The sequence below is a fragment of the Methanobacterium sp. SMA-27 genome (assembly GCF_000744455.1).
Classification (GTDB): domain Archaea; phylum Methanobacteriota; class Methanobacteria; order Methanobacteriales; family Methanobacteriaceae; genus Methanobacterium_B.
On sequence record NZ_JQLY01000001.1, the window covers coordinates 288358 to 345775 of the forward strand.

68 protein-coding genes, 3 tRNA genes and 1 pseudogene (1 of these 72 cut by a window edge) are annotated in these 57418 nt (G+C 33.3%); 48 read left to right on the forward strand and 24 right to left on the reverse strand.

Going from position 1 to position 57418, the window contains the following annotated elements:
* From DL91_RS01435 to nikR, 8 genes and pseudogenes are all read right to left on the reverse strand, one after another.
* Window positions 1–194 carry the beginning of a Mur ligase family protein gene (locus DL91_RS01435; RefSeq protein ID WP_048189930.1) on the reverse strand. The gene continues 1354 nt to the left of window position 1, outside the view, so only the first 194 of its 1548 coding nucleotides appear in the window; the start codon lies at window positions 192–194; its stop codon lies beyond the left edge, outside the window.
* The gene (locus DL91_RS01440) at window positions 187–1593 is read right to left on the reverse strand and encodes a Mur ligase family protein (RefSeq protein ID WP_048189931.1); all 1407 of its coding nucleotides are present in this window, start codon (window positions 1591–1593) and stop codon (window positions 187–189) included. Before DL91_RS01440 ends, DL91_RS01435 begins: the two co-directional genes overlap by 8 nt.
* 219 nt (window positions 1594–1812) lie before the next feature.
* Window positions 1813–3315: a Mur ligase family protein gene (locus tag DL91_RS01445; protein WP_048189932.1), complete on the reverse strand. Its 1503-nt coding sequence runs from the start codon at window positions 3313–3315 to the stop codon at window positions 1813–1815.
* Between the two features lie 23 nt (window positions 3316–3338).
* The gene (locus tag DL91_RS01450) at window positions 3339–4412 is read right to left on the reverse strand and encodes a glycosyltransferase family 4 protein (RefSeq protein ID WP_048189933.1); all 1074 of its coding nucleotides are present in this window, start codon (window positions 4410–4412) and stop codon (window positions 3339–3341) included.
* A gap of 152 nt (window positions 4413–4564) precedes the next feature.
* Window positions 4565–5713 (reverse strand): ATP-grasp domain-containing protein, encoded by a 1149-nt coding sequence (locus DL91_RS01455; protein ID WP_048189934.1) that lies wholly within the window; start codon window positions 5711–5713, stop codon window positions 4565–4567.
* 203 nt (window positions 5714–5916) lie between these two features.
* Window positions 5917–6399 (reverse strand): hydrogenase maturation peptidase HycI, encoded by a 483-nt coding sequence (gene hycI / locus DL91_RS01460; protein ID WP_048189935.1) that lies wholly within the window; start codon window positions 6397–6399, stop codon window positions 5917–5919.
* A pseudogene (locus tag DL91_RS01465) lies at window positions 6368–7114 on the reverse strand (methyltransferase domain-containing protein); the annotation flags it as partial. The pseudogene DL91_RS01465 and the gene hycI, both read right to left, overlap by 32 nt.
* A gap of 121 nt (window positions 7115–7235) precedes the next feature.
* The gene (gene nikR / locus DL91_RS01470) at window positions 7236–7646 is read right to left on the reverse strand and encodes a nickel-responsive transcriptional regulator NikR (protein WP_197050656.1); all 411 of its coding nucleotides are present in this window, start codon (window positions 7644–7646) and stop codon (window positions 7236–7238) included.
* Window positions 7647–7996: 350 nt separating this feature from the next.
* Here nikR and DL91_RS01475 point away from each other — a divergent pair, with 350 nt between their 5' ends.
* Window positions 7997–8398: an HPP family protein gene (locus DL91_RS01475; protein WP_048189937.1), complete on the forward strand. Its 402-nt coding sequence runs from the start codon at window positions 7997–7999 to the stop codon at window positions 8396–8398.
* 270 nt (window positions 8399–8668) lie between these two features.
* On the opposite strand, the gene DL91_RS01480 is transcribed toward DL91_RS01475, so the two are convergent.
* Together DL91_RS01480 and DL91_RS01485 are read right to left on the reverse strand one after the other, a co-directional pair.
* Window positions 8669–8742: transfer RNA gene (locus DL91_RS01480), tRNA-Gly, on the reverse strand.
* Window positions 8743–8744: 2 nt separating this feature from the next.
* Window positions 8745–8818, reverse strand: a tRNA-Gly gene (locus tag DL91_RS01485).
* A gap of 418 nt (window positions 8819–9236) precedes the next feature.
* Here DL91_RS01485 and DL91_RS01490 point away from each other — a divergent pair.
* Together DL91_RS01490 and DL91_RS01495 are read left to right on the forward strand one after the other, a co-directional pair.
* Window positions 9237–10580, forward strand: a complete 1344-nt coding sequence (locus DL91_RS01490) for a DASS family sodium-coupled anion symporter (protein WP_255343952.1) — start codon at window positions 9237–9239, stop codon at window positions 10578–10580.
* Between the two features lie 243 nt (window positions 10581–10823).
* Window positions 10824–11474 carry a TrkA family potassium uptake protein gene (locus DL91_RS01495; protein WP_048189939.1) on the forward strand — a complete coding sequence of 217 codons (651 nt, stop codon included), beginning with the start codon at window positions 10824–10826 and terminating at the stop codon, window positions 11472–11474.
* A gap of 49 nt (window positions 11475–11523) precedes the next feature.
* Here the strand turns inward: DL91_RS01495 and cobQ are convergent, their stop codons facing one another.
* Window positions 11524–13017, reverse strand: coding sequence for a cobyric acid synthase CobQ (gene cobQ / locus DL91_RS01500; RefSeq protein WP_048192294.1), 1494 nt, complete (start codon window positions 13015–13017; stop codon window positions 11524–11526).
* Window positions 13018–13554: 537 nt separating this feature from the next.
* On the opposite strand from cobQ, the gene lonB reads away from it, so the two are divergent.
* From lonB to DL91_RS01515, 3 genes are all read left to right on the forward strand, one after another.
* On the forward strand, window positions 13555–15471 hold the full coding sequence (lonB, locus tag DL91_RS01505; RefSeq protein WP_048189940.1) for an ATP-dependent protease LonB: 1917 nt from the start codon (window positions 13555–13557) through the stop codon (window positions 15469–15471).
* Between the two features lie 324 nt (window positions 15472–15795).
* The gene (locus DL91_RS01510; protein ID WP_048189941.1) at window positions 15796–17382 is read left to right on the forward strand and encodes a DEAD/DEAH box helicase; all 1587 of its coding nucleotides are present in this window, start codon (window positions 15796–15798) and stop codon (window positions 17380–17382) included.
* Window positions 17383–17531: 149 nt separating this feature from the next.
* Window positions 17532–18116: a hypothetical protein gene (locus DL91_RS01515; RefSeq protein WP_048189942.1), complete on the forward strand. Its 585-nt coding sequence runs from the start codon at window positions 17532–17534 to the stop codon at window positions 18114–18116.
* A gap of 87 nt (window positions 18117–18203) precedes the next feature.
* Here the strand turns inward: DL91_RS01515 and DL91_RS13270 are convergent, their stop codons facing one another.
* Together DL91_RS13270 and DL91_RS01520 are read right to left on the reverse strand one after the other, a co-directional pair.
* Window positions 18204–18350 (reverse strand): hypothetical protein, encoded by a 147-nt coding sequence (locus DL91_RS13270; RefSeq protein WP_156095880.1) that lies wholly within the window; start codon window positions 18348–18350, stop codon window positions 18204–18206.
* A 286-nt stretch (window positions 18351–18636) separates the two neighbouring features.
* The gene (locus DL91_RS01520; protein ID WP_048189943.1) at window positions 18637–19503 is read right to left on the reverse strand and encodes a ribose-phosphate diphosphokinase; all 867 of its coding nucleotides are present in this window, start codon (window positions 19501–19503) and stop codon (window positions 18637–18639) included.
* Between the two features lie 206 nt (window positions 19504–19709).
* Here DL91_RS01520 and hypA point away from each other — a divergent pair, with 206 nt between their 5' ends.
* Both hypA and hypB read left to right on the forward strand, forming a co-directional pair.
* Window positions 19710–20096: a hydrogenase maturation nickel metallochaperone HypA gene (gene hypA / locus DL91_RS01525; protein ID WP_048189944.1), complete on the forward strand. Its 387-nt coding sequence runs from the start codon at window positions 19710–19712 to the stop codon at window positions 20094–20096.
* Window positions 20089–20742 (forward strand): hydrogenase nickel incorporation protein HypB, encoded by a 654-nt coding sequence (gene hypB, locus DL91_RS01530; RefSeq protein ID WP_048189945.1) that lies wholly within the window; start codon window positions 20089–20091, stop codon window positions 20740–20742. The genes hypA and hypB overlap by 8 nt, the downstream gene beginning before the upstream one ends.
* A gap of 78 nt (window positions 20743–20820) precedes the next feature.
* Here the strand turns inward: hypB and DL91_RS01535 are convergent.
* Window positions 20821–20893: transfer RNA gene (locus tag DL91_RS01535), tRNA-Ala, on the reverse strand.
* Between the two features lie 67 nt (window positions 20894–20960).
* Here DL91_RS01535 and DL91_RS01540 point away from each other — a divergent pair.
* From DL91_RS01540 to DL91_RS01660, 26 genes are all read left to right on the forward strand, one after another.
* The gene (locus DL91_RS01540; protein WP_048189946.1) at window positions 20961–21452 is read left to right on the forward strand and encodes a GNAT family N-acetyltransferase; all 492 of its coding nucleotides are present in this window, start codon (window positions 20961–20963) and stop codon (window positions 21450–21452) included.
* Between the two features lie 138 nt (window positions 21453–21590).
* Window positions 21591–22052 carry a DUF1890 domain-containing protein gene (locus DL91_RS01545; protein ID WP_048189947.1) on the forward strand — a complete coding sequence of 154 codons (462 nt, stop codon included), beginning with the start codon at window positions 21591–21593 and terminating at the stop codon, window positions 22050–22052.
* A 2-nt stretch (window positions 22053–22054) separates the two neighbouring features.
* Complete coding sequence (locus DL91_RS01550) at window positions 22055–22360, forward strand: DUF1894 domain-containing protein (RefSeq protein WP_048189948.1); 306 nt, start codon at window positions 22055–22057, stop codon at window positions 22358–22360.
* A 73-nt stretch (window positions 22361–22433) separates the two neighbouring features.
* The gene (locus DL91_RS01555; protein ID WP_369792043.1) at window positions 22434–23429 is read left to right on the forward strand and encodes a methionine synthase; all 996 of its coding nucleotides are present in this window, start codon (window positions 22434–22436) and stop codon (window positions 23427–23429) included.
* On the forward strand, window positions 23420–24037 hold the full coding sequence (locus tag DL91_RS01560; RefSeq protein WP_048189949.1) for a thymidylate synthase: 618 nt from the start codon (window positions 23420–23422) through the stop codon (window positions 24035–24037). Before DL91_RS01555 ends, DL91_RS01560 begins: the two co-directional genes overlap by 10 nt.
* A 176-nt stretch (window positions 24038–24213) precedes the next feature.
* Window positions 24214–25176: a methenyltetrahydromethanopterin cyclohydrolase gene (gene mch / locus DL91_RS01565; RefSeq protein WP_048189950.1), complete on the forward strand. Its 963-nt coding sequence runs from the start codon at window positions 24214–24216 to the stop codon at window positions 25174–25176.
* Window positions 25177–25331: 155 nt separating this feature from the next.
* Window positions 25332–25790 carry a riboflavin synthase gene (gene ribC / locus DL91_RS01570; RefSeq protein WP_048189951.1) on the forward strand — a complete coding sequence of 153 codons (459 nt, stop codon included), beginning with the start codon at window positions 25332–25334 and terminating at the stop codon, window positions 25788–25790.
* A 97-nt stretch (window positions 25791–25887) separates the two neighbouring features.
* Window positions 25888–26208, forward strand: a complete 321-nt coding sequence (locus tag DL91_RS01575; protein ID WP_048189952.1) for a carboxymuconolactone decarboxylase family protein — start codon at window positions 25888–25890, stop codon at window positions 26206–26208.
* A 284-nt stretch (window positions 26209–26492) separates the two neighbouring features.
* Window positions 26493–27038 carry a 50S ribosomal protein L15e gene (locus DL91_RS01580; RefSeq protein ID WP_048189953.1) on the forward strand — a complete coding sequence of 182 codons (546 nt, stop codon included), beginning with the start codon at window positions 26493–26495 and terminating at the stop codon, window positions 27036–27038.
* A 3-nt stretch (window positions 27039–27041) separates the two neighbouring features.
* Window positions 27042–27461, forward strand: coding sequence for an RNA-binding protein (locus tag DL91_RS01585; protein ID WP_048189954.1), 420 nt, complete (start codon window positions 27042–27044; stop codon window positions 27459–27461).
* A complete protein-coding gene (gene rnp3 / locus DL91_RS01590; protein WP_231551349.1) occupies window positions 27439–28164 on the forward strand; it encodes a ribonuclease P protein component 3 in 726 nt (241 codons plus the stop codon). The genes DL91_RS01585 and rnp3 overlap by 23 nt, the downstream gene beginning before the upstream one ends.
* 90 nt (window positions 28165–28254) lie before the next feature.
* Window positions 28255–28644, forward strand: a complete 390-nt coding sequence (locus DL91_RS01595) for an Rpp14/Pop5 family protein (protein ID WP_048189955.1) — start codon at window positions 28255–28257, stop codon at window positions 28642–28644.
* Window positions 28645–28756: 112 nt separating this feature from the next.
* Window positions 28757–29506 carry an archaeal proteasome endopeptidase complex subunit alpha gene (gene psmA, locus DL91_RS01600; RefSeq protein WP_048189956.1) on the forward strand — a complete coding sequence of 250 codons (750 nt, stop codon included), beginning with the start codon at window positions 28757–28759 and terminating at the stop codon, window positions 29504–29506.
* A gap of 3 nt (window positions 29507–29509) precedes the next feature.
* On the forward strand, window positions 29510–30202 hold the full coding sequence (locus tag DL91_RS01605) for a ribosome assembly factor SBDS (RefSeq protein WP_048189957.1): 693 nt from the start codon (window positions 29510–29512) through the stop codon (window positions 30200–30202).
* Window positions 30203–30253: 51 nt separating this feature from the next.
* Window positions 30254–31183 (forward strand): exosome complex RNA-binding protein Rrp4, encoded by a 930-nt coding sequence (rrp4, locus tag DL91_RS01610; protein ID WP_048189958.1) that lies wholly within the window; start codon window positions 30254–30256, stop codon window positions 31181–31183.
* Between the two features lie 36 nt (window positions 31184–31219).
* The gene (gene rrp41 / locus DL91_RS01615) at window positions 31220–31936 is read left to right on the forward strand and encodes an exosome complex exonuclease Rrp41 (RefSeq protein WP_231551479.1); all 717 of its coding nucleotides are present in this window, start codon (window positions 31220–31222) and stop codon (window positions 31934–31936) included.
* A gap of 1 nt (window position 31937) precedes the next feature.
* The gene (rrp42, locus tag DL91_RS01620) at window positions 31938–32729 is read left to right on the forward strand and encodes an exosome complex protein Rrp42 (RefSeq protein ID WP_048189960.1); all 792 of its coding nucleotides are present in this window, start codon (window positions 31938–31940) and stop codon (window positions 32727–32729) included.
* A 132-nt stretch (window positions 32730–32861) separates the two neighbouring features.
* Entirely contained in the window at window positions 32862–33131 is a 270-nt protein-coding gene (rpl37A, locus tag DL91_RS01625) for a 50S ribosomal protein L37Ae (protein WP_048189961.1), read from the forward strand.
* Window position 33132: 1 nt separating this feature from the next.
* A complete protein-coding gene (locus DL91_RS13020; protein ID WP_081882563.1) occupies window positions 33133–33264 on the forward strand; it encodes a DNA-directed RNA polymerase subunit P in 132 nt (43 codons plus the stop codon).
* A 10-nt stretch (window positions 33265–33274) separates the two neighbouring features.
* Complete coding sequence (locus DL91_RS01630) at window positions 33275–33769, forward strand: Brix domain-containing protein (RefSeq protein ID WP_048189962.1); 495 nt, start codon at window positions 33275–33277, stop codon at window positions 33767–33769.
* Window position 33770: 1 nt separating this feature from the next.
* Window positions 33771–34055, forward strand: a complete 285-nt coding sequence (locus DL91_RS01635) for a KEOPS complex subunit Pcc1 (protein WP_081882564.1) — start codon at window positions 33771–33773, stop codon at window positions 34053–34055.
* Between the two features lie 79 nt (window positions 34056–34134).
* On the forward strand, window positions 34135–34500 hold the full coding sequence (locus DL91_RS01640) for a prefoldin subunit beta (RefSeq protein WP_048189963.1): 366 nt from the start codon (window positions 34135–34137) through the stop codon (window positions 34498–34500).
* Entirely contained in the window at window positions 34497–34760 is a 264-nt protein-coding gene (locus DL91_RS01645; protein ID WP_048189964.1) for a DUF3194 domain-containing protein, read from the forward strand. Before DL91_RS01640 ends, DL91_RS01645 begins: the two co-directional genes overlap by 4 nt.
* An 81-nt stretch (window positions 34761–34841) precedes the next feature.
* Complete coding sequence (locus DL91_RS01650; protein ID WP_048189965.1) at window positions 34842–35522, forward strand: HisA/HisF family protein; 681 nt, start codon at window positions 34842–34844, stop codon at window positions 35520–35522.
* A 92-nt stretch (window positions 35523–35614) separates the two neighbouring features.
* Window positions 35615–36499 carry a PfkB family carbohydrate kinase gene (locus DL91_RS01655; protein ID WP_048189966.1) on the forward strand — a complete coding sequence of 295 codons (885 nt, stop codon included), beginning with the start codon at window positions 35615–35617 and terminating at the stop codon, window positions 36497–36499.
* Window positions 36500–36641: 142 nt separating this feature from the next.
* Entirely contained in the window at window positions 36642–37073 is a 432-nt protein-coding gene (locus DL91_RS01660) for a hypothetical protein (protein ID WP_048189967.1), read from the forward strand.
* A 131-nt stretch (window positions 37074–37204) separates the two neighbouring features.
* Here the strand turns inward: DL91_RS01660 and DL91_RS01665 are convergent, their stop codons facing one another.
* The 5 genes from DL91_RS01665 to DL91_RS01685 form a co-directional block, all read right to left on the reverse strand.
* Window positions 37205–37387, reverse strand: coding sequence for a hypothetical protein (locus DL91_RS01665; RefSeq protein ID WP_048189968.1), 183 nt, complete (start codon window positions 37385–37387; stop codon window positions 37205–37207).
* 123 nt (window positions 37388–37510) lie between these two features.
* Window positions 37511–39085 carry an ATP-binding protein gene (locus tag DL91_RS01670; RefSeq protein WP_048189969.1) on the reverse strand — a complete coding sequence of 525 codons (1575 nt, stop codon included), beginning with the start codon at window positions 39083–39085 and terminating at the stop codon, window positions 37511–37513.
* 93 nt (window positions 39086–39178) lie between these two features.
* A complete protein-coding gene (locus DL91_RS01675; RefSeq protein ID WP_048189970.1) occupies window positions 39179–39859 on the reverse strand; it encodes a TIGR02253 family HAD-type hydrolase in 681 nt (226 codons plus the stop codon).
* 206 nt (window positions 39860–40065) lie between these two features.
* Complete coding sequence (locus DL91_RS01680) at window positions 40066–40722, reverse strand: DNA polymerase domain-containing protein (RefSeq protein WP_048189971.1); 657 nt, start codon at window positions 40720–40722, stop codon at window positions 40066–40068.
* Window positions 40703–41083, reverse strand: a complete 381-nt coding sequence (locus tag DL91_RS01685; protein ID WP_048189972.1) for a 30S ribosomal protein S8e — start codon at window positions 41081–41083, stop codon at window positions 40703–40705. Before DL91_RS01685 ends, DL91_RS01680 begins: the two co-directional genes overlap by 20 nt.
* A 398-nt stretch (window positions 41084–41481) precedes the next feature.
* On the opposite strand from DL91_RS01685, the gene DL91_RS01690 reads away from it, so the two are divergent.
* From DL91_RS01690 to DL91_RS01700, 3 genes are all read left to right on the forward strand, one after another.
* Window positions 41482–41811, forward strand: coding sequence for a hypothetical protein (locus DL91_RS01690; RefSeq protein ID WP_048189973.1), 330 nt, complete (start codon window positions 41482–41484; stop codon window positions 41809–41811).
* A 322-nt stretch (window positions 41812–42133) separates the two neighbouring features.
* Window positions 42134–43144 carry a hydrogenase expression/formation protein HypE gene (gene hypE / locus DL91_RS01695; protein WP_048189974.1) on the forward strand — a complete coding sequence of 337 codons (1011 nt, stop codon included), beginning with the start codon at window positions 42134–42136 and terminating at the stop codon, window positions 43142–43144.
* Between the two features lie 177 nt (window positions 43145–43321).
* On the forward strand, window positions 43322–43732 hold the full coding sequence (locus DL91_RS01700; protein WP_048189975.1) for an RDD family protein: 411 nt from the start codon (window positions 43322–43324) through the stop codon (window positions 43730–43732).
* An 82-nt stretch (window positions 43733–43814) separates the two neighbouring features.
* On the opposite strand, the gene DL91_RS01705 is transcribed toward DL91_RS01700, so the two are convergent.
* Together DL91_RS01705 and DL91_RS01710 are read right to left on the reverse strand one after the other, a co-directional pair.
* On the reverse strand, window positions 43815–44474 hold the full coding sequence (locus tag DL91_RS01705; RefSeq protein WP_048189976.1) for an ABC transporter ATP-binding protein: 660 nt from the start codon (window positions 44472–44474) through the stop codon (window positions 43815–43817).
* Window positions 44467–45132: an FtsX-like permease family protein gene (locus DL91_RS01710; RefSeq protein WP_231551350.1), complete on the reverse strand. Its 666-nt coding sequence runs from the start codon at window positions 45130–45132 to the stop codon at window positions 44467–44469. The genes DL91_RS01705 and DL91_RS01710 overlap by 8 nt, the downstream gene beginning before the upstream one ends.
* Window positions 45133–45315: 183 nt before the next feature.
* Between DL91_RS01710 and DL91_RS01715 the strand changes: the two genes are divergently transcribed.
* From DL91_RS01715 to DL91_RS01740, 6 genes are all read left to right on the forward strand, one after another.
* Entirely contained in the window at window positions 45316–45966 is a 651-nt protein-coding gene (locus tag DL91_RS01715) for a cobalt-precorrin-8 methylmutase (protein ID WP_231551351.1), read from the forward strand.
* A gap of 4 nt (window positions 45967–45970) precedes the next feature.
* Entirely contained in the window at window positions 45971–47236 is a 1266-nt protein-coding gene (hemL, locus tag DL91_RS01720; RefSeq protein WP_048189977.1) for a glutamate-1-semialdehyde 2,1-aminomutase, read from the forward strand.
* 208 nt (window positions 47237–47444) lie between these two features.
* Window positions 47445–47915 carry a hypothetical protein gene (locus tag DL91_RS01725; protein ID WP_048189978.1) on the forward strand — a complete coding sequence of 157 codons (471 nt, stop codon included), beginning with the start codon at window positions 47445–47447 and terminating at the stop codon, window positions 47913–47915.
* 418 nt (window positions 47916–48333) lie between these two features.
* Window positions 48334–49041, forward strand: a complete 708-nt coding sequence (gene mtxX, locus DL91_RS01730) for a methanogenesis marker protein Mmp4/MtxX (RefSeq protein ID WP_048192306.1) — start codon at window positions 48334–48336, stop codon at window positions 49039–49041.
* A 191-nt stretch (window positions 49042–49232) separates the two neighbouring features.
* On the forward strand, window positions 49233–50000 hold the full coding sequence (uppS, locus tag DL91_RS01735; RefSeq protein ID WP_048189979.1) for a polyprenyl diphosphate synthase: 768 nt from the start codon (window positions 49233–49235) through the stop codon (window positions 49998–50000).
* 91 nt (window positions 50001–50091) lie between these two features.
* Entirely contained in the window at window positions 50092–50850 is a 759-nt protein-coding gene (locus tag DL91_RS01740; RefSeq protein ID WP_048189980.1) for a YchF/TatD family DNA exonuclease, read from the forward strand.
* Between the two features lie 32 nt (window positions 50851–50882).
* On the opposite strand, the gene DL91_RS01745 is transcribed toward DL91_RS01740, so the two are convergent.
* Complete coding sequence (locus tag DL91_RS01745) at window positions 50883–51263, reverse strand: carboxymuconolactone decarboxylase family protein (protein ID WP_048189981.1); 381 nt, start codon at window positions 51261–51263, stop codon at window positions 50883–50885.
* A 397-nt stretch (window positions 51264–51660) separates the two neighbouring features.
* On the opposite strand from DL91_RS01745, the gene DL91_RS01750 reads away from it, so the two are divergent.
* The 5 genes from DL91_RS01750 to DL91_RS01770 all read left to right on the forward strand — a co-directional run bounded on the left by DL91_RS01750 (window position 51661) and on the right by DL91_RS01770 (window position 56513).
* Window positions 51661–52314, forward strand: a complete 654-nt coding sequence (locus tag DL91_RS01750) for a TetR/AcrR family transcriptional regulator (protein WP_048189982.1) — start codon at window positions 51661–51663, stop codon at window positions 52312–52314.
* 41 nt (window positions 52315–52355) lie between these two features.
* Window positions 52356–53042 (forward strand): DUF169 domain-containing protein, encoded by a 687-nt coding sequence (locus DL91_RS01755; RefSeq protein WP_048189983.1) that lies wholly within the window; start codon window positions 52356–52358, stop codon window positions 53040–53042.
* 121 nt (window positions 53043–53163) lie between these two features.
* Window positions 53164–54624 (forward strand): MDR family MFS transporter, encoded by a 1461-nt coding sequence (locus tag DL91_RS01760; RefSeq protein WP_048189984.1) that lies wholly within the window; start codon window positions 53164–53166, stop codon window positions 54622–54624.
* Between the two features lie 124 nt (window positions 54625–54748).
* Window positions 54749–55570, forward strand: coding sequence for a 4-hydroxy-tetrahydrodipicolinate reductase (gene dapB / locus DL91_RS01765; protein ID WP_048189985.1), 822 nt, complete (start codon window positions 54749–54751; stop codon window positions 55568–55570).
* A 271-nt stretch (window positions 55571–55841) separates the two neighbouring features.
* Window positions 55842–56513, forward strand: a complete 672-nt coding sequence (locus DL91_RS01770) for a 2,5-diamino-6-(ribosylamino)-4(3H)-pyrimidinone 5'-phosphate reductase (RefSeq protein ID WP_048189986.1) — start codon at window positions 55842–55844, stop codon at window positions 56511–56513.
* A gap of 9 nt (window positions 56514–56522) precedes the next feature.
* On the opposite strand, the gene DL91_RS13770 is transcribed toward DL91_RS01770, so the two are convergent.
* Window positions 56523–56678: a hypothetical protein gene (locus DL91_RS13770; RefSeq protein WP_197050576.1), complete on the reverse strand. Its 156-nt coding sequence runs from the start codon at window positions 56676–56678 to the stop codon at window positions 56523–56525.
* A gap of 27 nt (window positions 56679–56705) precedes the next feature.
* Window positions 56706–57374, reverse strand: a complete 669-nt coding sequence (locus DL91_RS01775; protein ID WP_048189987.1) for a histidinol phosphate phosphatase domain-containing protein — start codon at window positions 57372–57374, stop codon at window positions 56706–56708.
* Between the last annotated feature and the right edge of the window lie 44 nt (window positions 57375–57418).

Consider the following 57418-nt stretch of genomic DNA (forward strand, 5'->3'; position numbering starts at 1 on the left):
GGGATATTATAACCCGTTAATGTATATAAATATTCGCAATCTTTCTTTTCATGAATGTCTGAACCCAATACATTGAGTTTACGATCTATTAACATTCTTACTATGAGGTTTCCTACAACACCACATATTCCAACAACACCATAAACATTAGAATCAATTTCTAATGTTTTTTTAATGTTATCTGGGCTATTCATATTTTTTACATCCCTCTTTGATACCCATCATCATCTTAGACTTAACATCCTCATAGTTGGTTATGGCACCAGGACCAACATGTAAAATAATACATCCAGGATTTGAATATTTAATTGATAAATCTCCCGCTGTTATCATATCCTCAACAGACATTTTAATAGCTTCAGAATCCACAGCCCCGTTAATAACATCATTTGCTGCTTCAATATCAAGTTTTTTTGTTGTTTCATTATATCCACTGCAAATTATAACATCTGCATATCTTCCAACAACTTCTCCTACTTTGTACTTGTCCCTTGGATTGGTGCTGTCGGGATTGTCAATGAGAACAACAAGTTTTTGATCCTGAAAGCTTTCAAGTGTATTGATAAGCCCTTCTGGTACAAATGCCGCATCAAAATGTACTTCTCTCCCTTTGTAATTGCCAATATACTCCATATGTCCTGCAATTCCTTTAAAACTTTTCAAACCATTTATTATCGAAGTTTCATCGAGTCCATACGCCAGTGCAGCTGCAGAAGCTGCAATGGAGTTTTCAAAGTAGTATCCGAGTAATTTGAATGGTGATTCAAAACTGCCTTTAATCCCTAGTTCGGGAATATTATAATCTATATCAATTAATCCCTTCTCAAATTTTCCATTAACCTCACAATTATCATTTTCTGCACAGTAATAAATTGTATTATTTCTTAAAGGTTCAATATATTCCTTGCACAGTATTCCTGAAATTAAAATCTTACTTGAATTTGCAATGAATAATTTGCGTGCGATATATTTTTCCATTGAATAGTCAAATTCATCCAAATGATCGGGATAAATGTTGGTAATTACCCCAACATTAAGATCAACTTGTGACATTAATCTTGATGTTCCATGTGGAAGTTCTAGAACTGCTATATTGTTTTTCTTGTGAAGACCACTAATAATTCCATCAACTATAACTTCACTTAGAAGATTGCCCATACGGGATGAACAAGTCCATACTTTATAACCTGCATTTTTGAAGATCTCAGACAGAATATGTGTTGTACTGGTTTTTCCAAGGGTTCCTGTGATCCCTATAACATCCAATTCCAGCAAATTGTTTATTAATTCTGAAATGTACTCATTGCCCAATATTTTAATATGATTATCAGTGATTAAATGTCTTATTGATGAGTTTTCTGGCACTGTAGGAGATATATAAGCCGAATCAATATTTTCCATACGGGAAGAGATATCAGAACCCATAAGAAGTTCTATTCCTTCTTTTTCCATTATTTTGAGTGTTTTCTGAACTGCAGCTGGAAACTCTTCAATGAGTTTTTTATCCGTTAAAATAACTTTATTTCCTGTGTGGTTCAGGATCCTTGCTGCTGGACGTCCTGCATTACCTGCGCCAATAACTATACATTTCATAACAATTTCTCGCATTATATTTTTTTATTACTTAAATTTGCATTGAAAGTACTTTAATATCTTTGTTTATCTATCTTACTAATCTCGATTCTCATTTTATATTAAAGTTCTTTATTGAATACATTGGATATTCTTCATGAGGTACATTAAATATTACTGTAACTCACAAAGCATTAAATCCAATAGAAAAATAGAAATAAATAATCAAGTAAAAATGGGTTAATTTGTATCTTTAACAATTTTCTTCAATACTTTACTTGCAGGATCCATTCCCTGAGCCCCTATCAGCAATATAGTATCGATTTTTCCTGCTGATCCAATACAGTAGTTCAATGCAGGGTATAAATTTTCTTGAAACACATAATCAAAACCATGTTCTGTTAAGGTATTAAGTACAATGTTTTTTTCAACTAATTTAACTGTATTTAAATTATCAACTGCTTCGGCACTACTTGTAACAATTAGGTTATAATTAACATCTTCAAGCCCATTTACAAGAGCTTCTGAATTTAAACGATTAATTGCTTCTCCTCTGGAACCTCTAATTGCAAATACGATGTAAAGAACTCCTTTACACATTTTAGCTGCACTTTTTATGGTGGCAATTATTCCATCTGGATTATGGGCAAAATCATCAATTATTAATGGATCAGTGTCAAGCACAGTGAACCTTCTTTCAAGAGGTTTATAAGATGAAACAGCATGTTTAATAATTTCAAAATCAATATTTAAAGCTAAAGTAGCCCCTATTGCTGCCATGGTATTTTGTATGAAATGTATGCTTTTAAATGGAAGTTCCGCCATTTTCAAGAAAATTTTTTCACTGATGTAAATACCATCGGTTTTCAATGTCACATCTTGACATAGCGATTCATTCACTGAACTACCATAAAATGAGACGTTTACAGATTTGTCTTTGGTTATGAGATCTCCCATTTCAATTAATAATTGATCATCAGAATTTAAAATAGCATAAACATGATTTGTACCGTTGTCATGCAATTTTCCTGATACATTTTTGGATGAAATAGCTTCTAAAGATCCGTATATTTCATTAAAGGTTTCTTCAATTGAATTTACAAGACCTATGTGATCAAGACCTACATTTGTGATTACAAGTACATTTGGATCTACTGCTGCTGTCATGAGATGTGCATGGTCTTTCATAAGTTTGTCAAGCCATCCTTGAACTTCTGAAACCTCTATAACCATTGCTTGAATTTTTTCACCGGATACATATTCAAATTCTGCTAATTGGTTTGCAACAACTGGATCAATCAAGGTATTAAATTCAGATTGAGCATCTGTATTTGTGTAAGTGTTATAGCCTGCTTCAGTAAGTATGCTGTAGATCATGTGAGTTGTTGTGGATTTGCCATTTGTACCTGTAACAACCACACGAAGAGAATCTTTGGCAAAATTTTTAACAGCCCATTTTAATGCAAATGCATTGGCAATTTCTATTTTGGGTGTTATTATAATGGGTATTTCCAATTCTTGGGCTATTTCAATAGCTTTTTCCTGGGGATTTTGTGTTATTATACATGAAACACCTTTTTTATTTGCTATTTCTACTCCTTTATCATCAATCCAATGTCTTATAACAAAATCGCCAGGTTTAGCATGGTTAAGAAAAGTGAAAATACCCTTTAAAGGTTTTTCAGGTCCTATTAATTTTCCATTCAACTCTTTGGCCAGGCTAGATGTTGTGATCTCAATCATGTTATTCATTCCTTTTAATTGGATTAAAGTACTTTATATCCGTATAAAGCAATCAAACACACAATTATAGTTGCTGCCCAGTAAAGCAAAACTATCTTTTTCTCGGATAATCCCTTGTAATGAAGAGTATGGTGCAATGGTTCTACCGGCAGTTTTATAATATGAGCTCTATGAAGAAGGCTTACAATAACTGAAAATATAGGAACTGCAATTACTATAACTGCAAAGTATACAATATCTCCCAGAAATGCCGCTGTCATATAACCAGCACCAAGGGCAAAGGCACCTGTATCGCCCATGAAAATACTTGCAGGATATCTATTAAAAACTAAAAATCCTAAGCATGCTCCGGTTAGTATAATAAATGGTAAAGATCCACTTGGATTTCCTGTAGAAATTGCAAATATTGCGGAAGCAGCAGATGCTATGGCAAGAATTCCTGCTGCAAGGCCATCCATTCCATCGATAAGATTCACAGAATTTATTGAACCAATAATTCCAAATATTACAACCGGTATTATTAACAATCCAATATTAAATCCCAGTACTGAAGCACCAACAGCCCCTGAAGCTACAAGGAATAATGATACAAGTATTTGGGCTAAAATTTTTTCATTCTCTTTTATTTCACTTTTAATAGGTGCTTCACCAGTAATTTCTACCAAATTATTTTTTAAGAGATTTTCAAGGTCTTTTTTAGCTTTGGGGGTGGTTACCCTTGCATTCTCACCTGTTTTAATAGTTAATCTTCCAATTTCAACTGGATTTGGACTGATATTCCTGATAACTTTTTGTATTTCCTTGGTTTTTAACCCGATTAGATCGTCCATCAAACCAACTATCCCTGCAGTCATCATGATCATCACAGTTAGAACAAGACTTTTATCTGTATAGAAAATGCATGCAAGTAGGAGAACTCCCAAAAGAATAGCAAGTCCGCCCATTGTGGGTGTACCTGCCTTATGGCTGTGTTCAGTAACAATTGGATTGTCCTTTACATCAGCATATTTCAACAACTTCTTTATAAATAGGGTAAAAAATGCTGTTGATATGAATGCAAGTAAGAATATGAAAATTTCTACAGGAATATTGCTCAATTTACCACCTTATAATTGTTTTATTGGAATTAACTTGCATTTATGGATTTTAAATGCAATAAATATATCTATGTAATCTTTCTAATTGTTTTGTGTTAAACTTTTAATATTCAATTAACATACTTTTGTTTTATAATTAATGAATTATGAAATTAAATAGAATTTTTCTCCAAAATTTCAAGTTTTTCAGCTATATTAACAGCTGCATTCATTGTTTCACCCCGAACAGTTATACGTTCATGATTTTGGGGTCCGTGGATAAGCCAGGGGGTTTCATGTGAAATTTCTCTAAATTTATAGTTATTTTTATTAGATGGATAATTACCAACAGGTATTTCAATTCCTGAATAATCTTTAATTCTATTTTTAAGTTTCAAAGCATCCCATTGACCAGATGCCATATTAATTAATTCATGCATGATGTTCACATTGGTTGCAGCGTAAGTGATATATCTTGTACCACTAGGTCTGGCATTGATTTCTATTACCTTATTTTCATTGGTTTCAGGGTCAAATATAATATCAATATCCGCTGTTCCTTCTAATCCCATAGAATCTGCAATTTTAACTGCAATTTCTTGGATATGTTTGTTATTATTGGTATTGTTGATTCCATCTAATTCTAAAGGTGCTTTTTTTATTTTTTTAAGTGGATGGATACCTTCAAGTGTTGTTTCGCCCTTATAAACTGGAACCAAAGGTACTGATTTTCCCTTCCATCTCAAAATTTCGATGGAAACTTCCGGTCCTTCAATGAATTTTTCAGCCATGGCTGTTTCATATTCCATGAAATATTCTTCTATTTTTTCCTTCGAATATACGATGTTAATTCCAGATCCGCCCTGTCCTTCATCCTGTTTCAAGACAAAGGGGATTTTATTAATATTTTGTCCATTTAAAACTTCATGATTATTTTTTGAGATTTTGAAGCATTTAGGGGTATTAATATTATTTTTAATCAAAAATTCTTTGGTTTTATACTTGTTTGCGCATATTGATGCTGCACGAACTCCTGCTGCAGCAACGGGTATGCCATATTCGGTTTCAAGATTTTCTTTCATAATTGCTACTTCAACAAGAGGCCCATCAATTCCTATCAATGGCACAACTCCATCTACATCCTCTTTAATAGCAATCTCCATCGGTTCGTCCATTCCCCTAGAAACGATATGATGTGAATCTGCAAGTTCTAAGTTGGGGGAATTGGGGTTTGAATCTGTAATAATGCTTGTTATGGAATTTTTTTTGTTGTAGATTGCTACATCATCGAAAAGACGAGCTCCTATAAAAAGTATTTTCATTTTATCACAATTTTACTTAAATAAATTTAATTATTGTAAATTTTCATAGATTAATAAATTAGATTTTAATTATAATTCTTTCTTAATTAGAGTCAATCTTTTATTTATATTAAAGTTATGATTCTAATTTATTGTAATAGGTTATAATCAAATAATTAGCAGGTATCAAATCAATTAATGAATGTTTATATTTTGATTTGATGTTAAACATTGAAATTATTCTTTAAAATTCTAGAAAGTTCTTCAACACCATTTTTTACTTCATCAGAAACTTGGTTTGATAAATCTATATTCTTAGGTTGTACACCTATTAAAAGAATTTTAGCATCTGTAAATGATTCAATATACTTGATCATGAATGATATTGGCATGGCATGTGTTGAAATACTGTAATTAGCAATTTCATTGCTTTCGATTAATTTTATTTCTCCGGGATTCATATCCATTTCAACAGCATCAATGAAGATTATATGTGAAGGTTCTTCTTTTCTTATAAGTCCAGTATAATTTTCTGGCACTGTTTCAGCATTTATAATTATAAAATCCTTTTGGTTTTTGAATATTACCTTCAATTTTCTGGCTAAAATTGGACCTATTGCATCGTCTCCACGCATAACATTTCCTATGCATAAAAATATGACAAGTTTATGATCTTTAAGAAATTTTTTCAATTCTTGCTCTAACACTTTCCAATCCTCCGCCCATTACATAGTACAAATCTAAACGTAGTTTATCACCACAATCAACATTTAGCTTTTCTACAGGGATGATTAATGGCGGATTTAACATGGGTGTAGGGCCGCAGATAATATTTTCTGTAATTAATGTGAAAGTAGTAATTTTAACAGCAGTGACAATTCCAGCTGTTTTTATAGTCATATCTATTGATTTATGGAATGTTTCATCTATGTGTTTAACAAAAATTATTTTACTGTAGAATAATGGCTCTCCTAAAATCAGATTTTTAGGATTATCATCTTCATCATAACATATATGTTCAACTTCAACTTGAATTGGTTCAACACAGTTTATGATTCCATAGGGAATAATAATTCCACTGTGTTTCAAATATTTTCTCACAGAGTTTAAAACTGGAACTTGTTCTTCATCAATAAGTGCAGTATCCAGCATTTCGCATATTATTACATCTGCATTTTTAGAAATAGATACTTTACTGGCATCTGCACAGATAACCTCTACATTCTTGAAGCATTCAAGGTTTATTTTGGCTCGTTTTGCCGTGGATTTATTTATTTCTATCGCGAACACATGGTCTGCATTTGGAGCTGCCCATGCAGAAAGAATTCCTGAGCCGGCTCCTATATCGTATACAATACCTTTTGCTTTAGTTGAAATGGCTTCATAAAATCCTGCCAATCTTTCGGTATCTGATGTAAGGTTATGATGATAGGACGTTTATTACACCTTCATTTAAATTATAAAAAAATTGTAGATATTAAAATTAATAAAAAATTAAATATTTCTTATTCAGAAATGAATAAGAGGATAAGATGAAAAAATATTATTCTATCTTTTCACCACTTGCTGTACTTGTTAGTTTGACGTGTTCAACACCTTTTAATCTCATGATTTTTTCAGTTAAATCACGGATGTATTTAACATCTCCTTTAACAACAACAACTTCTAAACAGTATTTTCCTGTCATGTGAACATGCATAACAGCGTTGATGTACTCCCTGTAATCATGCTGGATATCGGTTAGATCTTCCATAACACCGGTGTAATGATGATCGTATATAACTGCGAGTATTCCTATTCTCTCGCCTTCCATTTCATTCATCCACTGGTATCTGACTATATAATCTTTTAATGCATCCCTTATACCTTTAGACCTTGATTGGTATCCTCTGTCTTTTAATACTTCGTCAAATTCATTTAGTAATTTTTTCGGTAACGACATACTTATTCGCATCATGTTATACCCTCCCCTTTTATAATACCATAATACTAAATTTGGCACTATTTAAATTTTGTCCTTGAAAGACAACTATTCATACAAATCAATTATCCCCAAACATTTACATTATTCTTCTATAATTCACAAACATACTATATAAAATTAATACTTAATACTTTTTACTCTTATCCTCATTATAGTTCACCCAATATAGATCTAAAAATTTCTGGAATCAAATAATATGAGAATGGAATGATTTGAATAAAAATTAACCCTTATTAAACAATAATATTAATCATATTCAACAATAATTAACAATAATTAAAAGTTCTGATACATTATGTAAATTATTTGGAGGAGTAAAAATGGAAGTTAAAGAAGCCATGAATCAGGGCGTAATTACTGTTGATCCGGAAATTCGGCCATTAGAGGCATTTGAAAAGATGTATAAAGAAGGTGTACGAAGACTATTTGTTTTGGATAGTAATGGAAATCCAAAGGGTGTTGTTTCCTACTCTGATTTAATAGGAGTTCTAGGAAGTTTGAGACCTACAAACAAGGAAATAGCAACTCTAAAAATATCCGATATAATGTCTGAAGATGTTATGACAATAGATGCAAATAATGGAATTGAGGATGCTGCAAATTTAATGGTGAGAGCAGATGTTTCGGGCCTCCTTGTTTTGGAAAATGAAAAACCCGTTGGAGTTATAACAAAAACAGATATTTGCAGGATGGTGGCTGCAGAGCTTTTGGTTCCAATTTAATTAAAAAAAAATGATGATTGTTATAAATTGTTGTTCAGGGATGCTAAAGTCTGAAATATTTAATCAAAAATTTTGTTAATATAATATAGACACTTCTTTTTTATTATGAATAAGTATTTTAGTAGTATTTTTACTCTTTTATTTTATTAGTGTTTTTTAGTTTAATCTAAAATGTATTATGAAATTAGATTTTTTTGTTTATAAATATTCAAAAATAAGCCTGTTAAACACGTAAAATGAATAAATAGTTGATAATAAATTAAAAAAGAATGCGGCTGCCGGGATTTGAACCCGGGTCGTAGGCTTGGAAGGCCCAAGTCCTAACCAGACTAGACTACAACCGCAATGCGGCGTCCGGGATTTGAACCCGGGTCACTGACGTGGCAGGCCAGAGTCTTAACCAGGCTGGACTAACACCGCATAGAATGTTCTTGACAACATACCATGGTTTTAGGTTTATGTTATATAAGTTTTTAGGTTACAAATCATTTTTTTAAAAAGAGAATTTCTGATGCTGATTTGCTCATAGTAATAAATTAAATTATATTTAACATAATTTTTAATAATCTGAATTATAATTGTGTTAATACTAATCAGAAAACATTATATAGGTGGTAAAAGGAAACTTATTTCCGATGAGATCATTGATATCATAAAAAGACATAATTTGAATAACTTTATAATCAAAGTGATTTTTTGGAAAGGTAAGGAGATACGTCTTAAAATAATAAATTTAAATTCATTCGATACGGACTTTCTGATAAAATAATAATTTAAAATGATAAAATTATGGGAGGGATAAAAAACGAATGTCAATCTTAAACAAATTGGTCTACCTCTGGCCATAATTATATTTGTATTTGTTATGCTGATACCTCTGCCAGGTTTGAGTTATTCTGGACATGCTGCAATCGCTCTTTTGATCTTTGCAATAATAATGTGGGCCACAGAAGCACTCCATCTGGCTGTAACTTCTTTAATACTACTGTTTTTACAACCATTATTAGGTATTGAGAGTTTTAACAATGCAGTCATTGGTTTTGCTAATCCAATCATATTCTTGATGATAGGAGGTTTTATATTAGCAGAAGCCATACGAAAAAGTGGTCTTGCTGAACGTTTAACTTATTTCTTACTTTCTAAACTTGGTACCAGTCCGAGTATGAGTCTTTTTGCAGCTGTTTTTTCTACGGGTCTTCTTTCAGCTTGGATTGAGAATGTTGTTGCATTTGCAATGCTTCTACCAATTATTAAGCAGATTGTACCTTTAATGGGCGTAAATGAACCAGAAAAGGGTAACAGTAACTTTGCAAAGGCAATGGTGCTGGGTGCTTCTTATGGTTCACTTGCCGGTGGGTTTGGTACCGAAATTGGAACGGCTCCCAACTTGATGGCGGCAGCATATACACATTTACCATTTGTAAACTGGATGATATTTGGATTTCCGCTTGCATTAATAATGTTGTTTGTTACTTGGAAGCTTTTAGGCTGGATATTTCCACCGGAGGTTAAAGGAATTGTTGGTGGAATGGATACAATTACCGATACCCTAAGTAAAATGGGTTCAATGACAAAAACAGAAAAGATAACTCTTGCAATATTGTTGTTTACAATTGGATTATGGGTTACAACGGGTATAACCGGAATTGACAGTTATTCTGTTGCATTAATAGGTGCTGCATTGTACTTCATAAGCGGTGTAATAGACTGGAAAGATGCTCAGAAAAATATTGACTGGGGACTTATAGTATTCTTTGGAGGAGCTCTTTCTCTTGGAGCAGCACTACTGAATACTGGCGCTGCCGCTTGGTTGATACAAGATTTAATTGGAATGCTTGGAACTAATGTTTCAACTGTCTCCATAATGCTCTTATTAATGATAATTGGCGTGTTAATAACGCAAGTAATGTCCAACATAGCATTATCTGCTATTTTGGTACCGCTTTCAGTTACACTTGCTGCTGCTCAGGGTCAACCTGTTGGAATTTATGCAGTGCCTGTAGCTATTGCCTGCTCTCTATCATTCATGTTCCCAATGGCAGATCCAACAGTTGCAATGGCATATGGAACGGGTTATGTGAAGATCAAGGAAATACTCAAAGCAGGAATCCCAATGGTTGTGATAGGAATTATCCTGACAGTAATCATAATGTTGACCATAGCGAAACCATTCCTTGGATAAATAAAAAGAATAGGAGTTTCAAGTTTTTAATCAATTAAACTCCTTAATTTTCCTATTTTTTTAAATAAAAATATTTAATTAGTTAAGAATGTGAATATCAATTTTAATAATTTTCAGAATTAGTATGGGTATATATGTAACTTTGTTCAAAGAATGAAAAGATTTCTTAAAGAATTAATTAAATCTTATAAACATTTATTAAATTAATATTAATCAGCTAAATTTATAAATAACGGTGAAACCATGTATATAGTTATAATGGGTGCGGGAAGGGTAGGTCTGACTCTGGCAACTTCATTAGTTGCAGTGGGTCATGATGTAACCCTCATTGAAAATGATTCTGATTTATGTGGTAACGCTGCAAGAGAGCTTGACGCATTGGTGATATGTGGAAATGGTACTGATATAAAAACTCTTTTAGAGGCTAACATTGCTGATGCAAATGTTTTTGTTGCAGCAACTGGAAATGATGAGGCAAATCTACTTTCCTGTATTCTTGTTAAGGATTACAATATTTCAAAAGTTATTGCAAGGGTTAGTAACCCTGATCATAATAATGCCTTCCGTAAGGTTGGGATAGATGTGGTTGTAAGTCCAGAGCTTACTGCAGCAGGCTATCTAGAAAAGCTAATCACACGACCCAAGATAGCAGACTTGATAGTAATTGGAAAGGGAAATGCTGAACTACTTGAACTCAGTGTGGATAATGCTAAGATGGTTGGAAAAAAGATTGGGGATATCAGTCCAACAGATGATTATATTATTGCAGCAATCCATAAGAATGGGGAAATAAAAATTCCAAAAGATGGTATGATGCTAAAAAAAGGAGATAGAATATCTATTTTAGCAAAAACAAAAGCAATTAAGGCAGTTACCAAAAAGTTTACAAAATAGGACATTAATAACTACATATATCCATAAAATCTAATTTTTAAATATTTTTTTATCTAATTTTTTTATCAAAAATTTCCATATCAATATTCTCTCCAAATATCTCTGCCAATCTTTCGATTGAGAAATTTTTCATTTCAACGAAATCATCCCGATCAAACCCTAGTTTTTCATAACCCTTAGAAATTCTTAAATAATCTGTGAAAAACCTTCTAAAATGAAAATTATGAAATATTCCATGAAAGTAGGTTCCTGCAGTTAAACCATTTACAGCACCATCAAAACCTGATTCAGAGTTGTTACCACATCCCTCAGCAACCTCCAAAAGGGGTTTTGAATTTCTAAGATAAGATAGTCCTTCATGAAGTTCGTAACCCTTTATAATGTTCCCATTCACGCATTCAAACATCCCTTCATCAAGTACTTTACCTTGGCTCTGGGTAACTATTTTTTCTACTTCTCCAAACCTTGTTTGAACATCGAGAAGTGCTAAACCTTTCACACTCCCATATTTGGATTCCTTAAAATTATCATCTATGATATCGTTGCCCAATATTTGATAGCCTCCACATATTCCGAAAATTGGAATTTTGGAGGACAGACTTTTAATTTCATCGGCTAGTCCAGATTCTTTTAGTGCAACTAGGTCGCTAACACTGTTTCTTGTGCCAGGAATAATCAATGCATCAACATCACCAATTTCATCACACATTTCAATTAACTTTATTGAAACATCGGGTTCATATTCCAAAGGATCTATGTCAGTGAAGTTGGATATCCTCGGCAGCCTCATTACCCCAATTTTTATCCTACCATCAGATGAGTATTTGTGTTCAGATAATGAAGCTGAATCTTCTTCAGGGAGTTTAAGGCTGTCATCGTACGGTAAAACACCTAGTACTGGAACTCCCACAATGTCTTCTATCTGGCGTATTCCCGGCATTAGTATGTCAAGATTTCCCCTGAATTTGTTGATAATAATCCCTTTGATCCGTTCCCTATCCTCTTCGGGTAGAAGAGAGAATGTGCCTGCAATTGATGCAAAAACTCCGCCACGATCAATGTCTGCAACCAGAATAACATCTGCATCGGCCATTCTTGCAATTTGCATATTTGCAAGGTCTTTGTCCAACATGTTTATTTCTGCAGGAGAACCAGCACCTTCAATTACAATAATGTCATAATCTTTCTTTAAAGCTTCAAGGGAGCTTTCAATGGCTTCAAGTGCTTCTTTTCTAAAATTGTTCTGGTAATGGTAGAAGTTCATGTCTCCGGCGGGTTTTCCATGTACAATTACTTGGGAGATAAAATCTTCTTTAGGTTTAAGAAGTATTGGATTCATATTATATGATGGTTCAACCCCAGCAGCCTCTGCTTGGATAACTTGGGCCATTGCAATCTCTGCATTTTCATTCGTTGTGTAAGAATTAAGTGACATATTCTGAGATTTAAAGGGTGCAACTTTGTAACCTCTTTTTGCATATGTCCTGCACAGTGCAGTGACCACAACACTTTTACCTGCATTAGAAGAGGTTCCCTGTACCATTATACATGTTTTTTTGTTTTCAGGATGCAATTTTGGCCTCCAATAATTTGAATATTATAAATATTATTTTAATTTTTTTTAGTAAACTAATTGCAACTTGAGATCATTTATTTTTTTACCATTTAATACATGATGCATGACTCTAAAATTGTTAGTTAAATTCAGTTAATTTTTATGATATATAATATATTAATTCAGAGCTTAACATTAAAAATAGTTATTATGGGTATATTCTCTTGAATTAAACTTTGTAAATTATTATTTTTTTTTATACAACCCGATTTATACTTTAGAAGCATGATAACAATTTATCAATTCATATATGATTTTACCTTAACCCATGCTTTTATATACCTGAAGTTACTAAAATAAAAAAAAAATTATGTAGAAAAAAACTATAAATGATACAATAAATAATATTTGAAAATTCAAAAGACAAATCTAATATACAAGATCGTGTAATATATTATCAACAGTATAGCTTAAAAAACACGTTGATTTTTGTATTATGCAAAATTCAGGAGGCTGTCATAGATTATGGCAAATTCAAATTCAAATTCAAACAGTTCATTCAAAGAAAAGCTTGATTTCAGAAGTTATAAATCTTCGGGAGATATAGATGTCCCTGATAGAATAATCGATCAGATTATCGGCCAGGAAGAGGCTGTTGAGACCGTTTTCAAGGCAGCGAAACAAAGAAGAAATGTACTTTTAATTGGGGAGCCTGGAATAGGTAAATCAATGCTTGCAAAGGGAATGGCAGAACTTCTGCCACCTGAAGAACTCCAAGACATCTTAGTATATCCTAATATGGAAGACAATCACAATCCGCTCATTGGTGCAATGCCTGCTGGTGAGGGTAAAAAGGTTGTAATGAACTACAAAATTAAGGCCAAGGGTCAAGAAGAAAAGAAAAACATGTTCATGATGGTTATAATAGGGTTTATTATCATCGTGGGGTTCATATTACAGAAATATCTTGAAGCCATCATAGCTGCAGGAATTGTTCTACTTGTTATGATGCAAATGAAACCTCGTAGTACTGTTATGGTTCCAAAACTTCTTGTAAATAATGAAAGCAAGAATACTGCACCATTTATAGACGCAACAGGTTCACATGCAGGAGCATTATTAGGTGATGTGAGGCATGACCCTTATCAGTCAGGAGGGCTTGGAACACCCGCACACGAACGTGTTGAGGCGGGAATGATACACCGTTCCAACAAGGGAGTATTATATGTTGATGAGATTGGAACCTTGAAAATGAAAACGCAGCAGGAACTCTTAACAGCCATGCAGGAGAAAAAATACTCCATAACTGGACAGAGTGAAACCAGCAGTGGTGCAATGGTACGTTCACAGGAAGTACCTTGTGATTTTGTTTTAGTTGCATCTGGAAATCTCCAAGTTCTAGAAGGAATGCACATTGCATTGCGTTCAAGAATAAGGGGTTATGGTTACGAAGTATTTATGAAGGATTCCATGCAGGACACACCAGAAAATCGTGATAAATTGGTTCAATTCATTGCTCAAGAAGTTAAAAAGGATGGTAGAATACCTCACTTTAGCAGAGAAGCTGTTGCAGAAATAATTCGTGAAGCACAGAGAAGAGCAGGTAAAAAAGATTCATTAACACTTAAACTAAGAGATCTTGGAGGTCTTGTAAGGGCAGCTGGTGACATTGCTAAAGGTGAAGGTGCAGACAGCGTTACAATAGCTCATGTTATTAGTGCTAAAAAACTTGCAAGAACACTCGAACAACAGATCGCTGATAGATACATAGTTCAGAGGAAAAAGTACAGTGTCTTCAAATCTGAGGGAAGCGAAGTTGGAAGGGTGAACGGCCTGGCAATAATAGGTGATCGTAGCGGTATATTACTCCCAATAGCTGCAGAATCAGCTCCTGCACAGAGTAAGGATGAAGGTAAAATTATAGCAACTGGTAAACTGGGAGAAATTGCTAAGGAAGCAGTTCAGAACGTTAGTGCTTTGATTAAAAAGAATACTGGTACTGATATATCCAATCATGATATACACATACAGTTCCTTCAGGCATACGATGGTGTTGAAGGAGACAGCGCAAGTGTATCAATTGCAACAGCAGTTGTATCTGCACTTGAAAACGTTCCAGTAGACCAATCAGTTGCATTAACAGGATCATTAAGTGTTAGGGGAGATGTTATGCCTGTAGGTGGAGTTACCGGTAAAATTGAAGCTGCTGCTGAGGCAGGAATGAAAAAGGTTCTTATACCTGCTGCTAATATGGATGATGTTATGATCGAGGAAAGATACAAGAATAAGATTGAAGTCATTCCAGTAGAGAATATGAGCGACGTATTAGAACATGCACTTATAGGTAATGGTAAAGAAGGTCTCATTGAAAAGATGAAGAAAATAACTGATATAGTTCCAAAGGGAATACTTCAGAAACCACATAAACCAGTAACCCACTGAGGATTAATTAAATTGTATATAACGAAAGGATTTCCTTTCATTTTTTTTAAATTTTTAAATTTATAATATATTTGAGTCTTTATTTTTTCAGATATTTTTCAACAATTCTACATATCCGGATTTTACATAGTATTATAAGTGTGGATAACAAATATTTTACAATAGGATTAATTTATTGAATAAAAATTAAAAGTTGATCCTGGATTCAAATTAATTTAGTAGGTACTAATTTTTGATATCAAAGATTTAAATTCGAAAGATAACATTTTGAGCGTATAAAGCCTATTTTTTTATTGGATTCCGGGAAGGTAAAAGGAAGATAAAATGGAAAAACTTAGATTTAAAGATTTAGATATATCTAGCGAGATACAGAGAGCTGTTGAAGACATGGGATTCGAGGAGGCCACTCCGATTCAATCTCTTGCAATACCACATGTTCTAAAGGGAAAAGACGTTACTGGTCAGGCCCAGACAGGAACAGGTAAAACAGCAGCCTTTGGAATACCAATACTGGAGATGGTTGACCCATCCGAAAGGGATCTCCAGGCAGTTATACTGTGTCCAACCAGAGAACTTGCCATTCAAGTTGCAGAAGAACTGAAAAAACTATCAAAATACATGAAGAGAGTTTCTGTATTACCCATATATGGTGGCCAGCCAATAGATAGGCAGATTAAAGCACTTAAAAAGGGTGTGCAAATTATAATAGGCACACCTGGTAGAGTGATGGATCATATGAGGCGTGGAACCTTAGATATGGGAAAAGTTAAAGTTTTAGTTCTTGACGAAGCCGATGAAATGCTTGATATGGGATTCAGAGAAGATATAGAGTTTGTTTTGGATTACATACCTGATGAGAGACAGATACTTCTTTTCTCAGCAACAATGTCTCCAGATATTTTGTACATAACTCGAAGATATCAGGATGACCCTGAATTTTTGAAAGTTGTACCCAAGGAACTTACAGTACCAGAAACCGAGCAGATCTATTTTGAAGTGAAAGAAAAAATGAAATTAGATGTACTTTCACGCGTTCTAGACATTAGCGACTTTAAATTATCTCTTGTCTTTTGTAACACCAAAAGAAGAGTTGACAAACTTGTAAGCCACCTTCAAATAAGGGGATATGCTGCTGATGGTCTTCATGGAGACATGAGTCAGAGACAGAGGGATAGTGTAATGTCCAAGTTCCGATCAGGAAATATTGAGATCCTAGTTGCTACAGATGTTGCTGCACGTGGAATAGATGTTGAAAATGTAGAAGCAGTTTTCAACTATGATGTGCCAAATGATGATGAATACTACGTTCACAGAATAGGAAGAACAGGAAGAGCAGGTAAAACTGGTATTGCTTATACTTTTGTTTCAGGAAAAGAAGTTTATCAACTAAGGGACATAATGCGGTACACAAAAACTAAGATCGAACAACAGCAGATACCATCCATTAGTGATGTCCAAGAGATCAAAACAACCAACTTCCTCGAGAAGATTAAACGAATAATAAACAATGAAAAACTCGATAAAGAAGTTCATATGGTTGAGAAGATGATGGCAGAAGACTACAGTTCAGTAGAAACAGCTGCAGCTCTTTTAAGGATTGTTATGGAAAAATCAGGCAACAGTCCTCAGGCATCAGCTGAAGAATTCGGAGATACTGGTGCAGGATCAGGACATGTTCGATTCTTTATTAACATAGGAAGAAAGGACAGGGCTAAAGCAAGGGATATTATAAAAGCTATAGCCGATAGGACCGGACTTTCAAGCGGTTCCATTGGAAAAATAGATGTATTCGACAAGTTTTCATTTGTTGAAGTACCTCAAGCCAGTGCTAGCGAAGTAATTTCTTCTATGCGTGGAGCAAAAATCAAGGGCAGATCAGTTAATATGGAGCCTGCTAACAAAAGAAGTTAGGGATGTCTCATCCTAAAATCTTTATTTTTTTTATGATACCATAAGATTAAAACAAATCAAAAATTATCCACTTTGAATAAGAATTTGTTGCATTGAAATTATTTGAATTTTTATTTTATTAAATGAACTAAACTGAAGAGGTTAGTTAAATGTTGAAAAGAAAAGATTTAAAGGGAAAGTGGCACAGTCCAGTCATTGAAACAATTGAGAATCCAGATGGAAGTGTAATGTATATTGAACGGGAAGCTATTTTTATTGATGATAATTGGGATATATTCATAAGATCCTTCCTGGATGAAGAGGGTAAAGTACCATTTTTCACTATTCATGCTAAAGGAAATTATACACTGGGAGATGAATCTCTTGATCTGGAAGGAGCAGTACATGTGGACTTTAATAATAGGGCTAGATATGTGACAGCCCATATGCAATCACTTGTTGATATGTTAAACGAGACAAGCCCATTTGATGGAGAGTGGATGATAGATCTTGAACACGATGTAAGCTCAAAAGGTTGTGTACTGGTACCTTCAGTTGAAACATGTCCTGTTGAATATGATGTTATTAAAATTCAGGGAAATGAAATTTACTTTGGAGATTTCACAGAAGAACAGAAAGAAGATATTAAAAAATTCGCACATGGTGATATGAATCCTTCAGAAGGATCAGTTGGAATATGTAGCACAGAAAACAGGCCTCGCCAACTAATAAAATATCCTCTGGTTAAGGAATAATACTATTAATTATTTTCATGTATTAATTCTATTTTTTTTAATTATTTGTAAGCATATCTTATTTTATGTAAATTTAAAACATAAATTTTACCATGCAACTGCAATTATGGCCGTTACAGTTATTATGAAACTGATAGCTAGTATTTTTAAAGTTGCAATATCTAATTTTCGTGCTAATTCCTCATTACCACCCTTAAAGTATCTTATTGAAAATGCAGATTCAAGTAAACACAATGCAATAATGAATAAACATATGCAGTTATTAAATGTCCAACAGTGATAATTCCTGCAGGGGCTAAATTTGTTATAGAACCATGTTGGTTATACCAACAAACATAGCACTTCCCTCCATTGAAAACCTTCCCTGATAGGATAATATTAGAAGTAATCCTGCAAATACTGCTATAAATTTGAGGATGTCAAAATGTAATTAACGTAAATAATCAATAGTGAAAGTTAGGAAATTCAATTACAATAATAATTATATGAAACTGATAATTAAAAATAAAAAATATAATTTTTATTCGTATTTTTTCAAATAGCCTGCAACAGAAGAAGCAACTGATATGGTACTTACATCAGATTTAAGCGTATCTGTGGCGAATACATCATCGACTCCTGCAGCAAATATTTTTAAAAGAGCATCTTCAACAAGTACCGGATGAACACACCCAACTACAACTTTATTTGCTCCAAGATCCCTCAATATTTTGGATGCATTAACAATTGTGCCACCGGTACTAATAATATCGTCAATAATTACAACATTTCTATCTGCAACATCTAGATTTTTAAGTTTAGTTTCCACTTTTTCTGGTGATATCCTTGTTTTTTCAAGATAATCACATTCACATTTCAATATTCCTGAAACTTCCTCTGCAAATCCAAGCGCGCCTTTGTCAGGTCCTATAATTATTGGATCATCAATCGTTTCCTTGATATAATTGGCTATCATAGGCATTGCAGATATTTCATGAACAGGAATGTTGAAAAATTGTTTAATATTTTTTTCATGAAGATTAACAGAATATATTTCTGAAGCACCAGCTGCTTCAAGTAGTTCGGCTATTATAACCGCTGAAACTGCTTCTCCACTCTTAAATCTACGTTCCTGCCTACCATAACCAAAGTAAGGAATCACAACTCTGGTCCGTTCTACGCCCAAGCTTTTAAGATTTTTAAGTAACAGGAATAACTCTATAAGGTTTTCATCCTGAGGATATCCTGTTGATTGTATCACAACAACTTCCTTTGGAACTTCACCTTTTACCCGTATATAACGTTCCCCATCAGGGAACCGTCTGGTTTCAATTGGACTTAACTTTTCTTCTAAACTCCAAGCAACTTTAGCAGCAAGTTTCTGTGATGCAGATCCTCCTATTATCAAAAAGACCACCTTTTCCTGTTGGTATAATCATTGTAATCATCAATGTAACTTTTAATAGTCATAAACTTAAATTATTTCAACCAGTATTTATCTGTTGAGTTAATAATCCGAATCATTTATTCAATATTTGTTAACTTTATTAATAAGCTTCCCATAATAGTAGGACATAATCAATAGGAACAATAATTACATTATGAGGTGGCTTAATGCACGAACTTTCAATGGCCGACGCTATGGTTAAGACCGTACTGGACGTAGCAGAAAAAAATGATGCTACAGAAGTAATAGAAGTAACTATAGAAGTTGGAAAACTCACAATGCTCAATCCTGAGCAGTTAAAATTTCTTCTGGATGTCCTTGTTGAAAACACCCTACTTGAGGGTGCAGAGATCAATATAGATGAGATCCCAGTCGAGTTAAATTGTAATTTATGTGAATACAATGGATTAGCAGATATGGATGATTCTGATCATTATTTAGCAATTGTTAAATGTCCTGAATGTGGTGAAAGAGATGTGGAGATAACTGCAGGTAGGGAATGTAACGTTAAAAATATCAAAATAGAAAAAGAAGAGGGGGATGAAGATGCATAAAGTTGCAGATATAGAAATTCAGCATGATATTATGGTTGCAAACCGTAAACTTGCCGAAAGAAATCAAAAAATTCTCGACAAAGCAGATGTATTTGCAGTGGATGTTTTAGGTGCAATAGGATCGGGAAAAACTTCACTTATTGAAATACTTATACAGAAGATGGATCACAAAATAGGAGTCATAGCTGGTGATGTTATAAGTAAATTCGATGCAGGAAGATTTGAAAAATATAATATACCTGTTGTTGGACTTAACACCGGAAAAGAATGCCATCTTGATGCTCATTTAGTTGAACATGCTTTTGGTGATATGCAACTTGAAGATATTGATTTACTTTTCATTGAAAATGTTGGAAACCTGATATGTCCAGTTGACTTTGATCTAGGATCACATATTCGGATGGTAGTAATAAGCGTGAGTGAGGGCGACGATACAGTTGAAAAGCATCCATTAATATTTAAAGATGCTGATCTTGTGGTTATCAACAAAGTAGACATTGCAGATGCAGTAGGTGCAGACCAAGATAAGATGGTTGCGGATGTTAAAGAACTTAATCCTAAAGTAAAAGTAATAAAAAGCAGTCTTAAAACAGGTCAGGGTCTTGAGGAAATAATAAAATCAATTGAAGGATTTATGGATAATTAAGATGCATATGTCTTTTTAATAATTACTTTTTTTTAAATAAAAATGATATAAATGGAGATATATTATTCATAAAAGAAATGGACTGGCCGGGATTTGAACCCGGGGCCTCCGCCATGCCAAGGCGACACTCTACCACCTGAGCTACCAGCCCGCATATCAACATTGACCTAATGATATTTAAAGGTAAGTATTTAATGATTTAGGAAGTGAATTTCGTCATGACTGATTTTAAAATAAGGAATGTTAATGAAGAGGATTTCATTGAAATATCAAAGGTTGCAGAGAAATGCAGCCCAGTGACAACTGAAAGAAATGCTATTTATCATCTCTTTACCAAGTTCTTTAAAAACACCTCGCTGGTTGTTGAAAATGTTGAAAACGGGAATATATATGCATTTTTATTGGGTTTAATATCACAAAATGAACCGGAAAATGCATATATCCATCTTCTATGTGTTGATACACATTTCAGAGGGAAAAAATTCGCACCAAAACTAATTAATGAATTTATTCAAATTGTTTCAGAAGCAGGATCTACAAATATATCTCTCCTCAGCAAACCGTCCAACACCAATGCTATAAAATTTTATAACAAACAGGGTTTTATTTCAAAGAAATCAGATGAGACATTTGAAGAAAATAGTATAAATATATATAAAGATTATGATGGTCCCGACCAAGATAAAATTATTTTTTATAAATTTATTTAATCATTTTTTGAAGTATAAATCACATTTTTTTTATATATCATCCAACCCATATTTGATATAGATACTTACAACACCATTTTTAAGTATAATTCTTAGTTAAATGGAATATATACAAATAATTAAAAAGGAGGAAATAGAATGAAAAAAGCTTTGATATTATTGGGATGTCCAGAAGCACCTTCTCAAACACCTCTTGCAATTTATACAACTTACTCACTCAAAAAAGCTGGTTATGAAGTTACAATTGCAAGTACTCCCTCTGCATCAAAATTGCTGGAGGTCTCAGATCCTGAGCAGTTCTATGTAAATAAGAGAGTTGACATTGAATCATGTCTTGAAAATCTTGAAGAAAATATGTACGATCTACTTGTTGGATTTGTTCACAAAGATGCAGCAGTATCCTATTTTGTAACATTTTATCATATTTTAAATACAAAATCACTAGCAATTGTATTTGAAAAGGATGCAAATCTCCTAGAAAAATTTGCTAATGATGTACAAGAAAATACAGATGCAAATATAATATCTGCAAGGGCCTATCACAATCCCACACCATTAAGAGTTAAAATTGACCGAGCAATTAAAGAATTGGAGGATTAAAAATGTCATTCTGTTTAGAATTACATCTACAGCAAACTGAAGATTATGAAATACTCCTATCAAAAGCAGGATTCAAAGAAGCTAAAAAGGTGATAGAGAGTCATTCACCTAAAATATTATACGTCAAACCCGGAGCTAAGGTGTTAGGTGCCCGAATTATTGGACTTCCCCCTATTCCAATAGGTATTGATGAATCAAAGGTTACAATAACTTTACCATATACAAAGCCGTGTCATGGTACTGCAGTTGTTGAATTACCAGTTAAAAAAGAGGAAATAGATAAAGTAAAAGCCATTGCAATAAAATAAATAGTTATAATGCGAATATATAAAATAAAATACAATATTATTCTGCTAATTTATTCAAAATATGGATATTAAGATGATTACAATGTTGACAACAGTTGTGGGAAGTTACCCGGCACAACCAAAGAAACCCCAATCAATAGGTTCCAAGATAACAAATGTATTTGGATCATATGATCAATATATCCCTGCCCTCGAACTTGCTGTGGAAGACCAGATAAATGCAGGTATAGATATCATATCCGATGGACAAGTCAGAGGGGACATGATAGAAATCTTTGCAGAAAATATAATAGGAATGGGTGTTGAGAAAGGTGTTCCAAAGATATTGGGAAAAATACGACCTGCAAACTATTCTCCAGGAGCTTCTGATCTTAAACTGGCATTAAAAAAAGCTCAAAGTATTTCAGCAGATTTTAAATATCCTAATATAACAGAATCTAAATTATTTAAGAAAAATGCTTTCAACACAAATTTTAAAGGAATAAAAGGGATTATAACCGGGCCAACAACTCTTGTTTTATCATGTAGAATAGAAGGATTTTATAATAAGGATAAAAAGGAAGAAATTATTACTGATATGGCAATAGCCCTTAAAACTGAGGCTAATGAGCTACAAAATGCCGGCGCTGCAGTAATTCAAATTGATGAGCCATTTTTATCAACAGGTGTTGCGGATCTAAATACTGCGAAAAAGGCATTGAAAATTATAACAGAGGATCTTAATATACCTGTTTCAATGCATGTATGTGGAGACATCGGGAAAATTTTAAATGATCTCTTAAAGTTTCCCGTTCAAATAATTGACTGTGAGTTTGCAGGAATTCCTTCCAATATCAATTCACTCGAACAGGAATATAATGGTTCTAAAAAAATAGGTTTTGGCTGCATTGATACTAAAAATAAAAATATTGAAAAGGTAGATCAAGTGAAGGACCTCATAAAAAAGGGAATAAATATTGTTGGAGAGGAAAATATGATTATTGATCCTGATTGTGGTATGAGAATGCTTTCAAGAGATACAGCACTGCTTAAACTTAAAACCATGAAGGAGGCAGTTGAATGGCTATAATGATCAAGGTTCCAACCATTAAAACTGGATGGGAATCCCTTGTAAAAAGAATTATGAAAAATGGTGTGGAAATAAAAGATGAAAGGGGTTCTGTGACCAAGGAGATTCTTAATACAATGGTGAATGTGAAGAATCCACTTGACCCAGAATCTCCTAAGGGTTATTTCTGGACGGGTGAAAAACTGGATAAATACTCTGAACAGTTTTTAAGCAGTGATAAACAAGGATTCATATATACATATGGTAACAGACTCAGAGAACACTTTGACGGTATAGATCAGATACAAGAAGCAATAAAACGGCTTAATAATTTTAAGGAATCCAGAAGAGCAATTTCTATTACATGGGATCCTGTTGTAGACACAAAAAATGATGAAGTTCCATGCATGATGTTAGTAGACTTTAAAATAAGAGATGGAAAACTACATACAACCGGACTTTGGCGGTCACATGATATTTATGGGGCATGGTTCCCTAATGCAGTTGGACTCAGCAATTTAGCTAAGTATGTTGCAGAAAAAGTAGGATCAGAAGTAGGAACATTAACCATACACTCAATAAGTGCACATATCTATGAAGTAAACTTTAAAGAGGCAGGAGAAGTTTAACTCATAAATATTCTTCTTACAATAATAATATATGAAAATATTCAAAACAAAAGGAAAATGAAAGATATTTTACCGTGATTAGCTAAAACAGAAATGTACAAATTAAAACTTTAATATTTATAAATATTTTTAGAAGTTTATTCAATTCTACTAAAATGAAAAAAATAGGTGAAACAATGGTAAGTGTCAATCTCGAAGCAAAAAAAACAGTAGATCAGATGATTGAAAATGCAGAAGAACTCAATATAGCAGTTTCAAAACTTGAAAATGGTTCAACAGTTATTGACTGTGGTGTTAATGTTTCAGGAAGTTTTAAAGCTGGCGAACTCTACACAAAGGTATGTCTAGGAGGGCTTGCCGAGGTGGGAATATCCATACCAGGAGACCTGTCTGAAAATTTTGCGATACCTTCTGTTAAGATAAAAACAAATTTCCCTTCAATATCCACACTCGGAGCACAGAAGGCAGGATGGTCTGTAAGTGTAGGAGATTTCTTTGCACTGGGTTCTGGACCTGCAAGAGCATTGGCTTTAAAACCTGCTGAAACTTATAAAGAAATAGGATACAAGGATGATGCAAATATAGCTATATTAACATTAGAAGCTGATAAATTACCTGGAGCCGATGTTGCAGATTCAATTGCATCAGACTGTAATGTATCTGCAGAAAATGTATTTCTACTGGTAGCTCCAACATCATCACTGGTTGGTTCAATACAAATAGCTGGAAGAGTTGTTGAAAATGGAACCTATAAAATGTTGGAATTTTTAAAATTTGATGTAAATAAGGTCAAATATGCTGCAGGCATAGCACCAATTGCTCCTGTTGATCCCGATGGACTCAAAGCAATGGGTAAAACCAACGATGCAGTTTTGTTTGGTGGTAGAACATATTATTATATAGAATCTGAGGAAGGTGATGATATTAAATCCCTTGCAGAACAGTTACCGTCCTCATCATCCGAAGGTTATGGAAAACCATTTTATGATGTGTTTAAGGAAGCTGAATTTGACTTCTACAAAATAGATAAGGGAATGTTCGCACCTGCAGAAGTAGTCATCAATGATCTCCGAACTGGAGAAATGTTCCGTGGTGGAGCAGTAAATGTTGAACTTCTAATGAAATCATTCGGGTTATAAAAGGTTCAAAATCCTTTTATTTTTTATTTTTATTATAACAATTCATTTTAGAATTCTATACTACAAATTAATTATAAAAAAGAATTATATTAAAATAGGATTGTAATTTTGTTTAATCTCAATACTTACTTAATATCCCTTAAACGGTGATAAATATGAAAATGGGAATATGTGATACTACATTTGCAAGATTTGACATGGCTGCAGCTGCTGTAGATCAAATAAAAGGTCAGATTACCAACATCACCTTTGTAAGGCGCACTGTACCTGGTGTTAAGGATCTGCCTGTGGCTTCGAAGAAACTTATAGAAGAGGAAGGCTGTGAATTAGTAATGGCATTTGGAATGCCCGGTCCTGAAGAGATGGATAAAATATGTGCTCATGAAGCATCAACAGGTATAATACAAGCCCAATTAATGACCAATACCCATATAATAGAAGTTTTTGTTCATGAAGATGAAGGCGAGAATGAAAAAGACCTTAAAGTCCTGGCTGAAAACCGTGCTAGACAACACGCAGATAATGTTATTAAAATGGTCTTCAAACCCGAAAAATTCATAAGAGAAGCTGGAATGGGAATGAGGGAAGGAAGAGAAAATAAGGGGCCTTTATAAAGACTTAATAACTCCATTAACATCTAAAGTTAAGTTTATATGAACTGAATAACAATATTATAATAGAGTAATATTGATCAAATCTTCAGGTGGTAATATGAAAGAAGAAGTATTTTTTAGTAAGGGAATGAAACACGTCAAGGAAGACTATCCAGATCTTTACGAAGCATCTATTAATTTGAATGATGTTTGTTATACTGGAAAGGTATTGGATTACAAGACACAAAAACTCATAGCAATTGGGATAGCTGCTGCGGCATCAGATGACAGGGCTGTTAAAAAACAGATATTTAGTGGTATGAAGGAACTTGATATAACCAAAGATGAAGTAGTAGACGTTTTAAGAGTGGTACTTCTATTAGCAGGTAAACCCGCTTTTACAAAGGGAATGAACGCTTTATACAATATAAAAGAATAAAATCTTATTTCATTATTTTTTGTATAATTTTTCATTTTTTTTGATGTATTCAAAATTTTTAGAGTTATTGCATTATTAAATTTTTAAGCCAAAAAAAAAGATTTTGAAAACAATTATTTTCATAGTAAGCTTTTTAAAGTAAGCGGATCAATATTGATCACCGCCAATTCTGGCGATTAAATCTAGTAAATAAAACTTGATTGCTTACATTGAAGTTATATACAACTTTTTTTGGGATAGTATCCCATGGATGTGGCGCAAGCTGAACAAAGAGGTGTTAAGTAATGTATAAATATATAAGAGATGCATGGAAGAATCCAGATAAGTCTTATGTTAAGGAACTCATGCGCACAAGAACTCCTATTTGGAGAAGACAAAGCGTTATAGTAAGAGTAGACAGGCCTACCAGGATTGATAGGGCTAGATCATTAGGTTATAAAGCCAAAAAAGGTTACATAGTTGTGAGAACTCGTGTCCGCCGAGGTGGAATGAGAAAATCAAGATTCACAGCAGGTAGAAAACCTAAAAGAATGGGTATTAAGAAAATAACCATGAAAAAATCCATTCAGAGAATCGCTGAAGAAAGAGTTGCCAGAAAATTCCCGAACCTCGAGGTATTAAACTCGTACTGGCTCTGGGAAGATGGAAAATTCAAATTCTATGAAGTAATTCTTGTTGATCCAAACCACCCTTCAATCAAGAACGACTCTAAAATCAACTGGATCTGTGAGAAACAGCACACCAATAGGGTGTTCAGAGGTCTCACAAGTGAAGGTAAAAAGACAAGAGGACTTCGCAGTAAAGGTAAAGGGGCCGAAAAGGTACGATAAGGTATGATCCATAACATCTCATATAGAGCATTCGTTTATGGAACAGAAAATAAGGAAAAAGTGTTAGAATCTATTATAACACTTTTTCCAAATTCATCCCCTCAATGTGAAGCAACTGAGGGATATTACAAAAATCCTGTTTTAATTTTAAGCAACAAAATCGATAAAAAAAGGGAAATAAAAGATTTTGTTAAAAAACTGTCCAAAATGAATGATCCTACTCGTAAAAGGATTTTACACCAGTTGGAAAATAAAATGGACGATTCTGGAAATTTATTTCTCAGGTTTGACAAACAGAGAGCATATCAAGGTGATCTGAAGGTTGTTGAACACGGAGATTCTATTAATTTAAAAATTAAAATAGCAGCATATCCAGCGAAAAAAAAGGTGGCATTGGAAATTGCAAGAAAGTTATTCGAATAGAAACCTTTCCAAGGATATGTTTTTTGATCTTCACGTTCATGGAAATGAGAACATAATAAAAGAAGCCGAGAGATTAGGGTTCACTGGAATTGCGGTAACACGTTATTTTGAAGATTATACTTCTAAATTTTTAAAGGAATTTGAAGATCTTGAGCTTAATTCAAACATATTGCTAAAAAAATCTGTTGAAATAGCTTGTAAAAATCCCGAAGACCTCAAAAAGAAAGTTAAAAAATCACGAAAAAAGGCTGATATTTTAATTGTAAAAGGCGGTGATCTTAAGGTCAACAGAGCTGCTTGCGAGGATAAACGTATAGATATACTTTCACAACCCTACAGATCAAGGAGAGACATGGGTATTAACCATGTTTTGGCAAGAAAGGCAGCAGAAAATTCTGTTGCAATAGAAATAAATCTTAAAACATTTCTTAAAACAAATTTAAGATATAGATACCGTGTAATAAGTCAGTTCAGACATATCGTAGATCTTCAAAGAAAATTCAAGTTTCCATTAATTATAACAAGTAGTGCAAGCTCAAAATATGATTTAAAAACTCCAATAGACATATTTGCACTTGCAAAGTGTTTCGGAATGACCTTTGAAGAATCATTTAAAGCCATTTCAATAACTCCTCGTGATATTATAGAAACCAATAATTTACGAGACTATTTCATAATAGAAGGCGTTAGAACATTAGAATAATGATCAAATTTATCCTAAATAATTCTTAATTATAACTCATTATATTTATTATACAAAATTCACTAATTAAAATACCATAGACTGATTTAAATGATTCAAAAGCTAAAAATACTCCCTCCAACTCTACGGGATAAAAAAAGATATGTTGCATTTGAAGTTACATCTCATGGATCACTTGGAAGAGATGATTTAATATCCATGATTTTAGATGCTTCATTATATCTCTATGGTGCATGTGGGGCAGGAAAGTTTGACCTCTGGGTAGTAAAGTTATGGCAATGCAAAACAGATATAAATTCCCCTAAAGGTATCAATGAATACCGAATGAAAGGAATATTACGCTGTAGAAGGGAAGAAATTGATTCTGTAATGGCCATAATTCCCACCATAACAAACTTTAGAGGGAAGCCAGTAGTTTTCCATACACTGGGAATTTCAGGAACCATTAAATCTGCAATAAAAAACTTTATTAAACTATAAGAATAAGATGAAATAATAGAATAATAGTTTGTAAACAAGTTTAGTAAGTTTAAAATTATTTTAATATTATAAATTCATTTCTTTACAGAAAAACTTTTAGAGAGGTATATGTATGCAACCGTTTCAAGGAGCAGGATACGACAGGGCTATAACAGTATTTAGCCCAGATGGAAGGTTATTTCAGGTTGAATATGCAAGAGAAGCTGTAAAAAGAGGTACAACTTCTTTAGGTGTTAAATCCGTTGGGGGCATCGTTCTTGTGGTTGATAAAAGACCAACAAGTAAACTTGTAGAACCAAAATCAATAGAAAAGATATTCCAGATAGATGACCATATAGGAGCAGCGACTTCTGGACTGGTGGCAGATGCAAGAGCGCTTGTTGAAAAAGCTAGAATGGAATCACAAATCAATAAAATAACCTATAATGAGCCAATACGTGTAGAAGGTTTGGCTAAAAAGATATGTGATATGAAGCAGATGTACACTCAACATGGTGGAGTAAGACCATTTGGATCTGCACTTATAATTGGTGGAGTAAACGAATCTGGATGCAAACTATTTGAAACAGATCCTAGTGGTGCTTTAATTGAATATAAGGCAACTGCTATAGGTGCCGGAAGACAGATTGCAATGGATGAATTCGAGAAAAAATACAGTGAAGACCTAAAACTGGATGAAGCAATAGAATTGGCTTTAGATGCAGTTTATGAGGCAACAGAAGGAAAAACCACCGTTGCAAGTGCCGAAATTGCAGTTATAGATGGAAAAGATAAAAAATTCAGAAAATTATCCGACGAAGAAATAACAGAACATGTGGAAGAACTCCTCATAAGGAAATCTAAGGAGGAGGAAGAGGAATAAAAAATGGTAACCCTTGAAGATGCAGTTATTGCGCGTTTGGAATATTTTGGGGAACATTTCGAAATCCTTGTTGATCCAGATCTTGCTTCAGATTTTAAAAGGGGCCAGGACATCAACATTGAGGATATCCTTGTAGTCGAAGAAATATTCAAGGATGCAAAAAAAGGTGATAAAGCATCTGAAGAAGCCATGATGAAGGCCTTCGACACAATTGATCATCTTGAAGTTGCAGCTGCTATTATCCACAAAGGCCAAATACAGCTGACAGCCCAGCAGCGGAAAGAAATGCAGGAAGAGAAGCGATTGAAGGTAATCTCAACCATAACGAGAGAGGCCATAAATCCCCAAACTAAACTTCCACACCCTGCAAGAAGAATTGAAATAGCCATGGAAGAAGCAAAAGTCCGTATTGACCCATTTAAAAGTATTGATGAACAAGTTAACACTACTTTAAAGGCCATTAGAACCAAAATTCCAATAAGATTTGAAAAAGTCAAGATAGCAATAAGGGTTCCCGGAGATTTCACAGGAAAAGTCTATGGAGCAATACCTGAATTTGGAAAGACAACCAAGGAAGAATGGCAACAAGATGGATCATGGGTTGCAGTTGTTGAGATACCTGGTGGTATGCAGGAAAATTTTTATAATAAACTCAATGAACTTACAAGAGGTCAAGTAGAGACAAAATTACTCTAATGGCAGATAAAACTATTCATTTTTTTGGCATTCCAGTAAAGGAGGCAGAATGTGATATTTGTAGAGGATAAAGAAATAGTAATTCCCGGAGATATTCTTGCAGACGAGGAATATCACTCCGGAAGAGGAACTTTCAAGGAAAATGATAAGGTGTGTTCGTCTCTTGTAGGTCTTGTAGCCATAAGGGATAAAAAAATCAGTGTAATACCCTTACAAAGCAAGTATATCCCAAAAAGAGGAGATGTTGTAATAGGGGAAGTAACGGATATAAGATTCTCAATGTGGAACTTGGATATAAATTCCCCATACTCTGGATTTTTACCTGCTTCAGATGTCTTTGGAAAGGAAAAAAGGGAACTTAACAGAACATTCGATGTCGGTGATGTTTTATTTTTAAGAGTAGTCGATGTTGATGAAGTAAAAAAGGTTAAACTTGGACTCAAAGGAAGGGGACTCGGAAAGTTCAGGGGAGGAATTCTTATAAATATCACTCCAACGAAAGTGCCCAGATTGATAGGCAAAAAGGGATCAATGATCAATATGATCAAGGATGAAACCCATTGCGAAGTAATTGTGGGACAAAACGGAGTAGTATGGGTTAAAGGAGAACCTTCAATGGAAAGAGTGGCTGAAAAAGTCATTAACATGATAGAAGAACAAGCCCATACATCTGGATTAACTGATAGGGTAAGGGACATGCTTGCAAGACTTCTTGGCCATGAACCAGAAGAATCAGAAACTGAGGAATCAGAAGAATTAGAAACTGAGGAATCAGAAGAATCAGAAGAATTAGAAACTGAGGAATCAGAAGAATCAGAAGAATTAGAAACTGAGGAATCAGAAGAATCAGAAGAATTAGAAACTGAGGAATTAGAAACTGAAGAAACTGAGGAATCAGAGGAAGACGAATCAAAAGAATTTGAACCCGAATCCGTAGAATCTGAAGAACCGGATGAAGAAGAAGAATGTAAAGAGGAATAAATGGAATTAATCCAAAAATAAGGGGTGATTATCATTATAACCAATACTAATCTAAACACCGGTACAGAAACCAGTGCAAGAGCCAATAATAGGGCTTTTGATGAATTGAGAAACTTAAAAATAGAAGCAGGAGTACTTGAAAGGGCTGATGGATCAGCTTACCTTGAAATTGGGGGTAACAAAGTACTTGCTGCGGTTTATGGCCCAAGAGAACTTTTTGTAAGACGTTTAATGCAACCTAACCGGGCTGTTTTAAGATGTAAATACAATATGGCACCATTTTCAGTAGATGACAGAAAAAGGCCCGGACCCGACAGGAGATCGGTGGAGATATCTAAAATAACATCAGAAGCACTTACTCCAGCAGTTTTCCTTGAAAAATTCCCACGTTCAACAATAGATGTTTATATAGAAGTTCTTGAAGCTGAAGGCGGAACAAGATGTGCAGGCATAACAGCTGCTTCAGTTGCACTTGCAGATGCAGGCATTCCAATGAGGGATATGGTTGTTGCTTGTGCAGCAGGAAAATCAGATGGCAACGTTGTTCTCGACTTATCTGAAGTTGAAGATAAAGAGGGAGAAGCAGATCTTCCAATTGCATTGATGCCAAGAACAGGTGAAATTACACTTCTACAGATGGATGGACACCTCACAGGGGATGAATTTGAAAAGGCCCTTGACCTTGCAATAGGTGGCTGCATGAAGATAAGTGAAGAACAGAAAAAAGCCATAAAAAACAGGTATGGTGATTAATATGGTCCGTATAGTTCCAGAAATCATAAAAGAAAGCGTAACCAATCTCGTAAAGAACGGAGAGAGAACAGATGGAAGAGCCTTCGATGAATACAGGGATATATCGGTAGAACCTGGAATAATTGAGAAGGCAGAAGGATCTGCAAGGGTTAAAATTGGAAATACACAGATAATGATCGGTGCAAAACCACAGTTAGGATCACCTTTCAGTGACACACCCAATGTTGGAGTTCTAATGACCAACACTGAACTTTTACCAATGGCAGCACCTAACTTCGAATCAGGACCACCAGATGAAAATTCAGTAGAGCTTTCAAGGGTTACTGACAGATGCATAAGAGAAGGAAAGGTTCTTGATCTCGAAAAACTATGTGTAGTTGAAGGGGAAAAAGTTTGGATGATATTCCTGGATCTCCATGTACTGGACTACGATGGTAATCTAATGGATGCAGCAGTATTGGGAAGTGTTGCAGCACTTATGAACGCTAAAATCCCCACAGCCAAACTTGAGGGTGATGAAATTGTTCTTGACTACGATAACATGATACCATTACCAATCAATGAAAAAGCCTTAATGTGCACATTTGCCAAGATTGGTGGAGAACTTCTTATTGACCCTTCACTCGAGGAAGAGGAGATAATGGGCGCACGCTTATCAATAGGTATGACTGAAGATGGCAGTATATGTGCTATGCAGAAAGGTGGAGCTGAATCTTTGAACAAGGAAGAAATTTTAAAAGCAGTTTCCATTGCAAAGATTAAAACAGCAGAACTTAGAACACACCTTCCATAGATGCATTTATAACTAGTGATGTGCAAATTTATTGATCTGAACATTCATAATTGAAATTTTCATTAATTTTTTTTTATGAATAAATTTCTCATAAACAAATTCAAAAATATTAAAATAATCTAGGTGAATAACATGGCAAGAACAAAGAAAGTGGGTATAACCGGAAGATTCGGTGCAAGGTACGGTAGAAAAGCCAAGAGGACAGTTAAATCAATAGAAGAAAACATGAAGAGGGATCATGTATGTCCTCAATGTGACAGGCCTGCAGTACGCAGAGTTTCAGCAGGAATATGGAAATGCAGGAAATGTGGAAATGTATTTACAGGCGGAGCATATCTTCCAACAACCCCTATGGGTAAAACAGCTGCAAGGAACATAAAGAGGATAGTTGGAGGTTTATAAATTGTACAAATGTGGAAAATGCGGTACTTTAGTCGATATCAAGGGTTATACAGAATCTAAATGTCCAAGCTGTAGATACAGGATTCTTTTTAAGGAAATACCGCCTGTAAGGCGTAGCATCAAAGCTAAATAATCCGGTAACTATGTTGATTACAACGTCTAGGAAGCCCTCTCAGCGAACAAGATCCTTCTGCAAAGGTCTTGTAAGGGTTCTAAACTCAAGTTACATAAACCGGGGAAAGATGAGCATCCGTGACGTTCTAATAAAATCTTCTGAACTAGGAAATAATACAATTGCAGTAGTATCAGAAATGAAGGGTAATCCCAGTAGGATAGATTTCCAGAATGAAGAAGGTGAAGTAATCTTTTCAATGGATGTTACAGTTGGAATTCCAAATTCCAATGCAAGCTCCAAGGGCAAGGTTCAATCTGAAGAATTGAAATTACGTTCTGAGATCCCTGAACTCAACCAACTTGGAAATATATTGGATATACCCCCATTCATAGAAGATTCAGAAATAAAAAATATCCTTTTTATAAGGACGGGTGACGAGAAAAAAAAGGCTATTATCGAATTTATTGGTAGTAACGGTATGGAAACAGGTCCAAAGATTTTTGTTAAGGAATGGAGGACATAAATTGGAATATTCCAATGAATCTGACATTCTTACAGGTATTGAAACAGAACTTGAAATCGAATTTAATACCACCAAAGAAGCAGAAATTGTCTTAAAATCAATCAAACCCGAAATAAATGGATCTCCATCTGACAGAACAACTGTTAGTATTGATATTCATGAAAATACATTAAGGATAACTATCGATGCTCAGGATTCAGCATCTTTTAGAGCATCATTGAATTCATATTTAAGATGGATAAAATTGTCATATGAAGTGATAAATCTTAAAAATGAGTATTTATGATTAATAAAGTATTATTACATATTAAATTTGAATAAAAAAATTTATATGAACCTTTTTTAAGGTTTAATGAGGTGATAAAATGGAACTTCCTAAAAACATCCAACATCAAATACAACAATTCCAACAGGCACAACAACAAGCTCAGGCAATTACAATGCAGAAACAGAGCGTTGACATGCAGATAAAAGAAACTGAAAAAGCTTTAGAAGAACTTAAAAAGGTAGAAGGAGACACAGACGTCTACAAAACTGCAGGAAATCTTCTTATTAAAGTAAATCAAGAAGAAGTAACCGTAGAACTTGAAGATAAAATTGAAACTCTCAAACTTCGAGAAAAATCAGTTAAACGTCAGGAAGAACGTATAATGGCCAAACTCCAGGAAATGCAGACAACTATACAAGAAGCAATGCAGGGATCAGGAATGTCCCAGGGGTTAGGTAATTGAGGAAACTTTCAGATCAAGAACTTGATGAAATTTCCGAACTTGCAGTTAAATCTGCAGAAAATTTCATCTATTCAAAGATTCCAAAAAAAGAAGTTCTAGATCTTGATATAAAGGTCGAACTTGACTATCATGAGGGTTTGGATGTTGATATTAATGTTGACATTCAATTCGATCCTTTATCCAAACCAGATGATGGAATAGCAGAAGATGCTGTAGATTATGCTATTACTGAAATAGACAGTTATATTGCAAAGAATTAAATTTTTACACGATTTTTTCTAATTTATTTAATAAATTTTCTCAAATCATTCTAAAAAACTCTATAATTTGGAATAGTTGCCATGATAATACCTGTACTCGACTTGAAAAAGGGTGAAGCAGTATCTGGAAAATCAGGAATGAGGGAAACATACAAACCATTAAAAACAGTTTTCCATGATTCATCAGATCCTGTTTCTATTACACAAGCACTCAAAGATGAGGGATACAAACGCATTTATATTGCAGATTTAGATGCAATAAATGGGTCCGGCTCCAACTTACAAATTGCAGGGGAAATAAATAATATTCTTCCTGTTATGTTAGATTCAGGAGTAAACAGTTTTAAAGAGATTGAAAAAATCCTTGACACTGTGAATAAAGTTATAATAGCAACAGAAACCATTAAAAGTCTTGATGATCTTGATATAATATTTTCCCAAAGTTTAAAGCAAGACCTTGTAATGAGTGTGGATGTTAAAGACGGACATATTCTGGGTAAATATATAAAATCAGACTTTAAGGGGGTACTAAGAAAAATACAAAAGATTAAGCCTTTGGAGGTCATTCTTTTGGATATTTCTAGGGTTGGTACTGTTAAGGGCTTTGATCATGCACTCATTGATAGTTTCAATGGTATTGAATCCGAATTAATTCTAGGTGGAGGTATTACAGCCGAAGATATAAAAGAATTAAATGTTTTAGGAGTTCAAAACTTCCTGGTTGGAACAGCACTTCACAAAGGGATCATCAATCATTACTAATACTCATTTTACAGTATTACTGATTTATTCAATGCTTATTGAATAAAGAAATTACTAATATAATTATAAGATAGAAATCCAAAGTGTATATCATGCCAAAATTTATTATAATAGGCCCTTTAACAAGGGACACAATTTCAAGAGATGGTTTGGTATATCACTCCACAGGAGGTGCAGTATACTATCAAGCATCAGTACTTTCAAATCTTGATGTGGATGTAACTGCGGTTATCACACTTTCACGTGAGGATGAAGAACTTTTAAATGCATTTCCTCAAAATGTGGATATAATCCCCCTGTTTTTTGATAAGACAATGAAATTTGAGAATATATATCCTAATCATAATCCTAATCACAGGATACAGAGGGCAACTGTGCCAGAAAATCCGGTTAAACCGGAAAATCTTCCAGATGATATTGAATCCTACGACGCTGTTCTTTTATGTCCACTTTCTCCTTCAGATATCCCTATTGAAACAATAGAACACATATTCCATTATAACGTGCCCATTTACATGGGTGCACAAGGATATTTGAGACAGTTGAACGATCATCGAGTTATTTTAAAGCCATGGAACAACTTTGAGAAATTTTTGAGATTTGTTCAAATGATTTTCATGGACGAAGTTGAAGCAAAAGTTATGACTGGAAATCATAAATTGGACAAAATAGGTAACGAACTTTCAACTTTCGGCCCCCAAGATGTAATAATCACCTGTGGAGATAGAGGTGCTTTAATTTACTCATCCATTTCTGAGCACACCTATAAAATCCCTGCTTTTACCCCTATGCAAACCATGGATCCAACAGGTCTAGGTGATACATACATGGCTGCCTATGCAAGAAAAAGAATGGAAACATCAGACCCAGAAACATGTGGAATATTTGCTTCAATGGTTTCTACAATGAAACTGGAAAAAATCGGTCCATTCCAAGGAAACATTACAATGGTCAATGAACGACTCCGAAAATTCTGAAATAAACCTAAAATAAATATTTAATAACGACCTAGATTTTGTTTTGAAAAGGAAATGCATACTAGAATTAATTATAAATTTTAATATAAGTATAATAATAGAATGTAGATATTAAATACCAGAATCTAAGGAGAGAATAAATATGATTGAAGAAATTGAGGAAAGGATAGATGATAATTTTCATAGAGATTTATGGAAGTCCCGTGGAGAGAAACTAGTAAAATGTGAAAAAATCTTCCATAAACCTGCAATAGATGAAACAGGGCCTTCAGAACAAATTATTTTAACCTTTGAAGATACTGATCAGATAGACATAGAAAATACATATAAAGTAAGTATCATTGCTAACAACATGGAGTTTGGTGTATGTGACAGTTTCAATAATCCAATGGGCATAGAATCCATAATAGGTAAGAGACTGTTAGACTATGGTGAAGTGCACTTTGATACTTTCAATGCAGATACAGGGGCTGTACAAAGGGCAACACTGATTTTTGAAGAAGATTATGAAATAAATGTTGATGGTTATAATTTATTGATAGAAAAACATCAGCAGAATGAGAATATTCTATAAATTTTAAAATACTACAATATTCATAAATTTTTTAGATTACCAAATAGAAAACATCTGTAATGTCAATAATCCAAAATTAAGTATTTTTCTTTACTAATATAATTACTAATTCTACCTTAAAAATAAATTTATTACCCCAGAAGGAATGGGAGTATTAAGAATGGAAGTAGTCCTCCTGCAAAAAATATAACTATCCCGGCTATGGTGTATGGGGTTTTCCTGTCCATTATACCCATACAAAGGAGCAGAACACTTATTACTGCCATAATAGGCGGAATTATATGTGAAAATAATAATACAGATGAGTTTGCCATTTGATCACTTCTTAAATATTTTATTTATATAATATTTTTAGGAATAATGTAACATTGATATTATCCTTTGTTCACTTAAACTTAATCTTTGAATAATTATAATCTATCCATTTTACTACTAAATTATTTATTTTGTAATTGTAGATTTTCATGGATTTCCAGCAGTGAACTTCGGAGTTCTTTATCAGATTCAGCAATTAAATCGATTCTATCCACATTAATATTCCTTTGATGTAGGAATCCAACAAGTTGTACTGGTGTTATATTATCATCCAAATCTAGAATTATGGCATCTGATTCATGAGTAATTTTAATTGTACCAAATTCTGTCAATGCATCTAGGGTTTCCTGAACTTGGGAAGTTTTAATACGGAATGAACGTGTTTTTCTTGTAATCTGTGCAATGTCAATATTCATTCTTTGAAGCACTATCAAAATATGTCTTTCAAGAGAACCTTCCAATACATCTATGTCAATTATATCTTTTCCTCTGTTAATTCGCACTGCCTGACATATCTGTGCTACATCCCGTGCATGCGCAAATGTGGGTTTTAATCCTTCTCCACCATCATTGATGCTCGAATAAACATTCATGAATCGTTCAAAAATATTTTCATTGTATTTTTCTTCCAGATAATCAAGGTTCATTTTAAAAACCTCTGCAACTTCGATAATATCTGGATTTTTAAGGAAGATATGTAAAGGTGCCCTTCTTAGATGTGCTTCATCCATTATACTAATATCCAAGTTGGTTGAGAAAGCAGGTATGAAGTTACAGTGTACAATTACAGGAATACCTCTTACATAAACAACGTCCTTTTTATTTTCCATAGGAACTATAAGCCTATTTAAAATGAGTTCAGGGTCGTCTCTCTGTCTACCAAGATCATCTATTAGAAGTATGCCACCATTTGCCTTTATTATTGGTGATGTTTCATAAACTCCCTTGTTAACATTATAATTGGTCTCGAGTTTGTTTAAACTGAGTTCGGCTCCAGTTAAAACAAATGGGGCATGAATTTTAACCCATCTTGGGTCTTCCGGTTGTTCCGGGCACATACTATGAAAATCAGGATCATAAATTTGTATAATTTTTCCACCAAATTCAACGAACTTTGGAATCACAACAGGAGGTAGTAGATCAGACATTTTACCTGTGAGAAATGTTTTACCGGTTCCAGGAGGTCCATATATGAATATTCCCTTTCCTATGATACAAGATTCAATAAGGGATTCTTTAGCATAGTCAACACCAATTACATCTTTAAATGTTGTTTTAACAACATCTGGCGTTATTTCAATTGGGTATCTTCCCTTTAGTTGAGCATCCATTATTTGGTAATAATCTTCGTAGCTTACAGGTGCAACACCAATATAAGGATTTTCTTCAGAAATTCCCGTGGCTTTCTCACGACCCTTTTTTGATATACTATACTGAACACTTGAAAATAAAAAACTACCACTGACAGGAGCGCATAAACCTTCTTTTTCAAGATTGCTAAGACATTTTTCCAATATATCCCAGTGAATACATGTGATATCATTTATGGTACTGGTTTTCACAGTTCCGTAACTTGTTATAATCTTTAAAATCAAGTCATTAACAAATGGTTCTGATAGTTGAATATCTTCAATAGTTTTTGGCTGTTTAAGGATTTCAAATATGGTTTCCATTTTAGAATCATGATAATAGTTCATTCAAACCCCACCTAAATTTACCCCAATTTATATTAACCTAAATTTATCATTACAATTTATAATACTATCCAATTATCATCTAGGTATAAATTATTACATTATATCCTTAATTTTGCCAATATCTGATATTATGTCCATTTTAATACTGGATTTCTTAATATACTTTTTTTCTGATTCTTTTAATTCTTGAGTTAAATATACTGCGGACATACCGGCGTTTATAGCACCTTGTATATCATCACTAAAACTATTACCTATCATAACTGAATTCTCAGCTTTACATCCCATTCTATCCATTGCAAGTTCAAATATGGCAATATCTGGTTTTTCAACCCCTGCTTCTTGGGAGGTTACCACGGAATCAAAGAAATGATGCAAACCAAGTCTAACAAGTTTTTCATATTGTTTAATAGTTAAACCATTTGATATAACTCCAAGACGGTATCCTTGTGCCTTTAAATGAATAAGTGTGGACATTGTGTCGGGGAAAAGCCTCAAAAGAGCAAATTTGACGTTATGATAAGTGATCATTCCAATAGCAATTAATAAGGGGTTTTCTTCCCCAAAAACCCTTTTTGTAAGAACATTCAGATGTTTATCATAGTTTGAACCTTTTTCTTTAATGATTTCCCTTAATAGAATGTAAGCGTCATCATTTGATAATGGTAGTCCTGCATCTATCATTGCATTTAATGCTGCTTTTCTAGCTAGTTTTGCAAATCCTGATGTGTCGTAAAGTGTATCATCTATATCAAAAAAAACAGCTTTAATCATTTTTGGCACCGTATATTATGGAAAAATTGAGTATAGAATTAAATAAATAATGAAAATAGGATAAATTAGAATAATATGAATTTTGATTACAATCCGAAGATTTTCCCCGATTATTTAAAGGATTCGTGTAAAAAAATAATTTTAACAAAATTATCCCTCTTAGTTATAAATATTGTAATGGAATTTTACTATAAAATTATATTCAACTAAAAAAATGCATCCAAGCTGCTTTGTTTTTCTTTGTGCATTATATCCTCTTTTGAGTAACCAATTGCCTCAATAATCCTAGAAACTGCCGGAAGAACCTGGTTTTCTATATAGTAAGTTGAATCGTAGTTAACAACATCAACATCTTCCAGTGGAATTGCTCGTTTACTAATGGGTTCTTTTCCCCTTACAATCACGTAACGTATTATTGCACCCCTAGAAACATTTCTTCCATTTGCAATGGATTTTTTAGCTGCTAAAACATGGGGAGCCATTTGAACATATTCTTCGGGATTTTTGGTGAGCTGTGTGTGTATAACAAGATCTTCAAGCGGAATTTTACCCTCTTTTATCTCTTCAACTATAGCTCTAATAATTTTTGTGGCCTTTTGTGGGGAAGCATCTTCAAGAATGGCTCTTAAAACTTTTTCCTGAGTTTTTTTGGCAACTGGAGCCCAGTCACGTCTGACTAACTCTAACCCCTTAACCACTATATTTTTATTTTCTATGAGGGCATATCTTTTTTTGGTAACGAAGAAACCCCTCTCATAGAAACCTTCATATTCGAGTTCCATTCCTTCAGGGAGTTTTTTATTAACATCCCCTAGGAACTCATCAACTTTTTCTAAAATTTCTTCATTCAACAAGCACACCATTTATCATACCGTGCTGACCTGGCCTTGAAGTAACTTTAACTTTACCTAGGCTCGTATCTACAACAGCTCCTTTAGTTATAATATTACGCCTTACAAAGTGAGTGTTCGCTGTATTCTCAACTACTGTCATGATTTCTGCAACTTGTACTTTGTTTGTTTTCGGGTCAACAACGTTGATATTTTTGTCATTTGCTAACCTGACTTTCTCGTTACCGCCCTTTGTTCTGATTATCTTGATTTTACGGTCACCTATTTTGGTGTCTGCTGGATCTCTTCCAAATTCCATGTTTCTTTTATTTCTGTTGGTCTTTGCACGTGCACCACTCGGTTTTCTTAATGATTTTCCTTGCCAAATTGCCATTATTTCACCTCTAAAGCTTAAAATGTAATGTATTACATATTCATGAAAATTTCAATTAAATATGATTTTGAAACTTAAAATATTCTTAAATATGGATTTACCTAAAAAATCTTTCTAGGAAAGACTTCATTTGTAGATCACACTATATTAATATTATTAATTTCGACACCATGAACAATTTAAATTAAAATATTTCTTGAATTTTCTATTGATTCATGGTTTATTGATAAAGACTTAAAAATATGTTGTTTAAAAGGGTGCAAAAAAGATTAATTTAAAAAACTTATTAAACATTCTTATCTAATAGAATTCAAAATAGGATTGACATTTAATTAATAAAAAATGAGTTAAATATTCAGAATATTTATTTTTATATTTAAAAGAATTGGAAGATTAAAATGGCTAAAAAAATAGAAAATAACAAGAAAAATGGATGGCAAGAGGTTAAAGATCCAGAAGATGAAATTTGGAGACCCGAAGCAATAGGTGAAGAAATTAGTGGTAAATATATAAGAAGGGAAGATGATGTGGGGATTTATCACAGCACCAAATATACTTTAGATACAAGAAATGGAGAAAAAGAGGTATTTGGGTCAACTGTATTGGACAATAAATTCAAGGACATACCAATAGGTTATGAGGTTAAAATAATATATATGGGTGAAAAACCAAGTACGCCTCCAAAAAAGCCTTTTAAATTATTTCAGGTTTTTAAAAGACAAGTTTGATGAATATATGGGTTATAATTATTTATTAAATTAAGATAATACATTTTTTTTTTAATGGGTTGGGAATATAGTATCATAGTTTTTATATGGGATGATCTAATAACACAATAAGAACTTTTCATATTCAAGTAAATTGAAATTTATTATTTAATTGTAAGCACAATTATCTAATTCAATTCGCATGAGGAATATAGTAATCACACGTTTAGATATCCTAAATAAAAAAATTTGTTAGTTTAGGAATATTTTCAGATTTAGGTGTAGGTAATATACAGCATCTTAACTATAACACATTTAAAAAAAGAGGAGAATGGTGAATCTTATGAAAATAGGCATGTCACATGGAGCTGGTGGTGGGGTCATGCAGGGTCTCATATCAGAAATAATACTTGGAAATCTTAAAAATAAAAGAGTTAATGGTGGAGTTGGACTTGAAGATCTCGATGATGGAGCTACAATACCATTTGATGATTATGAAATTGTTGTGAGCACAGACAGCCACACAGTTGATCCAATATTCTTCCCTGGAGGAGATATTGGAACCATATCCATAGCAGGTACTGTTAATGATGTTTCTGTTATGGGTGCAAAACCTCTTGCAATTGCAAATGCAATGGTTATAAGCGAGGGATTTTCTGGTGAAGATTTTGAAAGGATTATCAAGTCAATGGACAAAGTTTGTAGAGAAACGGGTGTGGCCATAATAACTGGTGATACTAAGGTAATGGAACATGATAAACTCGATAAGATAATTATATCCACCACAGGGATAGGTATTGTTAAAAAAGGAGAAGTTATAAGGGATTCTGGCCTTAAAATGGGGGATAAAATAATTCTCACAGGAAGTGTTGGAGATCATGGAATATCTCTCATGTCCTACAGAGAAGGATTTGGTTTTGAAACAGACCTTAAATCCGATGTAGCACCTGTTTGGGATATGGTTGAGGCTGCTCTTAAAGTCGGTGGAGTAAATGCCATGAAAGATCCTACAAGGGGTGGAATTGCCAATGCACTCAACGAACTTGCTTCAAAATCTGGTGTGGGGATGCTGATAGAAGAGGAAAAGATTCCTTTAAAGGATGCTGTTGTAGCTGCTTCTGAAATGTTAGGAATCGACCCATACGAAGTAGCAAACGAGGGTAAAGTTATCATGGGAGTTGAAGCAGATAAGGCAGATGAAATATTAGCTGCAATTAAAAACACCAAGTATGGTAAGGATGCCCAGATCATAGGTGAAGTTACAGACCATGCTCATGTAATTATTGAAACTCTTCTAGGTGGTAAAAGAATACTTGAAGCTCCAATTGCTGATCCAGTACCTAGGGTATGCTAAGAAATTTATAAATTTAAGAAAAAAAGAAATTTGATTGGATATTGTTGTATTGCAACAATATTTATAAATAAAGAGCATGAAATGAGAATTAAAGTAATCTAATTCAAATAAATATCAAAATTATTGAATATATATGATTACATAAAAAGAAATTACAGATTTTAACGAGTGATAAATATGGAGAACTTTTGGGGTCGACGTTTTGCAGCTTTATTGGTAGATATAGTTATAGTAACACTTTTATTATGGATAATAAGTTCTTTAATATTCCTGTTAATGGCGGGACTTGGGATTTTCTCTGTTCTAAATTATTGGATTTTTATTGGGGCAATTTTAATAATAGTCTATTTCACATACATGGAGGGTAAAACCAGTACGACCCTTGGTAAAAGATTATTCAAATTAAAAGTAAAGGCTAAAGGTGGAGATATGAATTATAAAACAGCTTTTATCAGAAACCTATCTAAAATACTATGGGTTCCACTCATTGTAGATGTGATACTTGGATTTATATTTGTAGATTCAAATGACAGAATTCTTGACAAAGTTTCAGGAACCTGTGTTGTGAATGTTGAGGAACAGGGTTAAAAAATTATTATTCCTACAAAATAATACGTAAAAAACCAATAAACCCTAAAATATTTTTCAATTCTTTTTTTAAAATAAATATTTATTGGACAAATGTTCCGTCGGCAATCTCAACAAGATTACCTCCCCATTTTGGGATATTTCTGTTATTGGTTGTTACAATCACTGTCAAATCTTCTGTTCTGTTAAGTTCTTGAAGAATTTTTATAAATTTTTCGCTGTCTGCAGTGTGAAGATCTCCTGTAGGTTCATCTGCAAGTATTATTGAATGATTATTTACCATAGCACGTGCTAAACTAACTCTTCGCCCTTCTTCAATGGACATTTCCTTTGGAAGTTTCTTGTGGTCACTGAAGCCTACTTTCTCCAGTAGTTTCTTGGCAAGTTTTTTATCTGAATGAAGCATAGGCAGGGTTATATTTTCAAGGGCGTTTAATGTGGGTATCAAGTTTGAACCTTGGAATAAAAATCCAATCTCATCCCTAATCGCAATATTTCTCTTTTTTTGAGCAAGTTTCCCACTGTTTTCGCCTTTTATCCATACTTTTCCCATGGTGGGTTGTTCTAATAGTCCAATTACTCTTATCAAAGTTGATTTACCCGAACCAGATGGTCCATATATTATATTGAAAGAACCCTCTTCAACTGAATAGTTTATATTAGCTAACGAGTGGATAACATGTTCCCCATTTTTATAAATCTTCCACACATCTTCGAGCATTACAATATTATTTTCATTCATTATTCAATGCCTCCACAACATGCCTCTCAGATGCAAACCATGCAGGGAATAAACCTAAAACCATGCTTAATATGGTTGTAATTGTGATAACTACTATAATTAGCCATAACGGGATTAATATTGATATTGGGATTCCAATAATGTTTGCTAACAATGTCAATCCTAATGCTCCAATTATAACAGCTGCAACTGATCCTAACAATCCTAAAAGACCAGCTTCAAGTGATAAACTTATAATAAGTTGCGTTTTTGAAAAACCAAGAGTTTTTAATATTCCGATTTCTCTTTTTCTTTCATTTAAATTAAAACCCATTGTGTTTATAATGTCTAAAATTCCAACTAGAAATACAAGGCTTGCAATACCATCTAAAATGTAAACAAGGTTATTGATTAACACTTGTATTTTAGTTACCAGTACAGAATGGCTTAAATTGGTTCCCAACATTGAATTTACTTGATCAGTAATAGAAGTAACAATTGATTGAGAACCATTTCCATTGGTAAATGAATTGGCTTGTTTTAGAAAGGTGTTTAAACCTAACCCAGAACTTACCAAAAACAATAGAATAACAACTCCTAAAGTAATTCTTAAAATAGCGAAGCTATTTCTTAACTTGTTTCTACGAAGATTTTTTAAGGATAGTTTGTAGATATCCATGTACCATAATATCATATCATGTTTTATTAAAATTTATTCCAACTAAAAAAAAATTCTTTAAGTATTCTAATCAAATAAATTATTCAAATTATGTGATTTCATATACTGAAATTCATATAGATGAATAATTCCATGAATTAATATAATAACCCCTTAGTAAGATTAATTATTTGAGTAGGTATCATGAGTAAAAGAGATTCAAAAGCAACCATGTTCATGGGAGCATCAACAAAACAGGGCTATGAAATTGCTGAAAAAAGCAGGGAAATAGTTAGATCCCTTATAGCTGATAAAACCAAGGAATTGTCTAATGAAGAGAGATCAATTGTTGAACGTATTGTACACTCAACAGCAGATCCCGAGTATGCAGATATTACCAAGATGAGCAAAGACTTTGTTAGAGCTAGTAGGAATTCCATCGAAAATAAAAAGGATATTTTAACCGATATTAACATGGTTAAAACAGGGATAAACAAATATCCTGGTGAAGTCAATTGTTACATTAAAGATGAAAGAACTGTCAAAATAGCAAAGGAATATAACATAACACGTGCAGCAGCTGCAATAAGAGTTGCTGCAGAAAATGATTTTAATGGGATAGCTGTAGTTGGAAATGCCCCAACTGCATTATTAGAAATATTAAATTTATTTAATAAAGGAAAAATTAATGTCTGTTCGGTTATTGGTGTTCCTGTAGGATTTGTAGCTGCTGCTGAATCAAAAAAGGCCCTAGAACAAACAGAAATTCCTTATTTAGTAACAGAGGGTCCTAAGGGAGGAACACCAGTTGCTGTTGCAGCTGTTAATTCTCTTATTAATCTTAAAAAGGAGTGAAAAAATGAAGTCTGAGGAACTTTTTAATGAATCTAAAAAATTTTTACCAGGTGGTGTTGACTCTCCTGTGAGGGCCTACAAACCTTATCCATTCTTTGCAGAGAGGGCAAAGGGATCTAAAATCATAGATGTAGATGGAAAAACCTATATTGATTACTGCCTTGCATATGGACCAATGGTGCTCGGCCATGCAAATCCTGATGTGATGGCAGATGTCATACTACAGCTTAAAAATGGTTCTGCATATGGTGTACCAACAGAAAAAGAAATTGAACTTGCAAAAATGGTTGTTAAAAAAGTTCCCTGTGCAGATATGGTAAGATTTGTGAATTCTGGAACAGAAGCTACAATGAGTGCAATTCGACTTGCTAGGGCAGCTACCACTAGAAATAAGATAGTGAAATTTGAGGGATCATATCATGGGGCACATGATTATGTTCTTGTAAAATCAGGCTCTGGAGCAATGGGATTACCAGATTCTCCTGGAGTTCCAGAAGAAACAACTAAAAATACCATATTAGTACCATTCAATGATGAAGATGTACTTCTGGACCTTGTAAAAGATCATGGTGATTCAATTGCAGCCATAATCATTGAACCTATCATGGGAAATATTGGATTTATACCGCCAAAAAAAGGCTATCTTGAATTTTTAAGGAAGTTAACATCTGAAAATGATATTATCTTAATTTTCGACGAGGTTATTACAGGTTTCAGAATTGCAGAAGGAGGTGCCCAGGAATACTTTGGAGTAACACCAGATCTTGTTACATTTGGTAAGATACTTGGTGGAGGATTTCCAATAGGTGCACTTGCAGGTAAAAAAGAGTTAATGGAAATGATAGCTCCTTCTGGAAATGTTTATCAAGCAGGAACATTTAATGGTAACCCTATTTCTGTTACTGCTGGCTTAACAACTTTAAAACAGCTTAATCATAGTTTCTATTCCGAAATGAATTTAAAAGGAGAGAAGTTAAGGGATGGAATAAGGGATGTTTTGGTTGAAAATGATCTGAACTATCAAGTTGCTGGTTTAAGTTCCATGTTTCAGGTTTATCTCACTGAAAAGGAAGTCTGGAACTATGAAGATGCAAAAACTGCGCAAATTGATAAATTCACACATTACTTCCAAACACTTCTTAATAATGGTGTTTTTATACCTCCTGCCCAGTTTGAATGTTGTTTCCTGTCACTGATGCATAGTGATGATGATATCCAAAACACCCTGGAAATCATTGATAAAGGAATGAAAACAATTAAAAATCTCTAGAAGAAATTTACTTCTAGAATACCTATTTTTTTAGTTTAACTCTATCTTTTTCTATTTTTTTTAAATTAAACACATGATTTTCAAAATATGAAAATAATATTGCTAATAGTAAAATTTATATACTAAAACTTTTAACTTTTAATGTAAATCAATTAAATGATTAAATAATTTCAATATTTATTAAAATTTTGAACTAAATGGTGTTTTCTTGATAAAAAAAAGTAAAATTTTGATCTTCTTTCTTATTCTATTGATAGGAATTTTTGAAATCAATATAGTCGTGATGAATGATGATATGGTTACAGCAACATCAAGGGGTAATCTGAATAACACAAGGAATGTAAAGATTAATATTGATGAAAAAGCGGTACAATCAAAATTCCAGGAAATAAAGGATATTCCTTACAACCAAAAATCCATGAACTGTAAAAATAAATCTGAAATGTTTGCGGACTATCTCATACAGATAGGTGCAAAGAATATATATGTGGTGGTTATTGAACATAAATCTAGAAAATACTCCCATGAAGTTGTTGAATGGAATGGACATATCTATGATGCATGTAATAACAATGAATTGAGTTATCGAATATCCAAAGATGAATATTTGAAAAAATTAAATGGAATAGGATTCAATGGAATTACAGTCTATTACCCACATGTACATCATGATTCATAAAGGAAGACCATACCAAATGTTTTTTTTATTTTAAACTATATTTTATTACAATCAACGAGAATTGATTATTTCTACAACAGGGTTTAATATTGAACAAAAAAATAACTGTTATTATAGATTAATGAAAATTAAATCTAAACAATAAATCAGTTACTAATCATAATTGAAATTTCTACATTTTATACTCCTTATTTAGGGATTATTTCATGAATTACTAAGGTAAAATTAATTGTAATAAATATACTACCAAATTATACGAATATGCAATCAAAATCCATGTGAATATAACTATAATCTTGAAAATACATAGGAATTAATAATCTCATATAATATAAAATTCTAGTTAGTATAGATAAATTGATTAATAGTTCAAAAAATAGTTAATGATAATATATTGAAACTGGGATCAAATGATAGGATGAAGATTGTTGCAGGTGTTGGCAAAAATAAAAAGGTTATTGAAGCAATTGAGAATGTGAATTTTGAAGTTTTAAAAACAGAATCCGAGGAGGAACTTGTTAAACTACTTTTTAATGGTCATGCAGACGCAGCAATTAGGGGATCACTGAGTACCTCGAAAATAATGATCAAATTGAGGGAAAAATATCCAAAAATAGCTAGAGCTTCTTATATAGATTTAAAAGGTCAGAAATTCCTTTTAGCACCAGTTGGTATAGACGAAGGTGATGATATAAAACAAAAATTACTCATTGCCGAGAAAGGATCCCAATTCTTAACATCAATTGGTATAAAACCAAAATTAGGAATATTATCTGGTGGACGGCCCCAAGATTACGATAGAAGCACGAAAATAGATGATTCATTGGAAGATGGAGAACTTTTAACTTCATTGATCAATAAAGAATCTATTGATGCCAAACATTACTTCATACTCATTGAGGATGCAATTAAAGAAGGTGCAAATTTAATTATTGCACCAGATGGAATATGTGGAAATTTAATATTCAGAACCCTAGTCCTTTTAGGTAATGGAAAAAGCCATGGGGCAGTAACATTGGGAATGAAAGAAATATATGTAGATACATCACGCTCACAAGATGTGGAAGGATACAAAAATGCCTTGAAATTTGCATATTATCTTGCAAATTTAAAGAAACAAATTTGACTGTTTAATTGAATTAAACAATAAAAATGGGGTTTCATTAACTATAAAGTATTTCTTCCTATATCTATAAAAAAACTAAAATTACATTTATACTATTCAGTACAATATAAAATCTAAATAATAAATATCCAACTTAATTTTGATGAGCATAATATTTTCATAGGATATAAATGAAACAAAAGGAGTTGAAAATGTCAGTTTTAAAACCTGTTTATAAAGTTTATGAATGGTATATATCCAGAAATCTCACACGTGAAAACCTTCCAAAACATGTTGCAATAATAATGGATGGTAATAGAAGATTTTCAAAGATCCAGGGGAATATTGACACTATAGAAGGTCACAAAAGAGGAATAGGCACTCTTGAAAAATTCCTAGACTGGTGTGTTGATCTTGAAATAGAAATAGTTACTGTGTATGCTTTCTCAATTGAGAACTTTAATAGGCCTGAAAATGAAGTCAGGGGCCTCATGAATCTATTTAAGGAAAATTTCGAGGGAATAGCACAGAACGAAAAGATCCACAAAAATAAGGTTAGAATAAAGGCTGTTGGCAAAAGAGAACTTCTTCCTGAAGATGTGAGAAAGGCAATTGAAATAGCAGAAGAATCAACAGCTTCCTACGATAAAAGGCTCGTTAATATAGCAATAGGATATGATGGCCGTTTAGAAATAGTAGATGCTATAAAACAGATTGTTAATGAAGTTGAAGATGGTAAAGTATCCATAGAAGATATAGACGAGAGAATGGTCAATGAAAATTTATACACTGCAGGTCTTGAAGATCCAAACCTGATTATAAGAACCAGTGGAGAAGAAAGATTAAGTGGGTTCTTGTTATGGCAGTCATCGTACTCTGAACTTTATTTCTGTGATAGTTTATGGCCAGAACTACGAAAAGTAGATTTTTTAAGGGCATTAAGATCCTATCAACAGAGAGAAAGACGTTTTGGAATTTAGTATAAGATATGATCATAAATCTTGAGTTAATCCAAAAAAAATAAAAATATCCTAAATTTAAACTTTTTTCAATACTAACTGGTGAATATTTATGATTGATACCCATTGTCATGTTGATTTTAAGGAATACAATAAGAACAGAAATGAAGTAATGGAACGAGCAAAAAATAAGCTTAATGCAATAATAAACTCTGGAGCTAGTTTGGGGGGTAATCGAAGAACATTAAAGCTTCAAGAAGATTACAGTGGATTTTTATATTCAACCCTTGGATTTCACCCGTCAAAAACTTCAAAAGCAGATTCATCAATAATTAAACAGGCATTAAACGAGATAGAGGATAATATAGATCTTGCAGTTGGAATAGGCGAAACAGGCCTGGATTATCATGAAGTAACCGATGTTAACCATAGAAAAAAACAAGAAAAAATATTTGGAATTTTTATTGAAATGGCAGAGGAATATGAACTTCCACTAGTAATCCATGCAAGGGCTGCTGAGAAGAAAGCTCTTGCAATGGTGAAAAAGACATCATCACTTAAAGACGTTGTTTTTCACTGTTATGGGGGAGATATGGAAACAGCTGAGCTTATTGTTGAAGAAGGATACTTTCTGTCTCTTTCTACCATAGTATGTTTTTCAGATCACCATAAAAAACTTGCAAAGGAAATCCCAATTTCAAATTTATTAACCGAAACAGACAGCCCCTATCTATCACCATTTAAGGGAATTAGGAATGAACCTGCATTTGTTGAGGAAGCTATTAAAGTAATAGCGGGAAAAAAAGATTTAACCCCTGCTAAAGTTGGTAAAATAACGGAAAAAAGTGCTAAAAAAATATTTAATATTTGATTGAATATTTTGGGAATATTAATAAATAAATATCATTTTTTTCCATCTATTTCATTAAATACTTCTTTTGCAATGTTTATCCCATTTATTGCCCGAGGAAATCCTGCATAAACTGCCATTTGAATAATTACTTCAATAACTTCTTGTCTGTTGCATCCAACATTCAGAGCACCTTTTATATGATCTTTGAGTTCTGGTTTTGTATCACCTATTGCTGTGAGGGCTGCAATAGTTGCGATCTCCCTGGATTTCAGGTCAAGACCAGGGCGTTCATAAACATCCCCATATGGAAATTCAATAACGAAACGTCCAAGATCAGGTGCTATATCCTTTAAGTTTTCCATAAGGGCTTTGCTTGCCTCTGGATGTATTTTTTCAAGATTCTTTAAACCCTTACTGTATCTGTCTACCAAATTCAAACCTCCTAATAATACACTTAATTTTTATATACTTGATTCAATTTCAGATATTATAAAGTGTTAAATCCAAGAAATTTATTTTACAAGCTTTACACCTTAAATCTCCATTTTTTTATAGGTGTTTCAATTATTCTGATATCAATTTCATTAACTGATTTTTTATATTCTTTGGTTTTCTTTTTCTTATTTCTATTTAACTAAAAATAAACTTTCAGGAATAAGTAAATCATTTTTTTTGTAAGAAATTTTTCTATATCATATTAAAAATTATATTTTGGACCAAAAACTTTATATAATCTAAATAACTACTATTCATATACCTGACTCAGAGTCATATACAAAATTCTTAGTCATAGATAAGATCTAAATTCATTATTGATAGGTGAAAAGTATGTCACTTGGAAAATGGAAAGAAAGAGAAAGAGAACAACGTCGAAATGATATTATTAATGCAGCTAGAAAATTGTTTGTTGATAGAGACTTTGATGAAGTCTCAATGGATGAAATAGCAGAAAATATTGGTCTTGGTAAAAGTACACTTTATCTTTATTTTAAAAATAAAGAAGCATTGTACTTTGCCATAGAATTACGTGGTATACAAATTTGGGTTGAAATGGTTAAAGAGGAAGTAAAAAAAGGAAAAACTGGTTTAGAAAAGTTAATATTATACATAAATGCAACCAGGGAGTTTTCTAAGAAATATCCTAATTGTTTAAGGATGTTGTATTCTCCTACAAATAATAAAAAACAATTTGATATGAATAAACTGAACAGTAGTGAAGAATTTCAAGAAGTAAGGGGATTATTTAAAGAATTAATGTTCATAGGAATAGATTCAATACAAACAGGTAAAAATGATGGTGAAATCAGACCAGATGTGGATCCTGTGGAAGCAACTGTCCTCCTATCGGTGATCATCAATGGTATGGTGAATATGGGGAGTTGGAGTAAAGAAATATTGGAAAGCAAGGGAATTAATGAACAGAAATTTACCAATGATACAGGAGATCTATTCCTTCATATGTTGTCAGAAAATATTAAATAAGTAAGAATAGAGCAAAAAATGCAATAATAGAGGTGTTAAATATGGATTATAATGAATTTGGGGAAAAATTGAATGAATTTCTAAAATTGGAAAATGAACCAGTGGCCATAAAATGGTCTGTAAAAGAGCCAAAAAATGTTGAAAAGGAAGAAGAAAAATCAAGTTTTTGCACAAAACTTATGAAAGCCATGAAAGGCGAAATGTTCTATTCAACTGCTGAGGAAGAGGGATGTATGGGTAGTGCAAGATATTCTGGACTTAAGGACATACGTGAATACTCTGCAAATGTACAAAGCGGTGCATTTATGGTTCCAAAAGGATTATATAAGGATATTCCTGCAGTGCAACGTTCAAGGAAAGATGAAACATACATAAATCCTGGAATTTTTAATGCAGTCGTTTTCGCTCCCTTAAATAAGGCAGAATTTGAACCAGATGTGATATTTATGATATGTAATGCGAAACAGGGAATGGAAATACTACATGCAAATGCTTATGATTCTGGAGAACATGGACTAGGTGCTGACGCAGTTCCGATATGCAGTTCAATGGCTGCAACTCCTTATATGACTGGAAAAGTCACTTATGGATTCGGCGACGTTGCTGCAAGGAAAAATATGGATCTCGATCAAGAAGATATTATGATTAGTATTCCTGGAAGTGACTTGTCCCGTATAGTTTCTAATTTAGGAGAAATGCGAACTAAAATGTTCTTTAAGGAAGAATGATTTTTCAATAATTATTATATTTTTTTAGTAAATCATGTAATTAAAAATAAATTTAAACCCTTAAATGAATCGCTAAAAATATTAAGCGTATTATCTATAACTAGGCCACAAGAGTGAAATTATGAATTATGAAAGCCAATATGACCTAACTAAAGATCAGATAAACATGATTATGGCTGGATTGATGGTTGGGCTCCTTGTAGCTGCATTTGATTATTCAATCATGGCAACAGCTATGCCTAAGGTTATTAATAGTCTACATGGTATGGAATATTATGTATGGCCATTTACATCTTATATGTTGTCTTCAACCATCGCAATAATCCTTTTTGGTAAATTATCGGATATTTACGGTAGGAAACATATTTTGATTGCAGGGATCATCACATTTGTTATAACTTCAGTCATGTGTGGTTTTGCAACCAATATGTTTCAATTGATCCTATTTAGAGGACTTCAGGGAATTGGTGGAGGAATTTTAATATCCCTACCATTTATAGTGGTTGGAGAAATTTTCAGCCCCAGAGAAAGGGCCAAATATATGGGGATACTCGCATCAGTGTTTGGTCTTGCAGACGTTTTGGGGCCAATTATTGGTGGTGTAATTACAGATTCCTTCGGTTGGGGATGGGTGTTTTTTATAAATGTTCCAGTTGGGATCGCTGCAATAACCATGATTCTTTATTCGCTTCCAAACTTTAAATTGCCAGATGTTAAAAAAGTCATTGATTATTCGGGGATCATCACCTTTACATTAGCTTTAAGCACAATTTTCCTTGCAATAACACTTGCAGGAGATATAAATAAATATCCGTTAGATGAGATAGCTGTACTCATTTTATTTTCAATATTCATGTTTGCATTGGCTGAGAAAAAAGCAGTAGAACCTATTTTGCCTTTAAATCTTTTTAAAAATTCAATATTTAATGTATCATCATTAGAAAGTTTTATAGCAAGTGCATTGATGTTTAGTGGGATAATTTATGTCCCATTATTTGCACAAGGCGTTTTAGGTATGAGTGCTACAAATTCTGGACTTATAATGATTCCTATGTTTTTAAGTCTTACAATAACCTCAATAATCACTGGACAAATCATATCAAGGACAGGAAAATATAAAAAGCTTGTCATTGTTGAATTTGTTATAACAGGAATAGGAGTTATGCTTCTTGCTACAATGAATGTGAATACACCATATTATCTGTTATTAGCATATTCAACTGTCCTTGGTATTGGTTCGGGAATGGCTTATAACATATTCAATGTAGCAGTGCAGAATGCATTTACCCTTCGAGAAATAGGTATTGTAACAGCTTCTATGCGGTTTTTCAGAAATGTAGGCACTATAGTATTCGTTCCAATATTTGGATATATAATGAATTTCACTTTAGGAAGTTCAACCGCAGTTACATTTAGTAAAACTCAAGCTTTGGTACTTTCTATCCAGAATATTTTCATCGTAGCTATTTTATTATCATTTGTAGGGCTGGTTGTTGCGTTCTTCCTTAAAGAAATACCTTTAGGGGATATGCTTATAACTCAAGAAGAAGTTAGTGAAGGACAGCTAGAAAAAGCGAAATAACTTCTTTTTATTTAATTTTATTCCTCATAGTCATTTATTAAAATATAATTCATTAATATTAATAAAATGACTTAAATAATTGTAAATCAGGATTTATTTAAATTTATAAATGGAGATTGATAAAATGATTAGAGTAGCTGTAACAGGCGCAGGTGGAAGAATGGCTTCCAAAATTATTAAATCCATACTTAAACAGGAAGATATGAAAGTAGTTGCAGCTGTAGGGACACCAAATACTCCTTTTGAAGGAAAGGATATTGGTGAAGTAATAGGTGTAGGAATGATTGATGTTCAAGTAAAGGGTGCCCAGAAACTTGCTGAAGTTTTAAAGGAAAAGAAACCAGATGTTCTGGTTGATTTTACTAAAGCAAATGCAGCTGTGGATACAATCAAAACTTCTGCAGATTGTGATGTTAATGTAGTTGTAGGTACAACTGGATTTTCAGAAGAGCAAATGGATGAAATAAAAAGATCTATCGAAGGAAATAAGATAAAAGCAGTTATCGCTCCAAACATGGCAGTAGGTGTGAATGCGTTCTTTAAAATCATTGAAGACCTTGCAAAGATTCTTAATGATTATGATATTGAAATAATAGAAGCTCATCATAAAAATAAAGTGGATGCCCCTTCAGGAACTGCTGTTAAAACTTATGAAATTATAGCTGAGGCACTTAGAAAAAATAAAGATGAAACTTACGTCTATGGTAGGCAAGGAATTGTAGGTGCACGAACTTCTGGAGAAATAGGAATGCATGCAGTTCGTGGAGGGGATATCGTTGGAGATCATACCGTACTTTTTGCCGGCGAAGGAGAGCGAATTGAAATTGTCCATAGAGCACATAGCAGACAAGTATTTGTAACGGGAGTAATTAAATCAGTAAGATATGTTGTTGGAGCTTCTGAAGGAAAAATAAGTGACATGGGAGATGTTCTAGGTATAAAATAAAATGAAGATGCTTTTTTTTTAACTTTAATAATTTATATAAAATAAGTTAAATTATGAGTAAAAAAATCAGCTTAGAGTCTGATAATTTATCTTATCTATTTTTAAATAGTGGCATTATGATTTTGATATAATTTAAAGAGTTTAGCTAATTATGATTAAAATCATATTTTCAACAAACCTATATGTAATATCATTAAATTTACCTCAGTAGTAAATAAAGATAATAAACAATATACTTACAAATTCAAAAATACTGTGTTGTGGATACCAAATGACAACAGAAAACATTAAAAAACCATATGTAATTCTGAACTGTGCAATGACCCTTGATGGGAAAATAGCAACTAAAACAGGCAGTTCTGAGATATCGGGTAAAATGGATCTATTGCGGGTTCATGAACTTCGTAAAAAAGTTGATGCTATAATGGTGGGGATAAATACTGTGTTAGCCGATGATCCAAAACTCACAGTTCATAAAATTCAGGCAAGTCCAGAAGATAATCCATTGAGAGTTGTTATTGACAGCAAGGCTAGAACACCGCTCTTTTCAAGGGTTTTAAATTCGGATGCTCCAACAATAATTGCAGTTTCAGAGATTGCTGATTCTGAAAAAATTGAAAAGTTGGGTGAAAAAGCAGAAGTAATTGTTTGCGGCAAGAATCATGTTGATCTTGATTTACTAATGGAAAAACTTGCTTTAAAAGGTGTTAAAACACTTATGTTAGAGGGAGGATCAACTCTAAATTACTCAATGATAATTGGAGATCTTGTATCTGAAGTTCGTGTTTGCATAGCTCCAATGATAGCAGGGGGAAAGGAAGCTAAAACACTTGCAGATGGTGATGGAGTCCAATACATGAAGGATGCTGTAAAACTCAAATTAAAAAAAAGTTACAATTTGGAAGAAGACCTAATTTTAGAATATCAAGTTATCTCCCAATAAATTAATTTGCTAAGGTTTTTTCATTATCATATAAACTCCAATTGCGGCTAAACCAATTGCAACTAACCAGATTAAAATATCAAAGAACTGGGGTATTGCATATTTTACAACAACTATTAAAAGTGCAACAATTATATAACATATTCCGAGTATTGTATTGTTCATAAATCCACCTCATATCTTTCTAAAGATCTACTTTAACAAACCTTTTTTTCTTAGAATCCTCTCAGGATTATCTTTTAAAGCTTTTTTTATCTCTTTATCATGTAATCCTGCACCTAGACCTATTTTATAAGCCATTTCATAGGATATAAGATCTCCAGGCATATGTGTATCTGTGTTAATAACCAGATCTGCCCCTACATCAATTGCCAGCTTTGCAACATGTCCATTTCCAAGACAATGCCCTCTTCTGGAACTTATTTCTAGAGCAATACCATTTTCCTTGGCAACTTCTACTTCTTCAACTGTTATAAGGCCAGGATGTGCGAGGATATCTACTTCGGGACAGTTAACTGCACTCCAGTTAGTTCCTTCAATCACAGGTTCAACAATTGTTTCACCATGTACAACAACAATTTCTGCACCAAACTTCCTTGCTTGATGGGCAAGTTTATCAATAATTTCGGCAGGTGCATGGGTTATTTCTGCTCCTGGAATAATTTCTATGTCCCAGTTGTCCCTTATGTCTATAACTGCATTTATTACTTTACCAACACACTCAATATTAGATGCATCAACATGGTCTGTTATTGCAACAGCACTGTGATTTAATACCTGAGCACGTCGTGCTATTTCTGATGGTAAAAGTTCACCATCGCTGAATATACTGTGTGTGTGGAGATCTATTCTTTTTTTAATATGGAATCCTCCATTACCTCTATTTGATTATTTATGGGTTATTC

Bases quoted from the DNA above. Each gene is read 5' to 3' on its own strand.
- DL91_RS01445 (WP_048189932.1), bottom strand. From the start codon at position 3,315: ATGATTGAGATCACAACATCTAGCCTGGCCAAAGAGTTGAATGGAAAA.
- DL91_RS01555 (WP_369792043.1), top strand. From the start codon at position 22,434: ATGATTACAATGTTGACAACAGTTGTGGGAAGTTACCCGGCACAACCA.
- DL91_RS01595 (WP_048189955.1), top strand. From the start codon at position 28,255: ATGATTCAAAAGCTAAAAATACTCCCTCCAACTCTACGGGATAAAAAA.
- DL91_RS01495 (WP_048189939.1), top strand. From the start codon at position 10,824: ATGTATATAGTTATAATGGGTGCGGGAAGGGTAGGTCTGACTCTGGCA.
- psmA (WP_048189956.1), top strand. From the start codon at position 28,757: ATGCAACCGTTTCAAGGAGCAGGATACGACAGGGCTATAACAGTATTT.
- DL91_RS01550 (WP_048189948.1), top strand. From the start codon at position 22,055: ATGTCATTCTGTTTAGAATTACATCTACAGCAAACTGAAGATTATGAA.
- DL91_RS01715 (WP_231551351.1), top strand. From the start codon at position 45,316: ATGAGTAAAAGAGATTCAAAAGCAACCATGTTCATGGGAGCATCAACA.
- uppS (WP_048189979.1), top strand. From the start codon at position 49,233: ATGTCAGTTTTAAAACCTGTTTATAAAGTTTATGAATGGTATATATCC.
- DL91_RS01755 (WP_048189983.1), top strand. From the start codon at position 52,356: ATGGATTATAATGAATTTGGGGAAAAATTGAATGAATTTCTAAAATTG.
- DL91_RS01650 (WP_048189965.1), top strand. From the start codon at position 34,842: ATGATAATACCTGTACTCGACTTGAAAAAGGGTGAAGCAGTATCTGGA.
- DL91_RS01560 (WP_048189949.1), top strand. From the start codon at position 23,420: ATGGCTATAATGATCAAGGTTCCAACCATTAAAACTGGATGGGAATCC.
- DL91_RS01640 (WP_048189963.1), top strand. From the start codon at position 34,135: ATGGAACTTCCTAAAAACATCCAACATCAAATACAACAATTCCAACAG.
- hypA (WP_048189944.1), top strand. From the start codon at position 19,710: ATGCACGAACTTTCAATGGCCGACGCTATGGTTAAGACCGTACTGGAC.
- DL91_RS01705 (WP_048189976.1), bottom strand. From the start codon at position 44,474: ATGAATGAAAATAATATTGTAATGCTCGAAGATGTGTGGAAGATTTAT.
- DL91_RS01580 (WP_048189953.1), top strand. From the start codon at position 26,493: ATGTATAAATATATAAGAGATGCATGGAAGAATCCAGATAAGTCTTAT.
- DL91_RS01540 (WP_048189946.1), top strand. From the start codon at position 20,961: ATGACTGATTTTAAAATAAGGAATGTTAATGAAGAGGATTTCATTGAA.
- DL91_RS01710 (WP_231551350.1), bottom strand. From the start codon at position 45,132: ATGGATATCTACAAACTATCCTTAAAAAATCTTCGTAGAAACAAGTTA.
- ribC (WP_048189951.1), top strand. From the start codon at position 25,332: ATGAAAATGGGAATATGTGATACTACATTTGCAAGATTTGACATGGCT.
- DL91_RS13770 (WP_197050576.1), bottom strand. From the start codon at position 56,678: ATGAACAATACAATACTCGGAATATGTTATATAATTGTTGCACTTTTA.
- DL91_RS01665 (WP_048189968.1), bottom strand. From the start codon at position 37,387: ATGGCAAACTCATCTGTATTATTATTTTCACATATAATTCCGCCTATT.
- DL91_RS01475 (WP_048189937.1), top strand. From the start codon at position 7,997: ATGGAAGTTAAAGAAGCCATGAATCAGGGCGTAATTACTGTTGATCCG.
- nikR (WP_197050656.1), bottom strand. From the start codon at position 7,646: ATGCGAATAAGTATGTCGTTACCGAAAAAATTACTAAATGAATTTGAC.
- DL91_RS01455 (WP_048189934.1), bottom strand. From the start codon at position 5,713: ATGAAAATACTTTTTATAGGAGCTCGTCTTTTCGATGATGTAGCAATC.
- rrp42 (WP_048189960.1), top strand. From the start codon at position 31,938: ATGGTCCGTATAGTTCCAGAAATCATAAAAGAAAGCGTAACCAATCTC.
- DL91_RS01660 (WP_048189967.1), top strand. From the start codon at position 36,642: ATGATTGAAGAAATTGAGGAAAGGATAGATGATAATTTTCATAGAGAT.
- DL91_RS01515 (WP_048189942.1), top strand. From the start codon at position 17,532: ATGTTGAAAAGAAAAGATTTAAAGGGAAAGTGGCACAGTCCAGTCATT.
- lonB (WP_048189940.1), top strand. From the start codon at position 13,555: ATGGCAAATTCAAATTCAAATTCAAACAGTTCATTCAAAGAAAAGCTT.
- DL91_RS01700 (WP_048189975.1), top strand. From the start codon at position 43,322: ATGGAGAACTTTTGGGGTCGACGTTTTGCAGCTTTATTGGTAGATATA.
- rpl37A (WP_048189961.1), top strand. From the start codon at position 32,862: ATGGCAAGAACAAAGAAAGTGGGTATAACCGGAAGATTCGGTGCAAGG.
- DL91_RS01740 (WP_048189980.1), top strand. From the start codon at position 50,092: ATGATTGATACCCATTGTCATGTTGATTTTAAGGAATACAATAAGAAC.
- hemL (WP_048189977.1), top strand. From the start codon at position 45,971: ATGAAGTCTGAGGAACTTTTTAATGAATCTAAAAAATTTTTACCAGGT.
- DL91_RS01545 (WP_048189947.1), top strand. From the start codon at position 21,591: ATGAAAAAAGCTTTGATATTATTGGGATGTCCAGAAGCACCTTCTCAA.
- hypE (WP_048189974.1), top strand. From the start codon at position 42,134: ATGAAAATAGGCATGTCACATGGAGCTGGTGGTGGGGTCATGCAGGGT.
- DL91_RS01770 (WP_048189986.1), top strand. From the start codon at position 55,842: ATGACAACAGAAAACATTAAAAAACCATATGTAATTCTGAACTGTGCA.
- DL91_RS01685 (WP_048189972.1), bottom strand. From the start codon at position 41,083: ATGGCAATTTGGCAAGGAAAATCATTAAGAAAACCGAGTGGTGCACGT.
- DL91_RS01510 (WP_048189941.1), top strand. From the start codon at position 15,796: ATGGAAAAACTTAGATTTAAAGATTTAGATATATCTAGCGAGATACAG.
- DL91_RS01690 (WP_048189973.1), top strand. From the start codon at position 41,482: ATGGCTAAAAAAATAGAAAATAACAAGAAAAATGGATGGCAAGAGGTT.
- cobQ (WP_048192294.1), bottom strand. From the start codon at position 13,017: ATGGTACAGGGAACCTCTTCTAATGCAGGTAAAAGTGTTGTGGTCACT.
- DL91_RS01440 (WP_048189931.1), bottom strand. From the start codon at position 1,593: ATGAAATGTATAGTTATTGGCGCAGGTAATGCAGGACGTCCAGCAGCA.
- hypB (WP_048189945.1), top strand. From the start codon at position 20,089: ATGCATAAAGTTGCAGATATAGAAATTCAGCATGATATTATGGTTGCA.
- DL91_RS01575 (WP_048189952.1), top strand. From the start codon at position 25,888: ATGAAAGAAGAAGTATTTTTTAGTAAGGGAATGAAACACGTCAAGGAA.
- DL91_RS01675 (WP_048189970.1), bottom strand. From the start codon at position 39,859: ATGATTAAAGCTGTTTTTTTTGATATAGATGATACACTTTACGACACA.
- DL91_RS01760 (WP_048189984.1), top strand. From the start codon at position 53,164: ATGAATTATGAAAGCCAATATGACCTAACTAAAGATCAGATAAACATG.
- DL91_RS01680 (WP_048189971.1), bottom strand. From the start codon at position 40,722: ATGGTGTGCTTGTTGAATGAAGAAATTTTAGAAAAAGTTGATGAGTTC.
- DL91_RS01670 (WP_048189969.1), bottom strand. From the start codon at position 39,085: ATGAACTATTATCATGATTCTAAAATGGAAACCATATTTGAAATCCTT.
- dapB (WP_048189985.1), top strand. From the start codon at position 54,749: ATGATTAGAGTAGCTGTAACAGGCGCAGGTGGAAGAATGGCTTCCAAA.
- mtxX (WP_048192306.1), top strand. From the start codon at position 48,334: ATGAAGATTGTTGCAGGTGTTGGCAAAAATAAAAAGGTTATTGAAGCA.
- DL91_RS01655 (WP_048189966.1), top strand. From the start codon at position 35,615: ATGCCAAAATTTATTATAATAGGCCCTTTAACAAGGGACACAATTTCA.
- DL91_RS01750 (WP_048189982.1), top strand. From the start codon at position 51,661: ATGTCACTTGGAAAATGGAAAGAAAGAGAAAGAGAACAACGTCGAAAT.
- DL91_RS01630 (WP_048189962.1), top strand. From the start codon at position 33,275: ATGTTGATTACAACGTCTAGGAAGCCCTCTCAGCGAACAAGATCCTTC.
- DL91_RS01605 (WP_048189957.1), top strand. From the start codon at position 29,510: ATGGTAACCCTTGAAGATGCAGTTATTGCGCGTTTGGAATATTTTGGG.
- DL91_RS01585 (WP_048189954.1), top strand. From the start codon at position 27,042: ATGATCCATAACATCTCATATAGAGCATTCGTTTATGGAACAGAAAAT.
- mch (WP_048189950.1), top strand. From the start codon at position 24,214: ATGGTAAGTGTCAATCTCGAAGCAAAAAAAACAGTAGATCAGATGATT.